The organism is Stenotrophomonas sp. YJH_SMC_106-19 (assembly GCF_059368375.1).
Window position 1 is genome coordinate 1,432,301 of record NZ_JCAFRQ010000001.1, and the last position, 54,318, is coordinate 1,486,618.

The window sequence follows — 54,318 nt, forward strand, 5'->3', positions numbered from 1 at the left end:
TCGGCCGGCGAGTCGCTGCCGCTGCCGGCCGCTCCCTGTTTGTCCGAACCACCGCCACAGGCGGTCAGGGACAGCAGCATCAGGCCAGCCAATGGCAGCAGCTTCATCGGTATCGCTCCAGGAGGGATGGGCGGACGCTACCGCAGGCCGCGTGCAGGCGCTGCATTGTCATCGCTGTTTCATCGCCTTCGTTCAGGCTCGGCGTGCACCGTCCTGGCTGTCCCATCCATGCAACCGCGCAAGACCGATCTCGCCCGAACCGCGCTGCAGGCGCACCGCGCGCCGCTGGACATGCGCCAGCGGCGGTTGCTGATCCTGTGCGATGGCCAGCGCAGCGTCACCGAGCTGAGCGGGCTGATGGGCCAGGAGACGCCGGCCATGCTGATCCAGCTGATCCATGCCGGCTATCTGGAAGCCGACGCCCCTCCTCCCGCAGTGGCGGCATCCGGGCCCACCCCTGCACGGCCGCAGGCACCCGCGACCGCGGCCACGCCGATCGAACGGCGTCGCTCGCTGGTCGCCTCACGGATCTATGTGCTGGGTATCCTGGAGCTGCAGCGGCATCCGCAGGCAGCGGCGCTGTTCCGCGACCTGCAGCAGGCACGTGCGCAGACCGATGTGCTGCAGGTACTGCACTCGGCGTTGCAGGTACTGCCCACGCTGACCTCCGAAGGCTACTGCGAACGCGTACGGCAGCGGCTGCTGGAAGTCCTGCCGCTGGAGCACTGCGACGCCTTCACCGATGCCGCATGAGGCTCATCTGAAGTTGTTGCGCAGCCCTGCCCAGCACTGCTGGTAATCGGCCTGCCGGTGCCCGGCATCAAGCGCCTGGGCGGTCGGGCGGATCACCGCGCGGGTCTCGAACATGAAGGCCATGGTGTCCTTGACCACGTCGGGCCTGGACAGATCGGCACTGGAGGCCCTGTCGAAGGTCGGTGCATCCGGTCCGTGGCCGCTCATGCAGTTGTGCAGGGAGGCGCCGCCCGGCACGAAGCCTTCGGCCTTGGCATCGTAGGCACCATGCACCAGGCCCATGAACTCGCTGGCGATGTTGCGGTGGAACCACGGTGGTCGGAAGGTGTTCTGCGCCACCAGCCAGCGCGGCGGGAAGATGGCGAAATCCATGTTGCTGGTCCCTGCTGTGTCGCTGGGCGAATGCAGTACCAGGAAGATCGACGGGTCCGGGTGGTCGTAGCTGATCGAACCGAGGGTGTTGAAGCGGCGCAGATCGTAGCGGTACGGCGCGTAATTGCCGTGCCAGGCGACCACGTCCAGCGGCGAATGGTCGATCGGCGCGCGCCACAGGCGTCCTTCGAACTTGGCGATCAGTTCGAACTCACCGTCGAGGTCCTCGAAGGCCGCATGCGGGGTTTCAAAGTCGCGCGGATTGGCCAGGCCGTTGGCGCCGATCGGCCCCAGATCGGGTAGCTTCAAAAGGGCGCCGTAGTTCTCGCAGATGTAGCCCCGGCTCGGGCCATCGGGCAGCTCGACGCGGAAGCGCACGCCACGCGGAATCACCGCGATCTGCTGCGGTTCGATCTCGATCACGCCCAGCTCGGTCAGCAGGCGCAGCCCACCCAGCTGGGGCACGATCAGCAGTTCGCCGTCGGCATCGTAGAAGTAGCGGCCAACCATGTCCCGGTTCGCGGCATACAGATGAATGCCGACGCCGGCGTGGGCATCCGGCGAACCATTGCCGCCCATGGTGTACAGCCCTTCGACGAAGTCGGTGGGCAGTTCCGGCAGCGGCAGCGGGCTCCAGCGCAGCTGGTTCGGCGAGGCCGGCTGCGAGCCGAAATCGCACTGCAGGCGCGATTGCGCGAACGGGGTGAACTCACCATGGGTCACCGCCGGGCGGATCCGGTACAGCCAGCTGCGCCGGTTGCTGCCGCGCGGCGCGGTGAAGGCGGTGCCGGACAGCTGCTCGGCATACAGGCCATGGGCCACCTTCTGCGGCGAGTTCTGCCCGACCGGCAGCGCGCCGGCCACGGCTTCGGTGGCGAATTCGTTGCCGAAACCGGACTGGTAGCCACGGGCGGTGATGGAGGTGGGCATGGGGGCTCCTGGAACGGCAAGGCCGGAACGGAAAGCCGCCGGGCATGGCCCGGCGCTACCGCTGAGGGTGCAGGTCTGAAACGTTACAGCACGCCGCGGCGGATCTGGTCGCGCTCGATGCTCTCGAACAGCGCAGTGAAGTTGCCTTCGCCGAAACCTTCATTGCCCTTGCGCTGGATGATCTCGAAGAAGATCGGGCCGATGCAGTTCTGGGTGAAGATCTGCAGCAGCTTGCGCTGGTGGGTTTCCGGATCGGCGTCGATCAGGATCTTGTTCTTCGCCAGGCGCGGCACATCCTCGCCGTGGTTCGGCACGCGCTGGTCGATCACGTCGAAGTAGGTGTCCGGTGTGTCGAGGAAATCCACACCCTGCGCACGCATCGCCTCGACGGTCTCGTAGATGTTCTCGGTGAAGCAGGCGATGTGCTGGATGCCCTCGCCCTTGTAGGCGTCCAGGTATTCGTTGATCTGGCTCTTCGGATCGGACGATTCGTTGAGCGGAATGCGCACGATGCCGTCCGGCGCGGTCATGGCCTTGGACACCAGGCCGGTCTTCAGGCCCTTGATGTCGAAGTAGCGGATCTCGCGGAAGTTGAACAGCCGCTCGTAGTAGTCCGACCACTGCTGCATGTTGCCGAAGTACAGGTTGTGGGTCAGGTGGTCGATGAAGGTCAGGCCGAAGCCCACCGGATGCTGATCGACGCCGGCGATCGGCTCGTAGTCGCCGTCGTAGATGCTGCCGGCGCTGCCATAGCGGTCGACCAGGTACAGCATGCAGTCACCGATGCCCTTGATGACCGGCGCGCCGACCGCCTTGCTGTCCGGCTTGAAGCCGATGGCCTCGGCACCGTTGCCCAGCGCGGTCTGGTAGACCTCCTGGCCCGGCTTCTTGAAGCGGATGGCGAAGCCGCAGGCGCACGGACCATGCTTTTCGGCGAAGTCGGCAGCGAACGAATCCGGGTCTTCATTGACCAGGAAGTTGACGTCGCCCTGGCGATAGACGGTAATCGGACGCTGCTTGTGCCTGAGCACCGCCGTGAAGCCCATCCTGCGGAAGTAGTCGTGCAGCTCCTGGCCGCGGCCGGCCGGGGCAGCAAACTCGACGAACTCGAAACCATCGATGCCCATCGGGTTCTCAAAGGTGGTGACCTGCATGCCCGGATTGGGATGCGAGGAGGGCTGGACTGCGGTATTCATGGCGGGGCTCCGAATCGGTACCGCATCGGTACAAACCAGGTGCGGGCAGGTAACGACCCGGCGAGAATGCAGGGTCTGGACCCAACCCTTATAGTTACACTTGAAACCACCAGCAAGGTGCACCGCAACATGAGCCCCGCCGATCCTGCTTCGACACGCCTGCGTGCATCGCACGTCCTGCTCGACCTGGAACAGTTCCTGCCCTACCGGCTGAGCGTGCTGTCCAACCGGGTCAGCGGCAACATCGCCAAGCTGTACGGTGATCGCTACGGTCTGGCCATTCCGGAATGGCGGGTCATCACCATCCTGGCGCTGTATCCCGGGTCGTCGGCCAGCGAGGTCTCCGACCGCACGGCGATGGACAAGGTGGCGGTCAGCCGCGCGGTGGCGCGCCTGCTCGAGCGTGGCTTCATCAAGCGCGAGACCCATGGCGACGACCGTCGCCGCTCGGTCCTGGCCCTGTCGGCAGCGGGCTTCGAGGTGTACGAGACCATCGCGCCGCTGGTGATCGAGATTACCCGCAAGCTGATGTCGGTGCTGAGCGAGGAGGAAGAACAGCTGCTGGAGACGCTGATCCTGCGCCTGGCGGGCGATGGCCTGGAACGGATGGGCGAAGGCGTCTGAGGCGTGCCGCCGGGGCTCGGCCCCGGTCTCAGGACAGCACGGTTCAGCTCAGGTGCTTGCGCCGCGCATGGATCCACGGCACTGCGAGTGCACCGATCGCGCCACCGGCAAAGCCCAGCGACGCGGCAACCGTGGCCGCTTCGACCGCCCCCGGCAGCGCCAGCGCGGCAGCCACCAGCAGCAGGGACGGCACGCCGACGAAGGTGCCGAGGAAGAAATGCCAGCGCGGCGACCACGTGTTGAGCTGCAGCAGGCTGACCGGCTGCCATGCTTCGCCGGCTGCGTCTTCGGCCATCTTCGCCACCACCTTGCCCAGATCCACCTCGGGCAGCGCGCGTCCCTGGCGCGCGGTCGCCAGCGCCTCGGCAACGGCGTCCACGGGCGGGAACGCGGACGGCCATGGCACCGGTGCGGGCACCCCGTACGCCGTCAACAGCGGCACGCTCAGCCATGGCGCGACCAGTGGACGCATGCGACGGCGAGCGTGCACGCACCAGACCTGCGACTGGCCATGCGCGACCACGCTGTACAGCGCCAGCTCGGTGGCCGCCGGATAGCCCAGCATGGTCACCCGCGCGGCCAGGCTGTCCTGCCCCACGGCACGCAGGAAGCCCGCGCGGCTGCGCCCCTCCTGCATCCACGCCACGCCCAGCGCCCCGACCAGAAAGGCTTCGGCCACGTCCCTGCCGCCCGCAGTGGCGCGTTCGTCACTGGCCAGGTACCACGCCAGCGACTTCGGTTCGGCCACATCCGGCAGGCCCCAACGGCTGTCGTCGCCCAGCACATGACGCACCGGCAGGCGTGCGGCCGCGGTCTCGCCACGTTCTCCCGGCTGCAGGAACGGCAGCACGCCCTGGATGAAGTTGGACAGCTCGATGGCGCGTACGCCGTTGCCCTGCCATTCCGGCGGCAGCAGGCCGGCCAGTTGGCCCTGCGACGCCAGCGCATCGAGTCGCGATTTCTGTTCCACCAGCGTCTGCACCGCGCCCTTCAGCACGACGTTGTCAGGCAGTGCGATCTGCGGCAGGCGATGGTGCGGCGGGGCCGCTTCGGGGGCACTGTCGCCGATGCCGACGTCATCCAGCAGTGCGTCCCGTGCCGGCAGGGTCACGCCCTCGCCAGCACCACCCTCGCCCAGGCTGCTGGCAGGGTCGGGCAATCGTTCGGCGTGGTCGCTGTGCATGGGCGTTCCGGTAGGGTGCGTCGACGTCGGGTCGACCGGGAGCCTTGCCGGTAACGGCGTGCGTGCGATGAAATTGAGGCGGCGATGCTGGGAATGTGACGGCGCGCGCATCCGCCGGGCATGGCCCGGCGCTACCGATCAGGCGCCCACTGCTTGAGGAAGGCCATCACCTGCGCCGGCAGGTAGGTCTCGCCCCTGCGCATTGCCGCCGTTGCCTGCGGTGCCAACAGGGTGCCGTCGGCATCGAGCACCAGCAGGTAGGGGTAGTCGCGGCCCATCTCCGGGAACTGGCCGAGGAAAGCGCTGTTGGGCTTCTCGTCGCTCTCGTTGACCTTCACCCACACGTAGTGGGCATCGCGGAAACGGCGCAGGTCGCCATCCCCCTCCACGATCTGGTCCAGCGCATGACAGCGGTCGCAGCCGGCGTTGCCGACCTCGAGGATGATGCGCTTCTTGCCACGCTGGGCTTCCACCTTGGCGGTGGCCAGATCGTCGGCGGGGTCGCGGGCCGGGTCGAACTGTGCACTGAGCCCGGCGATGGCGGCGATATCCGCCGCCACCGGGGTGTTGCCTGAGGCCACCGGTTCGCTGGGGTCAGCGACCGGTGGCTCGGTGGGACGGGTATCCAGTGGCTGCGTCGGCCCGGTGGCGGCGGGTGGCGGGGGTTGCGAACACGCGCCGATCAGCGCCGCACAGACCATCCCCATCGCACCACCGAGCTTCCTACGCATGCCAGCTACCCTCTCATCACTTGACGCCGTGCATCAGCTTGTTGATCAGCGGGGCGATCAGGAACAGCACCACGCCGGAACCGATCAGGGCCCAGAAGCCGAAGGTATACCCCTTCAGTGCCGAATCGATCGTCATGCCGCCTTCACCACTGACGGCGCCGGCGAAGATGCCCGACAGGTTGTTGCCGATGCCGGTGGACAGGAACCAGCCCCCCATGCCGAAGCCGACCAGGCGGACCGGGGCCAGCTTGGTCACCATCGACAGGCCGATCGGCGACAGGCACAGCTCACCGACGGACTGGATGACGTAGACCATGAACAGGGTCCAGAACGGGATCTTGCCGTCCACGACCATCTGCGACAGGGCAAACATCAGCAGGGCGAAGGCCGCGCCGTTGAACAGCAGGCCCAGGCCGAACTTGCGCGGGATGGACGGATTGGCGCGACCCAGGGCCACCCAGATCCAGGCGATCAGCGGCGCCAGGGTGATGATGGCCACCGAGTTCACCGACTGGAACCACGCGGTCGGGAAGGTCCAGTTGCCGAAGTCACGGTTGACGATGTTCTCGGCCAGGAAGGTGAACGAGCTGCCGGCCTGTTCGAAGAACATCCAGAACATGACGTTGAACGCGAAGATGATCAGCATGGCGATCACGCGGTCGCGCTGCACCTTGCCCTCGCGGATGCCTTCGACCAGCAGCAGCACGGCCAGCGCAGCGAACATCACGCCCAGGATCCAGGCCAGCGCGGTGGCGCCGGTCGCCAGCAGGAAGTAGGCGACCGGGATGGCCACCAGCGCGCCTACCAGCACCATCACGATGCGACCGAAGCCTTCGGCACCGGCCGGCGGTGCGCCGATGCCCTTCAGGCCGGCCCGGCCGATGTAGAACCACACCAGCGAGATCAGCATGCCCACGCCGGAGGCGATGAACACGACCTTGTACGACGGCATTTCCGAAGTGCCGAACACCTTGCGGGCCAGGTACTCGGTCAGCACCGGGGCGATCATCGCGCCGATGTTGATGCCCATGTAGAAGATGGTGAAGCCCGAATCGCGGCGCTCGTCCTTCAGGCCATACAGCTTGCCGACCATGGTGGAGATGTTCGGCTTGAACAGGCCGTTGCCCACGATGATCGTGGCCAGGCCGAGCTTGAACAGATGCTCTTCCGGCAGCGAGATCATGAACAGGCCGGCCGCCATGATGATCGCGCCGGTCAGGATCGAGCGCTGGTAGCCCAGCACCCGGTCGGCCACGTAGCCGCCGAAGATCGCCGCCGCGTACACCAGCGCCAGATAGGCACCGTAGATGCGGCTGGCATCGCCCTCGCCGGCGGCGTTGCCGTTGTAGAACTGGGCGACGATGTACAGCACCAAGGCCCAGCGGATGCCGTAGAACGCAAAGCGTTCCCAGAACTCGGTCATGAACAGCATCCACAGCGGGCGCGGGTGGCCCAGCGTGGTCTTGAAGTCCGGCAGCGCCGGCTCCGGGGTGTTCGCAGTGGCGTTTACGCTCATGCGGGATTCCTGGTTCGGTGGATGACGAGCACGTCCGATGTGCAATGGAGCAACGCGCGAGGATCACCGACTTGTGGCGTTCACGTCAAATACACGCCGTTTGAGGCAGGTGGCCGCCTGCTCGCTGAACTTGCATCTGAAACGATCCAGCCGCCGGCCGGGATCCGGATGAATGGGGATCAGCCCAGCTCCGGCGGGGGCGCGGCCTGCAGCGTGGTCCGCACCTGGAACAGCTCGGGGAAGAAGGTCAGCTCCAGCGCCTGGCGCAGGAAGCCGACCCCGGACGAGCCTCCGGTACCACGCTTGAAGCCGATCACCCGCATCACCGTACGCATGTGGCGGAACCGCCAGAGCTGGAAGGCCGTCTCCAGGTCCACCAGGTCCTCGCACAGCGAATACTCGCGCCAGTAGCGGTCGGTGTCCTGGTAGATGCGCTCGAAGACCGGCTGCAGGGCGTCGTCGGCCACATGCGGCTGGGTCCAGTCGTGGGTCTCGTACATCGCCGGCACGGCGTGGCCGAAGCGGGCCAGGTACTTCAGGAATTCCTCGTACAGGCTGGGTGCCTCCAGCACGCTCCGCAGCTGCGCCTGCCCGGCCGGATCATGCTCGAACACCTGCAGCATCTGCGCGTTCTTGTTGCCCAGCAGGAACTCGATGTAGCGGTATTGCAGCGACTGGAATCCCGAGGAAGGCCCCAGCACGTCGCGGAAGCCCATGTATTCGGACGGGGTCAGGGTTTCCAGCACCGACCACTGCTCGGTGAGCTGGCGCAGCACCTGCTTGCTGCGGGCCAGCACCTTGCGGCACTGCCAGACTTCATCGCGCTGCAGGAAGCCGATGGCCGCGCCAAGCTCGTGCCCCAGCAGCTTCAACCACAGCTCCGACGTCTGGTGCTGGATGATGAAGAGCATCTCGTCATGGTGCGGCGGGTTGGACAGCGGCTGCTGGGCACTGAGCAGCTGGTCCAGCCGCAGGTAGCCGCCGTAGGTCAGCCGGCCGTGCAGGTCGGTGTGGATGCCGGCTTCGAGATCGCGTTGGTTGTTGTCGACGGACATGAGCGGGACCAGATCGGGGGCGGCAAGGGTAGCGCGTTGCCGCCGCGCTGGCAGCCGGAGGGTCCATACCGGGCCGTGCGGTGGGCCGTGGATCACCCGGCAATGGCGGGCCCGCGCGTGGAACCGTTTGCGACGTTGCGCGGGCAGTCAGCCGGAGGCGTATTCTGATGCTATGCAGCAACGACTGAATACGTTGTTGTTATTGGCCCTCCACCCGCCGGCAGGGGTACAACGGGGAATCGCCGTGTTGCGCCGCAGGAAGGCTATTTCGTACGCGTTCCTTAACATGGCGATTCATATCATTTGTAACTTCTCTGTCGAAGGTGCAGTACGCGATGACGGTTGCCGCTGAATTCAAGATCGAATACCTGCAGTATCTGGATGCGGACGGCACGCTCGTCCGCGACGACCTGCCCGAATCCCTGAAGGATCCGCGCGTCCTGGTGCCGCTGTTCAAGCAGATGCTGTACGTACGCACGTTCGACAGCAAATCCATCGCCCTGCAGCGCACCGGCAAGCTGGGTACCTATGCCGCCTGCCTGGGTCACGAGGCGGCGCACGTGGGCATCGGCGCCGGCATGCGCGAAGGCGACGTGCTCGGCCCGAGCTACCGCGAGTACGGCGCGATGTTCATGCGTGGCGTGCGCCCGTACGACGTGCTGATGTACTGGGGCGGCGACGAGCGCGGCAACGACTTCATCGGCAATGCGGTGAAGGACTTCCCGTTCTGCGTGCCGATTTCCACGCAGTGCCTGCACGCTGCGGGCGCCGCGCTGAAGTTCAAGCTCAACAACGAGCAGCAGGTCGCGGTGGCGGTGTGTGGCGATGGCGGCAGCTCGAAGACCGACTTCTATGCCGCGCTGAACTCTGCCGGTGCCTACAAGCTGCCGCTGATCCTGTGCATCGTCAACAACGGCTGGGCCATCTCGGTGCCGCGCTCGGCGCAGACCGGTGCCGAAACGCTGGCACAGAAGGGCCTGGCCGGCGGCCTGCACTGCCTGCAGGTGGACGGCAACGATCTGATCGCGGTGCTGGCGGCGATGGAACAGGCGCGCGAGCGCGGCCTCGCCGGCGAAGGCGGCACCGTGCTGGAACTGATGACCTACCGTCTGTCCGACCACACCACCGCCGACGACGCGCGCCGCTACCGCGACGACGCCGAAGTGAAGGATGCCTGGACCCGTGAGCCGATGCTGCGCCTGCGCAAGTACCTCACCGCCCAGGGCGTGTGGAGCGAGGACGAAGAAAAGGCCTGGGTGGAGCAGTGCGGCGCCAGGGTCGACGAGGAAGTGAACCAGTACCTCAATACCCCGGTGCAGCCGGTCGAGGCGATGTTCGACTACCTGTATGCCGATCCGCCGCCGGATCTTCTGGCCCAGCGCGCGGCCGCCATTGCCCTGGAGCAGCGCCATGGATGACATCAAGACGGGCGCTTCCGCTTCCCAGGCCAATGCCGCCGACAGCGCTGCTGTCGCCGGTGGAGACATCGCAATGACCGCTACCCCCATCACCCTGATCGAAGCCATCACCCAGGCGCTGGCCTGGGAGCTGGAACACGACCCTTCGGTGCTGGTGCTGGGCGAGGACGTGGGCGTCAACGGCGGCGTGTTCCGCGCCACCGCCGGCCTGCAGCAGCGCTTCGGTGCGCAGCGCATCCTCGACACCCCGCTGGATGAAACGACCATCGCCGGCCTCACCGTCGGCCTGGCCGCGCAGGGCATGAAGCCGGTGGCCGAAGCCCAGTTCGATGGCTTCGTCTACCCGATGGTCGACCACATCATCTGCCACGCCGCGCGCCTGCGCACCCGTACCCGTGGCCGCCTGCACTGCCCGATGGTGCTGCGCGTGCCGTGGGGCGGTGGCATCCGTGCGCCGGAACACCACAGCGAAGCCAACGAATCGATCTTCACCAACGTGCCGGGCCTGCGCGTGGTGCTGCCGTCCAGCCCGCAGCGCGCCTATGGCCTGCTGCTGGCCGCCATGCGCGATCCCGATCCGGTGATCTACATGGAGCCCAAGCGCATCTACCGCCAGTACAAGGAAGTGGTCGTCAACGACGGCGAAGCCCTGCCGCTGGACGTGTGCTTCGTGCTGCGCGACGGCACCGACGTGACCCTGGTCGCCTGGGGTGCGCAGGTAAAGGAAGCGCTGGAAGCGGCCGACAAGCTGGCTGGCGAGGGCATCAGTGCCGAAGTCATCGACGTGGCCACGCTGCGTCCGCTGGACTTCGCCACCATCGCCGAGTCGGTGTCCAAGACCGGCCGCTGCGTGATCGTGCAGGAGGCCCCGAAGACCGCGGGCTTCGGTGCGGAAATCGCCGCGCGCCTGGCCGAGGAATCGATGTACGACCTGCTGGCCCCGGTCGAGCGCGTTACCGGCTACGACACCCACATTCCGCTGTTCCGCCTGGAGATGAAGTACCTGCCGAGCGTGGACCGGATCGTGACCGCGGCCAAGCGCGCGGTGGCGGCAGGCTGACATGCGGGCCCGCCTCCTTGGGGCTTACCGCAGCCAGTATCCCAACCCGCTCCGGTTCCGCACCGGCCAGATCGTCGAAGTAGGCGTACGTGACGAGGAATGGCCGGCGTTTGCCTGGGTACGCACCAGCGATGGACGCGCCGGCTGGGCGCCCGTCGCCTGGCTGCAACTGCTGGACGACGGTCGCGCCGAAGCCCTGCGCGATTACGACGCCCGCGAGCTGGATGTGGAAAGCGGCGAGATGGTCAAGCTGCATCACGAACACGGCGGATGGTGGTGGTCCGAGCGCGCCAATGGTGCGACGGGCTGGCTGCCGGCCCGCGAACTGGAACTGCTGGAAGAGAACTGCAAATGAGCCAGACCAAGAATTTCAACCTGCCCGACCTGGGCGAAGGCCTGCCGGACGCGACCATCGTCGAGTGGTTCGTGAAGGAAGGCGATGTGATCAAGCTGGACGAGCCGCTGGTGTCGATGGAGACCGCCAAGGCCGTGGTGGAAGTGCCGTCGCCGGTCTCCGGCAAGGTGCTGAAGCTGTCCGGTGCGGCCGGTGACATCATTCCGACCGGCTCGGTGCTGGCCAGCTTCGAGATCGACCCGAACCTGCCGCAGCGTGCCGATGGCCAGGACACCGGCCACAGCCACGGCCATGCGCCGGCACCGGCTGCGGCCGCAGCACCGACCCCGCCGCCGCTGCCGACTCCGGCACCGGCCGCCGCCGAGGACGCCAAGGCCGAGCGCGATGACGCCGGCACGGTGGTCGGCGCGATGCAGAGCTCCAATGCCGTGCACACCGAGCAGGCGTTGGCCGTCGGTGGCGTCAAGGCCGTACCGGCGGTGCGTGCGATGGCCCGCAAGCTGGGCGTCGACCTGAGCCGCGTGCGCGCCACCGGCAGCGATGGCGCGGTGACCATGGCCGACGTCAAGCAGGCCGCCGCCAACGGCACCGCCAAGCTCGGCGCCGCGCCGGCCCCGGCTGCCGCTGCGGCCTATGCCGCGCCGGCCCCGGCGCAGGTGTCTGCGCCGGTACAGAACGAAACCCGCACCCCCTTGTCTGCGGCGGGCAAGCCGATGCGCACGCAACCGCCGGGCGTGGTCGCCAAGGGCCAGCCGGAACCGCTGAAGGGCGTGCGCCGCAACATGGCGCGGGTGATGGCCGATGCGCACAGCAAGGTTGTACCGACCACGCTCAACGACGACGCCGACATCCATGCCTGGCTGCCCGGCAACGACGTCACCGCCCGCCTGGTGCGTGCCATCGTGGTTGCCGCGCAGAAGGTGCCGGCGATGAACGCCTGGTTCGATGGCGAAGCGCTGACCCGCACCCTGCACGCGCAGGTGGACATCGGCATCGCCGTGGACACCGACGACGGCCTGTTCGTGCCGGCCCTGCGCAACGCCGACATGCTGGATGCCCGTGGCATCCGCGAGGGCGTGAACCGCCTGCGCGAGCAGGTGGAAGCGCGCTCGATCGCGGCCTCGGAACTGAGTGGCTACACCATCTCGCTGTCCAACTTCGGCATGTTCGCCGGCCGCTACGCGACCCCGGTCGTGGTGCCGCCGTGCGTGGCCATCGTCGGTGCCGGCCGTGCCCGCCATCAGATGACCCCGGTGATGGGCGGCGTGGAAGCGCACAAGGTCATCCCGCTGTCGGTCACCTTCGACCACCGCGCAGCCACCGGCGGCGAAGCTGCCCGCTTCCTGCGCGCGATGATGGACGACCTGGCCCTGGCCAGCTGATCGACCACCACCTCTGAAACACAGAAGACGCCGGGCAGTGCCCGGCGTTTTTTGTACGCGCTCTACGGTAGAGCCGAGCCCATGCTCGGCAGCTTCCTGCTGGTCAACCGAAGGTGGGCGGAACCACATCCGGGAACAGCGGAACCGGCAGGTACCGGCTCCCCTCATTTCAACCGCGCGCGGGTAGGCCCTCGGCGCGGCTGTACACACGCAGGCGGTGCCGATCCGGATCAACACCCACGAAGGTATGCCCGAATTCCAGGGTGACCGGGGCCTGCACGATCTGCACGCCGAGTGCGCGCCACGCGTCGTGCATCTGCTGTACAGCCTCCGGGTTGGCGACCACCATCGCCAGTTCCGCGGCGCCGGCCTGCGTGGACACCGGCGGCTCCACGTCATCGCGCTGCCACAGGCCGAGCGCGGCGCCGTCGCCGAGCAGGAACAGGGCAAAGCCGGGCGACTGCTCGACGGGGGGTGTGCCGAGGATGCCGCTGTAGAAGGCGGCGCTGGCAGCGACATCGCTTGCGTACTGCAGCAGGGTGCTGGGCCTGAACATGGGGACGCTCCGTTGTTGGGAGCCTTCATGGTGGTACCGCCCTGCTGACAGATTCTGTCAGCAGCATCGCGATTGTTCGCCCGCTGTTCGCCAAGCTCGAAGGCCGTCGAGCAAGCCCGATGCTACGAACGATCCAACCAGTCCGGTGCGATGCCCTGGGCCTTCTGCCAGCGCCGCAGCAGGATCGCGCGTGGCACGTGATAGCGATCCTCCAGCGCGCGCACCTGGCGGATGCGGTCCAGCCGGAAGTGGCGGAAGTCTTCGCGGCTCTCGCACCACGCCGCCAGCATCGGAACTTCGTCGAAGTAGCCCAGCGCGAAGGGCCAGACGATGCGCTCGCTGCGCTGGCCGTGCGCATCTTCGTAGCCGAACTTCAGGCGCTGCTGTGCGCTTACGGCTTCGCGCACCGCCTGGAGCCGGGCCGCCGGCACCTTGGCCGCTGTTCGTGAAGGGCCCACGCGCAGACCGCTGTCACGCAGTGCCTCGCGGCGGGCGGCGGGCAACACATGCGCGATGCGCGCCAACGCATCACGGGCAGCCTCGGCCAGCGCCGGCTCGGTGCGGGCCGCCACCCAGCGCAGGCCCAGCACCAGCGCGTCGATCTCGGCCGGTGGCAGGGTCATCGGCGGCAGCGTGTCGCTCGGCGCGAGCTGGTAGCCGACGCCGGCCTCGCCGCGCAGGTCAGCGCCCTGCCCGCGCAGCGTCTCGATGTCGCGGTACAGCGTACGCAGGCTGATACCCAGCGCATCGGCCAGCACCTGTCCGGCCACCGGCCGTCGATGGCGGCGCAGCAGCTGCAGCAGCTGGGTCAGGCGCAGCGCACGCGACATCAGCCGACCAGTGCGCTTGATGTCACCACGTGCTCACCCGGTTGCGGGGCCAGCGCGGCTCCGGTCAGTGCCTTGGCGATCTCGGCGGCTGGATTGATCCGCCATGCCCGCGGCAGTGCCGGCCCCAAGGCACCGAGCACCGCCAGTGCGAAACGCTCGCCACGACGGACCTCGGTGCGCTCGCCGCCGATCAGTCCAGGCCGCACCAGGGTCAGCGAGGCGAAGCCCAGCGCGCGCAGGTCACGCTCCAGCTCGCCCTTCACCCGGCTATAGAAGATCGACGACTGCGGGTTGGCACCGGCGGCGGAATTCAATACATAGGTCTTCGCGCCCTGTGCCTGTGCGAGGCGGGCGAACGCCAGCGGATAGTCATGGTCGATGCGGTGGAAGGCCGCGCGGCTGCCGGCCTGGGCGATGGTGCTGCCCAGCGCGCAGATGACCGCGTCCACGCGCGCCCACTCAGGCGAGGCCGGCAGCGCGTCAAAGGCCAGCACCGGGTTCTCCAGCTTCCCATGGGTCAACGCCAGCGGACGCCGAGTGGGCGCGATCACGGCGCTGCAGCGCGGGTCGTCCAGCAACCCGGGCAGCGTCAGCCCGCCGACCAGGCCGGTCGCCCCCAGCAACATCACGCGCATCACCACCTCCCGTGCGGCATCCTGTCGCCCATCCTAGCCGTTCAAGCCATCGGCAGCCGCGCCGATATGCTGGAACCAGACCCTGCCAGCCCCAGGATTCGCTCCATGACGGACCACCCCGACCCGCGCCCCGCCCCCGGCACCGCCCTCGGTCCGCCGGCACGCGTGCGCGCGGTTGCCGACGCGGGTGAGGGCGAGCGCGTGGTCCTGCAGGGCGGCAGCAGCGCAAGCCTGCAACGGCTCTTTGCCGGTGCCGATGCGCCGGAGCCGCTGCTGGCCGCGTTCGCCAATGGCATGGCGACGCTGCCGGGCGAACTGGGCGACATGGGTGATCGCCTGCAGTCCGCGCAGGCCAGCGCCGACTGGCCACGCTACGGGCGGGCGATGCGGCAACTGATCGACAAGTACATCCGCACCATCGACCAGCATTCACCGGATGGGCAGCCCGACAGCCTGCGCCTGTCCGAACAGCTGCGCCTGCTGCTGGGCGGCGCGGTAGTGGCGCTGCTGCAGCACGACCCGGACCTGCGCGAGCAGGCGCAGGCGCTGTCCCTTCGCCTGCGCCACTGGCAGCCGGGCAGCGCCCTGGAGCCGATCGAGCAGGGTGTGCGCGAGCTCGGCCATCAGATCGGCGTGCGTGCCGGCAGCTGGCAGGAACAGCAGGCGCTGCTGCTGGAGCTGTTCGCACTGCTGCTGGAGAATGTGAGCGAACTGCTGGACGATCGCAGCTGGCTGCAGGGCCAGATCGCGGCGGTGCGGCAACTGCTGTCCGGCCCGCTGCAGGCCGAGGCCGTTGAACGAACGCGTGCCGAGCTGCGCGAGGTGATCTACCGGCAGGGCCTGCTGCGCCAGGGCATCGACGACTCCAAGGCGGCGATGCGCGGACTGATGGGGGATTTCATCGAACGCATGGATGGCATGGCCACCAGCACCGGTGAATACCATGACCGTATCGGCAGCTACGCACTGCAGCTGCGCGAGGCGCGCAGCATCGCCGATCTGAACCAGCTGCTGCAGGAGGTGATGCGCGATACCGGCAAAGTGCAGCAGCAGGCCGCGCAGGCACGCGACCACCTGGCTGCCGCACGGCTGGACGTGGAGCGCGCTGAACAACGCATCGCCGAGCTGGAACAGGAACTGCGCATGGCCGGCGACCTCGCGCGCATCGATCCGCTGACCCAGGCACTGAACCGCCGGGGCCTGGACGAACTGCTGCAGCGCGAGCTGGCGCGCGCCGAACGCAACAACACGCCGCTGGGCGTGGCGGTGATCGATCTGGATGACTTCCACCAGACCAACAACGCGCATGGTCACGCCGGCGGTGACGCGCTGCTGCAGCACATGGTGGCGGTGTGCAGGCTGCTGCTGCGCGCCACCGATGGCATCGCGCGGCTGGGCGGCGACGAGTTCGTGCTGGTGCTGCCGGAGACCCCCGGTGCGGACAGCATGGCCACCGTGCAGCGCCTGCAGCGCTCACTGGCGCATCGGGTACTGACCGTGCAGGACCGGCGCGTGCCGGTGCATTTCAGTGCCGGACTGGCGCAATGGCAGCCCGGCGATGACAGCGAGGCGCTGCTGCGACGGGCCGACGAGGCGCTGTACGCGGCCAAGCGGCAGGGCAAGAACCGCGTGCAGGCGGGCTGAAGCGCTCCGCCAGGCATGGCCCGGCGCTACCGCCGCCCGTCCGGCGACGCGGCTACTTCCCGCGCAGCTTCTGGATGCCGGTCACCGCCGCCAGCACGATGGCGCCAGCGACGATACCCACCACCATGTTGGCAACCGCGCCGATCAGCCAGCCCCACTGGCCCTCGCCACCGAGCGCCTGCACCGCGTGGTGCAGCGCCGGCACGTTGTGCACCAGAATGCCGCCGCCGACCAGAAACATGGCCACGGTGCCGGCGATCGACAGGAACTTCATCAACCACGGCGCCGATGCGACCAGGCCGCGTCCGAACGCTGCGACCGCTCCGCCCTTGCGCGAGAGGTACAGGCCCGCGTCGTCCAGCTTGACGATGCCGGCAACCAGTCCGTAGACGAACACCGTCATCGCCAATGCGACCACCACCAGGGTGAGTACCTGCTGGGAGAACGAGGCGGCGGCAACCACGCCCAGTGTCAGGACGATGATCTCGGCAGAGAGGATGAAGTCGGTACGGATCGCACCTTTCACCTTGTCCTTCTCCCACGCCACCATGTCCACCTGCGCATCGGCCAGTGCCTTGCGCCGCTCGGCCTGGTGCTCGGCGTCCTCGTCCGCCGAATGCAGGAAACGGTGCGCCAGCTTTTCCACGCCCTCGAAGCAAAGGAAAGCGCCACCGATCATCATCAAGGGCACGATCAGCGGCACGTTCCAGCCACGACCATGCAGCCAGGCTTCCAGGGCGCTGATCGCCAGCGCGGCCGGAACCAGGATCACCTTGTTGAGCAGCGAGCCTTTGGCCACCGCCCAGACCACAGGCAGTTCACGGTTGGCAGAAACACCGGTTACCTGCTGCGCGTTCAGCGCCAGGTCGTCGCCAAGCACACCGGCCGTCTTCTTCGCGGCCACCTTGGTCAGGATCGAGACGTCATCGAGCAGCGTCGCGATATCGTCGAGCAGGGCAAACAGGCTGGCACCGGCCATGGGGGTTCCAGGAGGGAGGATGGACGGATTCTGACCGATCCAACGGCCCGGGAGGAAGTGGATTCACCGCGTGCCTACCCTGCCCCGGCCAGACTGGCGAGGTGATCCCGTTCCGCCGGGCATGGCCCGGCACTACCGGTCGTTGTCCACAAGGAGTGCCGTTTGAACAATCCGCCCACCGCCACTGGCAATCCACCGCTGGTAAAAGGCATGAGCCGACGCAGCCAGATCCTGCGCCTGCTGATGCGCTACCGTCATTCGGGGGTGTTCTCCGGCATGAACCTGGACGCAGCCGGCAGCCAGGCCGAGGTACCGGCCGACGGCAATCCCGAGCAGTTCGTCAGTGACCTGGAAGCGCTGGGGCCGACGTTCGTCAAGCTGGGCCAGATGCTGTCCACACGTCCAGACATGGTGCCGGTGGAGTTCGCCACGGCACTGGAGCGCATGCAGGAGAAGGTGGCCGAGATTCCGGTCGAACGCATCCATGCCATCGTCGAGCAGGAGCTGGGGGCACCGGTGAGCAAGCTGTTCGCGGCCTTCGACCCCGAGCCGCTGGGCTGCGCCTCGATCGCCCAGGTCCATCGTGCGGTGATGCATGACGGCCGGCAGGTCGCGGTGAAGGTGCAGAAGCCGGAGGTTGCCGCGCAGCTGCGTTCGGACCTGGAAGCGTTGCGCAGCTTCGCTCTGGCCGCCGATCACCTGACCCAGGTCGGCCGCCGGGTCCGCCTGCGCGACTGGCTCAACGAGTTCGCCAAGACCCTGATGCAGGAGCTGGATTACCACGCCGAGGCCGAGAACCTGGCCCGCTTCGGCCGCCATCTGCGGCCCTTCCGGCGCCTGTGGGTCCCGCAGCCGATCTGGGATTACAGCAGCCAGCGCGTGCTGACCATGGAGCTGGCCACCGGCGTTCGCGTGGACGCGATACCCGGCGTACGCCGTACCGAGCAGTCGATGGACCCGTTGGCAGCCGCGCTGATCCGGGGCTACCTGGACCAGATCTTCGTGCATGGCGAGATCCACGCCGATCCCCATCCGGGCAACCTGCGGGTGATGCCCGATGGTCGCCTCGCCATCTTCGATCTGGGCATGGTCGCGCACATGCCACCGCGGCTGCGCGAGCGCCTGCTGAAGATCCTGTTCGCCGCCGTCGATGGCCGCGGCGAAGAAGTGGCGGACGATCTGATCAGCATCAGCACCCGGCTGGAAGCCTTCGACGAGGAGCGTTACCTGCGCGAGACCGGCCAGTTGATCGCGCGCTATGCCGCCAGCGGCAACTTCTCCGAGGGACGCGTGGTGCTGGACATGGTGCGCATCGCCACGGCCTGTGGATTGCGTACGCCGCCGGAACTGAGCCTGCTGGGCAAGGCGCTGCTGAACCTGGAGACGGTCTGCCGCCTGCTCGCGCCCGAACTGGACACGCGCCGCATCGTCGAGCGCCAGCTGCAGCATGTGATGCGCGCGCGCCTGAAGAAGTCGCTGTCGGCCGCCAACCTCGCCAGCGAGGCGATGGAGCTGCAGCAGCTGCTGCGCGATGGGCCGCGCAAGCTGTCGGACATCATGGCCCTGCTGGCCGAGAACCGCCTGCAGATGAAGGTGACCGGGCTGGAGGAATCACGGCTGATGGAGAACCTGCAGAAGATCGCCAACCGCGTGGCGGCGGGCATCATCAGCGCAGCGCTGATTCTCGCCGCATCGCTGATGATGAAGCTCGATACCGGCTGGCATGTGTTCGGTTACCCGGCGATCGCGCTGGTGCTGATGCTGATCGGCGTGGCGTTGGGGCTGGGCATCGTCACCAGCGCGCTGTTGTTCGATCGGCGCGCGCGTGCACGCGAGGAACGCGGCCATCGATGAGCGGAGTGCGTGGTGCGCGACATGTGCACCTGCGCCATACGTCCATCTCCGAAGTGCCGCATTCATGCGGTTCTTAATGCAATCCAACGCGCGTTTTCACGCTCTTTTTACTTGATCGCGCTGTTACCGCACGCGGTCGATCAACAAACATTTCAGTCAGGTTCGTGCATGCACTATCGGGTCATCGGCCTGTCATGCACACATGCTAGCGGCAGCGCCGGTCGGATGGACACGCGTCGGTACGACGTCCATCGCACCACCCCGTTCACTGCCGAAGCCGCCTATGCTCTGGATCCTTCTGCTGTCGTTGTTGCTGCTGGTCTGGCTGTTCCTCGCTTCCGACAAATGGATGTGGTGGAAGGCCGGTTCGTTCTCACTGCTGTTGCTGGCGCTTAGCACGTGGTGGCTGATCGACAAGCTCTCCGGTGACGGACTCAACGCCGCCACGCTGTACCACCTGGGTGCGGACATGGAGGGTGCCGGCGTCGCCGACTTCAAGGGCTACATCGCCGGCTTCATCGTGCTGGCCCTGGTTTCGCTGCTACCGCTGTTCGCCACGCGGGTCCGCCGCTGGCATCGGCCCGGACGGGGTGCGGCCTGGTTCGCCGGCTTCGCCGTCGCATGGGTGGTCACGCTCATGGTCAGTCCGCTGGCGCGCGACGGCCAGCGTCTTTACCAGCAGCTGCGACCGGTTGATTTCGCGCGCATCGCGCCGGAATACCAGGTGCCTACCCAGCCGTTGCAGCGGCCGCGCAACATCGTCTGGATCTACGGCGAAAGTCTTGAACGCACTTATCTGGACGAGAACGTGTTTCCCGGGTTGATGCCCAATCTCAATCGTCTGGCCGCCAGGTCGTTGGATGTGCGCGGCCTGGCATCGGCCGAAGGCAGTGGCTGGACCATCGCCGGGCTGGTGGCATCGATGTGCGGCGTGCCGCTGACCACCTCGCAGGGCGATGAGAACAGCATGGACCGGATGGGCAGCTTCCTGCCCAAGGCCGTGTGCCTGGGCGACTACCTGAAGCAGCAGGGCTACACCAACCATTATCTGGGCGGCGCCAACGGCCAGTTCGCCGGCAAGGGCCAGTTCCTGGCCAGCCACGGCTTCGACGAAGTACATGATCTGGCGTGGTTCAAGCAGCAGAAGAAGATCGGGCGCATTCACTACTCTGCTTGGGGCGTACACGATGACGTGCTGCTGGACACCGCCTACCAGCGCTTCGAGCAGCTCTCGCGCGCCGGCGCACCGTTCATGCTGACCACGCTGACCATGGATACGCACCATCCCGCAGGCCACCTGCCGGTGTCGTGCAAGGGCGAACGCTACCAGAGCCAGTACGGCAACATCGGCCTGCTCAACGCGCTCAAATGCACCGACCGCCTGATCTCGCAGCTGGTCCAGCGCATCCAGGCCAGTCCGTACGGCAAGGACACGCTGATCGTGATCGCCTCGGACCATCTGGCGATGCCCAACGATCTCAGTCACGTGCTGGCCAGGCAGAAGCGCGAGAACCTGCTGCTGTTCCTCGGTGATGGCGTGGCGCCGCGCCAGCTGGCGGCGGAGAACGGCTCGACGCTGGACTCCGGCGCCACCCTGCTGGGCCTGCTCGATCCGGGCCTGCGCACGATGGGCTTCGGCCGCTCGCTGCTGGACGAAACGCGTGCCCCCAGTGCCAGCGTCGCGGCGCGTCGCGATGGCGGCCGCGATTACCCGCAGTACCTGGCATTCGCCCGGTCGCTGTGGCTGGGCGAGCCGACCCGCGAACTGCGGATCGACAACGACGACCAGGTGGTGGTGGGCATGCAGCACGTGCAGCCGCCGGTCCTGCTGGAGTACGACAAGGACTGGGGCCTGAAGTCGGTGTATCTGGAGAACACGTCCCGCCAGTTCGACGATGCCGATCCGGACAACACCCTGGCCTATGTGGATCGCTGCACCGCATTCGAGGATGGGTCGGCCGACGGCGACTGGTGCGCCTTGCTGGTGAACCGCGACAACGGCATCAAGCTGTACCGCGACGACGACCTGCGTGGTGGCATCGCGGTGGACGCGCCGCTGGATGCGTTCCAGGGACCGCGCCCGAGCGTGCGCCAGGCCCACATGATCACCCAGAAGGGCCGCCGCACCCGCGCCGGCCAGTACATGCTGCAGCTGGTGGCAAGCACGCGCCCGGATCGCGGTTTCTGGATCGAGGCCGTGTCATCGCAGCGCAAGGTGGTGCTGGCCCAGCAGTGGGTCCAGCCTGATGCCGACGGCAAGATCAATGTGTCCTTCGGACTGGATCATGAAGTGGACGATCTGGAGATCCGCGCCTGGTTGAATCACGCCGAGAAGCTGGCCGTGGATACCTTCGCGCTGGTGCCTTCGCGCAGCCGACCGCGGGGATAGGGTTTTCTGCAGGTGTGGGTAGGTGTCGACCTTGGTCGACACTTCTGTCAGATATCGAAATCAATCTGGGGTCAGATCCGTTTTCTGCGGAAGAAAACGGATCTGACCCCAAAAGCAATTCCAGCAGATCGCGGAAATCTGTCGAAGGCGGGGTGGGTCCGGTTGCGGGGGCGTGAGCCGCATGGATGCGGCGACCGAGCTTACATGGACGTACTTGCAGCGGCCCCCGCAACCGGACCCACCCCGCCATCCCATGGAATGCTTGGTGTTGGTGTTGCTGTTGCTGTTGCTGTTGCTCCGGCCTCGGCAGGTGCAGGGCGCAGCCCTGCCGGGAATCCCCTACTCCTGGGGGTCGCGGGTGATGTGGATGTCCGTTGGCGTGGACAGCGGAATGTTCCGCTCCGCCAGGATCTGCAACAGACTGAAATACAGATCGCTGCGGGTGCCGTACACCTGCCGCGGGCTGGCCACGTAGGCGAAGCTGTTGATGGTGATCTGGCCGCCGGCAATGCCGTCGATGTATACCGTCGGCGCGGGCGTCTGCAGCACGCTGGTGTGCGCGCCATAGGCATCCAGCATGGCCTGCCGCAGGCCGGCGACGTCGGTGCTGGTCGGTACCGCGAACTGGATCTGGATGCGGCCCTGGTTGTTGCCCATCGTCATGTTGCGGATGGTCTTGGTGATCAGCTCCGAGTTGGGCACGATCAACGTGGACTTGTCGCCCACCTGGATCTCGGTCGAGCGCACATTGATGCGGCGGATGTCGCCTTCCTGGTCACCCAGCTTCACCCAGTCACCGATCTTCACCGGTCGCTCGGCCAACAGGATCAGGCCGGAAACAAAATTCTGGGTGATCGCCTGCAGGCCGAAACCAATACCCACCGACAACGCACTGACCAGCAGCGCCAGCTTCTGCAGGTTCAGGCCCATCACCGTCAGGGCCCACAGCACCGCGATGATGATGCCAAGATAGCGGGCGACGGTGCTGATTGAATTGCGCGCGCCCAGATCCAGTTCGGTCTTGGGCAGGTAGGTGTCGGCCAGCCAGCGCTGCACCACCTGCATCACCCCCAGCCCGGCCAGCAGCACGCCGATGGCCAGTACGATGCGGCCCGGCTCCAGCGTCAGGTCCTTGGCGATGGGAATGCCATTGGCCAGCGACGCGAAGCGCTCCACGATCGAGCCGACATTGCCGAAGGGCGCGGCCAGTGCCAGCAGCGCGATCAGGACCACGAAGGTGCGCAGCACCGCCGACAGCAGCACGCCGGCCTGCTCCAGCCTGGAGACGCTCAGGCCGGTGCTGAGCAGGATGGTCTGGCCAACCTTGCTGTCGGCGTTCAACAGCCAGGTGCAGAAATCATCGACGAACTTGAACAGCAGGGTGGCTGCCAGCACCACGATGCTGCCGCCGATCAACTGCTGGTTCACGAACTTGGCGAAGTTCACATAGCCCAGCAGCGTGGCGATGATCGCCGCCACCACCGCGATGTTGCCGGCCACGCGCGCCAGTACCAACCAACTGCTGCGGCGCACCGGCTGCTGTGCGCCGAGACCATCGGCCTGCGCTTCCAGCTTCGCTTCGGCTTCGGCCGTCTGCCGCCGGTGCAGGCGTGCCAGGGTCACCAGCATGGCCATGATCAGGCCGAGGTAGGTCAGCGCAATCACGCCATCCAGTGCCACCGTGGTCACGTCGCTGGTGCGGGTGGCACGGTCGATGGCCACCAGCACGTTGCTCAGCCAGGCCAGCGCAGCGGCACCCCAGGCGTACTTGCGCAGCTTCAGCGCGGCGGTGTCATCCAGGTTCAGCAGCCGCCAGGAGGGGCGCCTGGGCATCAGCAGGCACGCGCTGAGCGCGGCGATGAAGGCTGCAGCGAAGGTCGCCGCCACCAGGCCATCGGCCACGTTCTGCAGGCGCGGGGCGATGCCGCCAATGGCATTCAGCGAAGCCACCAGCACCACCACCGCATAGCCCGGCAGCAGGGTGCCCACCAGCAGCAGCCACATGGCCAGGCCGGAACGGCGCAGGCGGCCGTCCGGCGCGCGTTCCGAGGCGGCAAACCGGCGCCCCAGCGCGCGCAGCCACAGGCGCAGCGGGAACATCATCACCAGTGCTGCGGCCAGGCCGAGCAGCAGGGTGCCCCAGCCGTGGGTGTCAATGGCCTTGGCCAGGGTGTCACGCCCCTGTTGCGCCAACGGGCGCACGCGGGCGATGTCATCGGGAAGCTGATCGGCCACCTGCCGCCAGAGCGACGGCGACAGCGGTGAATCGACCTTGCGGCCCAGTTCCTCGCTGATCTGCGCGGAACGTTGCTTGTCGATGTCCGCACTCAACTGCTGGGCACGCACCGCGATGGCTTTGGCTTGGGCCACCGAGGCGGCCAGGGCATCGCGCTCGCGGGTGAGCGTGCGTCGCTGCGCGGCCAGGTCGGGGGGCTCGGTGGTGCCCTGCGGCGCTTCACCCAGCTGGGCCAGCTGCTCATTGAGCTGATCCAGCTGTGGCTGCAGGGACTTGTCCAGCGCCTCGGCATCCCGCTTGGCCTTCGACGCGTTCTCTGAAAGCGTGCCGAGTGTTTCGGTGGCTTCGGCGTCGTCACGCTTGCGCTCGATCTCCTTCAGCGCGCTGTCAATCTGTGCCAGCTGCTGCTTCGGCGTAGGCGCCTCGTTCTGCGCGAGCGCGGGCGCGGACAGCAGAAGGGCAGCACCCAGCAGCAGGCCCAGCCAGGGCCCGCGCATGCGGATCGATTGCAGGAAGGGAGACACGCCAGATGCACACCGGTTCGCGCGGACCACCGCGCCTGCGCGCGACTATACGGCACGACCGGTCAAGGTCGGATGCCCGGGGCGGCACCGCCCGCAGCACCCGCCCCCGCGGTTCAGTACTTCAACCGCAGCTCCTCCACCGTCGGCTGCTGCAGCGCATACCAGTCCTGGAACTCTTCCTCGGTGATTTCGTCCGGGGCGTACACCGCCACCGGGGGCCAGTCGTGGTCGGTCGGCAGCGGCTGGCGCGGACCGGCGCGCAGGCTGTAGCTGACGCCCTCATAGTCCACCAGATCGTCGACCTGCGGCCATTGCTCGCGCGCGAACGCGGTTTCACTCTTCAACAGGATCACCTGGTACATCGGCACCTCCACTTCAGGTTGGATCGGAACACCCGGCGCTGGCGGCAGGATACCGCCGCGCCGATGACAGCGGGAATGACGCCGCGGCGACGCAATGTTCTGGACACCGCCATCGCTCCGGCTTCACCCGCTCGTGGCGAGGCCGTCGGCATCGTGGAGGCCCGTTCCCGCTGCGCCTGCCGATGACCGAACAGCTGCCACTGAAGACCGTCGCCGACCTCAAGCTGCCCCGCTACCTGGGCACCTGGTATGAGATCGCGCGCCTGCCCATGCGCCACGAGCCGGAAGGCTGCACCGATGTCTCGGCGCACTACAGCCTGCTCGACAACGGCAACGTCAGCGTCCACAACCGCTGCCGCATGGACGGCCAGGTCGAGGAGGCCAGCGGCGAAGCCTGCCCCGTCGACAACGACAGCGCGCGCCTGGAAGTGAGCTTCCTGCCCAAGGGCCTGCGCTGGCTGCCCTTCGCCAAGGGCGACTACTGGGTCATCCAGATCGCTCCGGACTACAGCGTGTCGCTGGTTGGCAGCCCCGATCGCCGCTACCTGTGGCTGCTGGCACGCGAGCCGAAGCTGGACGCCACCGTGCGGGACCATTATCTGGCCACGGCGCGGCTGCAGGGCTTCGATCTGTCCGAACTGATCCACACGCCGCACACCGGCCATCCCACCGCCTGACCCATCACCATGGACCTGAAAAGTGGCTATCCCTGGTGGGCCGTACGCAATGGCCTGATCCAGGCATTTCCCCCGCTGGAGGGCGACCTGCGCTGCGATGTGCTGGTGGTCGGCGGCGGCATCACCGGCGCGCTGATCGCCGATGAGCTGTCAGCACACGGTCACGAGGTCGCCCTGATCGAGCAGCGCGACATCGGCTGGGGCAGCACCGCCGCCAGCACCGCGCTGCTGCAGTACGAGATCGACACCCATCTGCTGGAACTGGCCCAGCGCTATGGCCACGACGCGGCCACGCTGGCCTACCGGGCCTGTGCCGAGGCGATCCCGGCACTGGGCGAAGTGGCGCGTGGCCTGAAGGACGTGGACTTCCGGCGCATGGACAGCCTGTACCTGGCCAGTCGCCACCGCGACGTGCCCCGCCTCATGGCCGAGGGCCAGGCACGCCGCAGCGCCGGCCTGGACGCCCGCTGGCTGGGCCCGGAGGCGCTGGCGGAGCGCTTCGATGTGGACGCCGGCGGCGCATTGCTGACCCGGCAGGCAGCGCGGGTCGACCCTTACTGCCTCACCTATGGATTGCTGAAGCGGGTGCGCCAGCGCGGCGGCCACATTCACGATCGCACCGTGCTGCACACGCTGACGCCAGGCACACGGGGCGTAACCGCCCAGACCGAATCAGGCGCGACGATCCGCGCAGGCCACGTGGTGCTGGCGATGGGATACGCCAACCAGCGCTGGCTCTCGCAGCGCGTCGCACGCAACCGCAGCAGCTATGCCTTCATCACCGACCCTGTCGATGCCGCTGTGCTGGGCCCCCTGCAGCGCACGATGGTGTGGGAAAGCGCGCGCCCCTATCTGTACCTGCGGGCCACCGGCGACCGTCGCCTGCTGGTGGGCGGGCTGGACGATGCCATCGATATTCCGGCACGGCGCGACCGGCGGGTGGAAGGCAAGGCAGACAAGCTCATGAAGCAGCTGCTGCACTGGTTTCCCAAGCTCGACCCGGTACCGGCATTCTCATGGGCCGGTACCTTCGCCGAGACCGCCGACGGATTGCCGTTCTTCGGCCCGCATGAACAGTGGGGGCCGCGCGTGCACCTGGCAATGGCCTACGGCGGCAACGGCATCACCTATTCCATGATCGGCGCACAGCTGCTGCGGGCCCGCATCGAGCGGCGCAAGCATCCGCTGGCGGAGCTGTTCGGGTTCGGGCGGCTGTGACCTGCAGCCGGGCATGGCCCGGCTCTACCCCAATCCGGCGCCGACAGGCATCATTCAAGCACGCCCTGCTAGCGTCGGCCTGTAACGCCGCGTGTGGCGTGGTCCCTGTCCGCTGGAGCGCCAAGATGATCCGCCCCCTGACCCTGCTGTTGTGCCTGGCCCTGCCCGGGACCGTGCTCGCCCAGTCCGCTGCCGGCGCCACCGCACCGCAGGCATCCGGGCTGGATCTGACATTGCCGCAGGCGCCGATGCGTTACCTCAACGATCCGACGTTGCAGCAGGACCCGCCGGGCACCTACTACGGTGACAAGAGTGGCCCGCGCGTGCACGACGATGCCCGCATCGCCGACGTGCAGGACGACAAGGTGAAGGTCTCCGGCAGTTTCACCACCGGCATCGGGTACTCCAAGCGGGGTGGCAACAGCCACTACAACGCCGCCACGCTGAATCTGAGCAAGAACTACACCACCGACGAGGGCAAGACCCGCGGGGTGAACCTCAACATCCACGTCAGCGAAGGCGAGGGCCCTGGCTTCTTCGGCCCGTATGGCGGCTACTACGGTCGCGGCCCGGGCTACTGGGACTACCCGCCGCCCTACGGCTGGTAAGCACCTGCGGGCAGCGCCGGGCCATGCCCGGCGAGCGCAGCGCATGCATCAGGCCGCCGGGCATGGCCCGGCGCTACCCGAGGCGCTCAATCCAGCCAGCCGTCGCGTTCGCTGTGCAGGATGCGGCCGTCATAGCCGCTCAGGCGCACCTCGACCTTCTGGTTGCGGGCATTGCGCGCTTCCAGCGACCAGGTGGCGCCATCGCGCTCCAGCGAGTGGATCTCGCGCAGGCCCTGCGACTGTGCCTTGGCCAGCACCTGCTCGGTCGGCAGCAGCGCGCGGCCGTTGTGCTCATCGAAGATCTCGCCGGTCTTCGGGTCTACGTAGACCTCGCTGAAGCGGCCATCGGCGCGGCTGACGTCGGCTTCCCACAGGCCGTCTTCGCGTTCGATCTCGTGGATCTGGGTGTAGCCGGCCTTGCGCAGGGCCTGCTCGGCCTGGGCCATGCCCAGCGGTGCAGCGTGCGCGGCCGGAGCGATGGCCAGCACGGCGACGGTGGCGAGGGTGAGCGACTTCAGCATGGGAGTTCTCCTGTTCGTGGCCGGACCATTCCGGCAGCACCACGATGCCGCGGTCGGCTAACAGCCCCTTAGCGGCCATCGTTAGTCGGCTGTTAGTCGGCGGTGCCATGCTCGCGCCTGTCGCCATCGCCCGAGGATCCGTCACCGATGCTGGTCTCCCTGCCCCTGCTGCTGGCCCTGGCCACTCCGGGCTCCGCTGCCGGCCCTGCGCCGGACCCGGCGCAGCAGGTCGCGCGCCGCGCCGTGCAGCAGGGCCGTTACGTGCCCCTGGAACAGGTGGTGCGCGACGCGCTCAGGCGCCAGCCCGGCCAACTGCTGGAGGTGGAGCTGGACGACGCGGTGTACGAGGTGGAGATCCTGCGTGACGACGGCGCAGTGGTGGAGCTGGACTATGATGCGCGCAACGGGACGTTGTTGAAGATGGAACTGGACGACTGATGCGGATCCTGCTTGCCGAGGATGACACCGAGCTGGCCAAACGCCTGCAGCCCCTGCTGGAGCAGGCCGGCTACGTGGTCGATGTGGCCACCGATGGCCGTCGTGCGGAAGAGATCGGACAGATCGAGGACCTGCATGCAGCGGTCGTCGATCTTGGCCTGCCCGGCCTGGATGGACTGAGCGTGATCGAGCGCTGGCGTGCCCATGGCCGCGATTTTCCGGTGCTGGTGCTGACCGCACGCAGCCGCTGGCACGACAAGCTGGCCGGCTTCGATGCAGGCGCCGATGACTACCTGACCAAACCGTTCCAGGCCGATGAACTGGTGCTGCGCCTGCGTGCCCTGATCCGCCGCAGCCGGGGCCACGCCAGCCCGCGCCTGCAGTGCGGCCCCCTGCAGCTTGACGTCAACGCCGGTCGCTTTGAACTGGACGGGCAACCGTTGCCGCTGAGTCCCCAGGAGTTCCGCGTACTGAGTTACTTCATCCATCACGCCGGCCGCGTGATCAGCCGCGACCGCCTCGGCGAACAGGTCTTCGAAGGCGGCTACGATCCGGACTCGAACGCGCTGGACGTGCTGCTTGGCCGGGTGCGGCGCAAGCTGGGCGTGGAACTGATCCATACCGTGCGTGGCCAGGGTTGGCGGCTGGCCGAGGCATGAGCGCGCGCCAGCCTTCATTGCGGCGGCGGCTGCTGCTGGTGGGGGGCATCGGCCTGGTGCTGGTGTCGGTGCTGGCCAGCGTGCTGCTGGGCGAGCTGTTCAAGCGCAGCGCGCGCGACCGTCTTGACGGCGAGTTGCAGCAGGACATGCTGACTCTGCTCGCGCAGGCGGAGATCGATCCCGACGGACAGCTGCGGCTGCGCCAGGAACCCAACGACGCGCGCTTCCAGCGTGTGTTCTCCGGCGCCTACTGGCAGATCACCGACCGCAACGGCAAGGTGCTGCTGCAGTCGCGCTCGCTGTGGGACCAGACCCTGCCGGTCACGGCCACCGGCCCGGCCGAGCGCAATCTGAGCGGGCCGATGCAGCAATCGCTGCGTGCCCGTGTGCAGCAGGTGCGCCTGCCACGTGCATCGCAGCCCTACATTGCGCTGGTTGCCCATGATCGCAGCGCGCTGGACGCGGACACCGCCGCCTTCCGTCAGCGCAGCGCGCTCGCGCTGGGCCTGCTGGTCGCGGCATGGCTGGCGGTGCTGGCCAGCCAGGTGCATTTCGGCCTGCGCCCACTGCGCGGCCTGGGCCAGCAGCTGGAACGCATCCGCCGTGGCGATGCCGAGCGCATCGACCGCAGCCGGCTGGATCTGGAGATCGCGCCGCTGGCCGATGAGCTCGATGCCCTGCTCGATCACCACCAGCGCATGGTCGCGCGCGCGCGCAGCAGCGCCGAGGATCTGGCGCATGCGCTGAAGACGCCGCTGAGCGTGCTGGCGGCCGAGGCGGAGGGTGAAGGACGCGGCTGGCGGCGCACGGTGCACGAACAGGGCGCGCGCATGCGTGCGAGCATCGACCGCTACCTGGCCGCCGGCCTGGCCGTGGACCACCACCAGCGCAGCGATGTGACGCCCGCGGTGGAGGCACTGTGCCGGTTGATGACCCGCGTGCATGCCGGCCGCCGCATCCGCTTCCAGATGGACGTGGCACACGGGCTGGCCTTCGCCGGCGCAGCCACCGACCTGGAGGAGATGCTGGGCAACCTGCTGGACAACGCCGGCAAATGGGCCGCCAGCGAAGTACGCCTGCGGGCCCTGGCCAAACAGGACCGGCTGCATATCGAAGTGCGCGATGACGGCCCGGGGCTGGACGAAGCCAAGCTGGAGAGTGTCCTGCAGCGTGGCGTACGCCTGGACGAACGGGTGGAAGGCAGCGGCCTGGGCCTTGCGATCGCCGCGGAGATCGCCGCCAGCCACGGCGGCTCACTGCGCCTTTCCAACGAGAACCCGGGACTGCGCGCACGGTTGGAACTGCCGCTGGCCCCGACGGACGCCCCGCCTCCCCGGTAGAGCCGCCCCGGCGCTGCACGACCCGCCTCAGCGGTGGTGCATCCACCAGCAGTCGATGGCGTCGAGCACGATGTGGATCACCAGGCCGATGCCCACCAGGCGGGTCTTCTTCGGCACGCACAACCCGGCATACACCGCGATCGCCGGCGCGGTGTGCAACGGGTGGAAGCCGATGCTGCAGCGGTTCGGCGCGTAGATCGGATCGGCCAGCAGATGGTCGAGGTCGATGATCCAGCCCAGCAGCATCAGCAACCACGCCGACGCAAAGCGCTTGCGCCAGAACAGCCATGCCAGCAGGGCTGGCACGGCGGCATGCAGGAACAGGTGGAAGATCGCGCGGGCGCTCATCAGGACCGATAGCGCCGGGCCATGCCCGGCGTTGCCGCAGGCATCAGACCAGCGGCTCGTCGGACAGGTAGGTGTAGCCGGTCAGGCCCGCCTCCAGCGCCTGCGACAGTTCCTGCGCACGCTCCGGCGACAGCCCGGCGGCAGCCACGCGCTGGGCATAGGCCGCGCGCAGGTCGTCCAGCCGGTAGCCCACGTAGTCCAGCATCACGTCGGTGGTGTCGCCACGACGCTGCTGGGTGATCGCGTAGCCGTCCGCATCGGCCACCACTTCCACCGCGTCGGTGTCACCGAACAGATTGTGGATGTCACCCAGGATCTCCTGGTAGGCACCGACCATGAAGAAGCCGATACGGTAGCTCTCGCCGTGCTTGATCGCGTGCAGCGGCAGCGAACTGTCCAGGCTCTCGTTCTCGACATAGGTCTTGACCATGCCGTCCGAGTCGCAGGTCATGTCGGCAATGATGCCACGACGGTCCGGCACTTCGTCCAGCCGCTCGATCGGCACGATCGGGAACACCTGGTCGATGGCCCACGCGTCGGGAATCGATTCGAACACGCTGAAGTTGACGAAGTACTTGTCGACCAGGCGCTCGTTCAGTTCATCCAGCGCCGGACGGTGGCTCTTCTCGTCATAGCTCAGGCGCGCACGCACGCCGTGGGCGATGGCGTAGAACAGGTCGTCGATGCGCGCACGCTGCGGCAGGTCGATCTGGCCCAGCGCGTAGCTGGACAGGCCTTCGGCATGGAAGTGCTGCGCCTCCTGGAACAGTTCCACCGCCGGGCGCACGTCCAGTTCCTCGTGGATCTCGCGCAGATGACGGATCGAAGCCGGCTCGTCATCGTGCTGGTCCGGCACGCGGCCTTCCTGCGCCTGTTCCACTTCGGACACATTCGCGATCAGCACTGCATGGTGCGCGGTCATCGCACGGCCGCACTCGGTAACGATGCGCGGGGGGGGCAGGCCGTGCTCTTCGCAGGCGTTGGCCAGCGGCTGCACGATGTTGCTGGCATACGAATTCAAGCCGTAGTTGATCGAGCAGAAGCTGCGCGAACGGGTGCCTTCGTAATCCACGCCCAGGCCGCCGCCTACGTCCACATGGGTGATCTTCGCGCCCAGCTGCGACAGTTCAACGAAGTAGCGGGTGGCTTCGCGCATGCCGTTGGCGATGTCGCGCACGTTGGAGATCTGCGAGCCCATATGGAAGTGCAGCAGGCTCAGGCAATCGGCGTACTCGGTATCGCGCAGCGACTTCCACAGGTCCAGCAGCTGGCGCGGGGACAGGCCGAACTTGGCCTTGTCGCCCCCGCTGTTCTGCCACTTGCCGGCGCCCAGCGACGCCAGCCGCATGCGCACGCCCAGGCCGGGCTTCACGTCCAGTGCCTTGGACTCTTCCAGCACCAGCTTCAGTTCGGACGGCTTCTCGATGACGATGAAGGTCTGCAGGCCCAGCTTGCGACCGATCAGGGCCAGGCGGATGTACTCGCGGTCCTTGTAGCCGTTGCAGACGATCAGGCCGCCCGGGCGCGACAGTGCCAGCACCGCCATCAGCTCCGGCTTGCTGCCCGCTTCCAGGCCGAAGCCCTCGCCGTGGTGGCTGGCCAGGGTACCGGCCACGCCGCGGTGCTGGTTGACCTTGATCGGGTACACCGCGGTGTAACCACCCGCGTAATCCCAGTCCTGCTGGGCCTGGGCGAATGCCGCCTGCAGCTTGCCCAGGCGCTGGCCGAGGATGTCCGGGAAGCGCACCAGCAGTGGCAGCTTGGCGCCCGCCTCGCGGGCGGCGTCCACCACCTTGGGCAGCGACACCACCGGGCCGTCCGCCCCGGTCGGTCTCACCACCATGTGCCCGGCCTGATCCACGTCGAAGTAACCATCCGCCCAATGCGGGATCGAGTAGGTCTTGCGGGCTTGGTCGAGGGACCAATCGGTCATTTCAGTCGGCCTTGTTGGCAATAAAAGGGGGGGCATGATAACGCCTATATGCCCACAGGTTCGTTATCATGCGCGCCCGCGCCCGTGACCCGGCTCCTGCCGGACCTGAACAGGCCGATCCGTCCGGATGTGGCTTGCGCCACGCGGCCCCGTGCCGCCAACCCGGCTCTACCCCCTCCGAACAGGACCCCAGAAGGACACGTCCCATGACTGACAGCAACAACTGGTACATCGAGCATTTCGAGCGCACCGGCTCGGCCATCGGCTACCGCATCACCGGCAAGCTGGACGAGGTGCAGTCGCCCTTCCAGAAGATCGAGATCTTCCAGACCACCGACTGGGGCAACCTGATGACCATCGATGGCGCCATCATGCTGACCAGCAAGGACAACTTCTTCTATCACGAGATGATCAGCCACCCGGTGCTGTTCACCCACGCCGCTCCCAAGCGCGTGGTGATCATCGGTGGCGGCGACTGCGGCACCCTGCGCGAAGTGCTCAAGCACAAGGGCGTGGAGAGCGTGACCCAGTGCGACATCGACGAGCAGGTCACGGTGATGGCGCGCAAGCACTTCCCGGAGCTGTGCGACTCCAACGACGATCCGCGCGCCGAACTGCTGTTCGACGACGGTGTGGCCTACATGGCCAACTGCCCGGCCGGCAGCGTGGACGTGGTGATCGTGGACTCCACCGACCCGGTCGGCCCGGGCGAAGGCCTGTTCAACAAGGCCTTCTACGAGAGCTGCTTCAAGGCGCTGAAGGACGATGGCATCCTGGTGCAGCAGTCCGAATCGCCGCTGATGCAGCTGGAACTGATCAACGAGATGCGTACCGAGATGGGCAAGGCCGGCTTCGGTTCGTTCAAGACCCTGCCGTTCCCGCAGCCGTGCTACCCGACCGGCTGGTGGAGCGTGACCATGGCGCGCAAGGGCGACAGCAGCTTCGACTTCCGCCAGGCTGATTCGGCCGCCAAGACCTTCACGACCCTGTACTACACCGCCGCGCTGCACACCGGCGTGCTGGTGACCCCGCCGTTCGTGCAGGCGGCATTGAAGTAAAGAAAAACCCGCGCTGGCGACAGCGCGGGTTGTTCGTGTTCCGGTAGCGCCGGGCCATGCCCGGCGGCCGTTCGATCAGATCGCCCAGATACCGGCAATCACCGCCGCCACCAGGCCCCACTTGATGACCTGGTAGGCCACCACGCTGCGCTCGCGCAGCGCCTTGGCCTTCAAGCGCACCTTGTACAGGCCGCCAAAGGCCTTGTTCACACCACCGGTCGGGTCACCGGGCAGGTTCGGCGAGGCACCGCCGGCCAGCAGGGTGGCTGCCACCGCACGGTTGAACAGGCCCGGCAGGCCGAAGCGCAGCGGGCGCGCGATGTCGCAGAACAGGATCACGCGGTCCTGCTCGGTCTCGTTGTGCGCGTGGTGGATGTAGGTCTCGTCGAACATCATCCACTCGCCGTCGCGCCAGCTCTTCTTCACCCCGTCCACCACGATGTAGCAACCATCGTCGTTGGGGGTGCTCAGGCCCAGGTGCAGGCGCAGCGAACCGGCGAACGGATCGCGGTGCGGACGCAGCTCGCTGCCCGGCGGCAGCTGCGCGAACATCGCTGCGCGCACGTCCGGAATCGACTCGATCAGGGCCACGGTCTTCGGGCACAGCGTCTTCGCCGACGGGTGCGAGGGGCCGTACCAGCGCAGGTAGAAGCGCTTCCAGCCACGGCGGAAGAACGAGTTGAAGCCCGCATCGTTGAAACTGCTGGACGCAGCGATCTTCTGCGCATCGCGCAGCGCCAGCGCCTCGTCACGGATCATCTGCCAGTTCTGGCGCAGGGGTTCCAGCTGCGGGAACTCCTTGCCCGGGTCCAGAAACGGCGTGGTCGGCACCTTCGAGAACATGTACATGACCACGTTGATCGGGGCCATGAAACTGGAGTGGTCCAGCAGCTGGCGCGACCAGCGCGCGCGGACCCTGCCACGGAAGTGGATGTACAGCACGCAGGCCACGAACAGCACTGCCAGTACGATCTTGATCATCAAAAACTTTCCTCCGGCGGCAGCCGGAACGGGAATCAGGGGGCGATGCACGGCGCAGGCGGCCGGCATCGGTGGCAACGCGGCAGGGGACGGGGACGTGCCGGAACGGGGCGGCCGCCGATGTCGCGGATGAACAGCTTATGGTCGGCAGGCCGTGCGCCGGGGTCAAGCCACACGTGCGCCATGTTCAGCGGCGCTTGGCTGAACGGGTGGATTTCCTCCTCAACTTATTGATTTTCAATTCCCCAAACCTAAGAGTGAGACGAAATTGTCCGCCCTTGCGCGACGAACTGTTCCAGCCACGGCCCCGACATTTCTCCGACAGAACGTGGATTAGCGAACTTGCCGGTACTAAAATTGACTTAACGAAAGTTTAGCCAGTTTCCCCCGCCTCACCGGTTCGCTTGACGCTTCAGCGCCGCCCACCGGGTCGTCCGAGACCCCGCCATGCCCCTTCCTGCCTCCCCCTGCCAGACCTGCGGCGATGACGCCACCACGCCCCTGCTGCTCAAGCGTGGCGAACGCCTGCTGGCCCCCGATGTCTACCGCACCTGCCTGGATGGCCGCGAGGCCGTCATCAAGGACTACTCCCGCTATCGCGGCACGCCGCTGTCGCTGGTCGCACGCCTGATGGTGCGACGTGAAGCGCGCATGCTGCAGCGCCTGGGCGGCTGGAAGCACGCGCCGGCGCTGCTGGGAACACTGGGAGGCCTGGCACTGGGCATGGAGTTCATTCCGGGCCAGACCCTCAGCACCGCCCAGGCAGTCGGCAATGAAGTGTTCGAGCAGCTGCAGCACGCACTCAGCCGCCTGCATGCGGCCGGCATCACCCATAACGATCTGCACGGCACCAACGTGGTGGTCAGCGGCGGCGTACCGGTGCTGCTGGACTTCACCTCGGCCTGGCGCGCACCGCGCTGGCTGCGCCGCAATCCGCTGACCCGGCAGATGCGCCGCAGCGACATGAAGAACCTGCTGAAGATCCGCCAGCGCGTGACCGGGCAGGCGCCCAGCGCCACCCAGGCCGCCCTGGTGGCCGACCCCGGCTGGGTGGCCGCAGTGCGCCAGGGCTGGAAGCGGTTCTATAAGTGGGCGAAGCGCCGGTAAGCGTCGCTCCGCTCACCGCTTTACCGCTCCTTGTAGAGCCGAGCCCATGCTCGGCTGCTCTTTGTAGAGTCGAGCAAGCTCGACTCTACATGACGGCGGAACGGCAGCCGAGCATCGGCTCGGCTCTACAACATCCCGCCGGACGGCTTACAGCGCGTCTGCGTCCAGCTCGCCGGTGCGGATACGCACCACGCTGCCCAGGTCATACACGAATACCTTGCCGTCGCCGATCTTGCCGGTACCGGCCGCCTTGACGATGGCTTCCACCACCGCCTCCACCTGGTCATCGGTCACGGCCACTTCCAGCTTCACCTTCGGCAGGAAGTCGACCACGTACTCGGCGCCACGGTACAGCTCGGTATGCCCCTTCTGGCGGCCGAAGCCCTTGACCTCCGTCACCGTGATGCCGGTGACGCCACGCTCGGCCAGCGCTTCGCGCACGTCGTCGAGCTTGAACGGCTTGATCACCGCCATGACCATCTTCATCGTCGATCTCCTGTCTTCCGGCGTGGAGGATAGCGCCTGAACGCGCCCGGTGCGACGCCGCGGCTGCCTGTCCGGGCAGCGCGCGCCGGCAGTATCCTTGTGGCTGAACGGCCTGCCCGCGCCTGATGCGCGGGCGCCACCCACGGAGCACCCCATGATCGACCTGAACCAAATCGATGACCTCGCCCGCCGCCTCAGCGACCTGGTGCCGCCCGGCCTGCGCGAATCACGCGAGGAACTGCAGGCCACCTTCAAGAGCGCGCTGCAGGCTGGGCTGGCCAAGCTCGATCTGGTCACGCGCGAGGAATTTGAGGTGCAGCGCGCGGTGCTGCTGAAGACCCGCCAGAAGCTGGATGCGCTGGAAACAGCGGTGCGCGAGCTGGAAGGGCGCCGCGCCGCAGAATGAAAAAGGAGGCGCGCTGCGCCTCCCACTTACAGATTATTTCCCGGATGGGGCCTTGCAGCAAGGCCCACCTGGCCCCCTAGACTCGCCGGCCTGTCGATCCGGCAGGACAACCTTGGGGGTATCGCGATGACGCAGGACACCGAATGGACACCCGTTTCGCAGGACACCTGCGATCAGGTCGCCGGGCCGTTCTATCACGGCACCCGGGCCGACCTGGCCACGGGCGATCTGCTGGTTGCCGGCTACGGCTCCAACTATCGCGATGGCGTGGTGATGAACCACATCTACTTCACCACGATTGCCAAGGGCGCCGGGCTGGCCGCGGAGATGGCCCGGGGCGAGGGACCGCCGCGTGTGTACGTGGTGGCACCGACCGGGCCGTTCGAGGACGATCCGAACGTCACCAACAAGAAGTTTCCCGGGAACCCGACACGGTCGTATCGCAGTGCGCAGCCGCTGCGGATTGTCGGTGAGATCACCGAGTGGGAACCCTACGATGCGGACTTCATCCGGCAGTTGAGGGAATTCGTCGCATCGGGGAGTGGCGAGATCATCAACTGATGGTCTATTGGTGCTGAGCGTTGCGCACATCTTCATCGGCATCGTAGATGTCAAGGCCGAGCTCGATGCCGCGCTCTCCCAGGGCGAGCAGGACCTTGGGCGAAAGCGAGACACCATCATTGCTGCTGCCCATGAAAAGGCCGCAGAACAGGTCAGGCCGGAACCGTGCCAGCGACTTCCATATGGCGGGATCTCCGGTGAGCTGATCAAGGATCTCAAAAATCTGAGCCTCCAGATCTTCAGGCTCACGACGCATCGCGGCCATTCGCCAGCTTCCGGTCCTGGCGATACGCACGACGCCCGAGTGGCTGCCTGCAAGTTCCTGGCCCTTGTGATGCGAGGCGGTTGGAGCCGCCCCCAGCAGAGCACTGATCTCATCCGGCAGAAGGTCGTCGCCGAAAAATCGGAGCGTTACCAGGGAATGATCGAATGCTGCCATTGAAGTCGGGTCGTCTTTTCGGAATGTCTTTCAGTATGCGCGTCCCGTCGATGTCAGCCTTGATCGGACCTGCGCGATTGCCGAGTGCCTGGCACGCCTGTCCATCAATGCGCGGGCTGCGTCTGTAGTGCACTTGGCCCCCTGCGCAGCAGGTACAGCGCGACCAGGAAGGGCCACAGGGAGTTGATGGAAGAGAACAGGCGCTGGGTGAGTCCCCTGAAACCCTGCGGATCCGCGCCCACCAGGTTCAACCATAGATAGACCACTGCCGCGATGCTCACCACGGCAGTCACGGCATAGGCCCTTCGGTTGGCCGACCAGGCCCTCAGTTCGATATGCGACATCGCCGGCGCAATGATGTTCGCGATACCGATGGCGTAGAAGCCGTGCATCGGATGACCCATGGGCCAGAGCCCATTGGTCAACATGGAGACGCCAAAGATCATCCAGCAGGCGGCACCCACGGCGATCCGGCGCCCGGATTCCCGCCATAGCGCGATGGCAAACAGTACGAACCCCAGCCCGCAGCCGATGGCGGCGATCCGTCCGCACAGGCTTGCGAGCGCGGGTGCCTGCAGCAGCTCGCTGGCGTGCTGTGCAATCGGGTTGTAACCGGGTGCGAGCATCGCAGCAACGGTGGTCCAGAACAGGAACCATGGCAGGGGTATCAGACCCGCGAAAAGAAGAGGTCGGCTGTGGCGCAACATCTGCAATGATCCTTGTCGGGGTCTGCGCGGGTCGGCGAATCCATTCAAACACCACCGCCCTCTCGTCCTAAGGGCAGTGCCGCGGCAGTCAGACTCGCCGTGGCGCGCTGGACGGTCAATAGGTGGAAAGTCACTCGCACCTTCGCAGACGCGCGCCGCACGCTGTCGCAATCAACGCACTCTTCTCCCTCCAACAGACGAATCTGACGGGGCCGTCGCAGAAGTACCGAAAGCCCCGCCGTTCAAGCCTCTCGCGCCACTCCTCCCTATACGACAATGCCAGAAACGTCTCGGGCCTGGCCGCATTGGCCCCGATCCCTTGGCACTCCCCACAACGGCAGGTAATTGTTGCCCGGCCACCGTGCATCGGTGGCCGGGCCTCGAAAACCCGCCGTTGTGATGAAGTCTCCGCCTGCCGGCCATGGCGGGCGGTGCGTGGGGGCCTCGTGCCCGCCGGCCCAACACAACCCGGTTTTCGAGCCACGCATCGTCCGCCCCCCTACTGGTGGCAGCTTATGCCCGCCCGTGCCGGCGCATTCCCTCAGTAGTCGTAGCTCACGCTGACGCGCAGCGAGCGCGGTGCCTGCCGTACCGTCGCTGCGCCGTACAGCGGGTCCGGCTGCCCCGGATCCAACTCGGAGTACGGCGATTTCCACAACGCCACCTGGCTGTTGAATACGTTGAACACATCCAGGTTGAAGCCCAGTCGCCCAGCCGCCACCGAAGGCCGGTAGGAGACACCCAGATCCAGCTGTTTCAGCCAGGGCAGCCGCCCCTGGCTGCCCGGAGGCGCGGGCTGGCCGTTGTAGAAGTGGTAGGCAATGCCGTAGCCGGAGGGGTCTTCGAAGTTCGGGCCATACGAACCCAACGCGCTGAAGGGCGCGCCGGAAATCACCTTGAGGTTGGCCGAGACCAGCCATTCCGGCGTCAACTGGTAGTAACCGTGCAGCTTGAACTGGTGGGTGTGGTCATTGCTCTGCGGCCCGTTGGTGTGCTCCATCAGCTGCGCGTAATCCCAGGCCTGCGTGGTCGACACCGCCGTCTGGCCGATGCCAGACAGCAGCTGGCCTTCGGTGGTGCCATAGCTGCGCGACCACGTGTAGTCCGCCCGGCCATACCAGCGGCCATCAAACGGGTGCTCCAGCGACAGGTTCACCGCGTAGTAGTTGCGCTTGAACCTGGGGAAGCCCATCTCGGCATTGGTCAGCGGCACGCTTACGTAGTTGCCGCTGGTATCGACCAGATTGAAGGTGTTCGCACGGCCAGGATTGATCAACCAGCAACTGACCGGATTGCTGTCCTTGGTGACGTCATACCCCAGGCTGTCGGCCTTGGCCAGCACTGCGCCGATATCGCAGTAGTCATCCACGCCGCTGCGCAGCACCCGATAGGTCGCCTTCGCGCCGTACACCCAGTTCTGGCCGAGCGCCCTGCTGAAGCCCAGGATGAACTCGTCCTGGTAGGACGGCTCGATGCCGGAGGTCGCCACCGTCTTCGGATCGGGCAGCACGCCGTAGTAGTTGTTGGCCGACACCGCGCCGGAGAACGCGGTGAGGTCGGTTGGATAACCGTTGCTGTCGATGCCGCCATAGGTGTAGTACGTCGAGGTGGCCAGCGTCGCGCCCGCCGCGTTGAATGCAGGGTTGAGCGGCAGCGCGAGGTAGTAGCGACCCACGTTGCCGAACACCTTGAAGCGCCCGTCGCCGTCGACGTCCCAGCTGAAGCCCAGCCGCGGCGCCCACTGCCCGCTGGTCTGCTTGATGTAGGCGTCGCCATCGCGGTTGTAGTTGGTGAACTGATCCAGGCGCAGGCCCAGGTTCAACAGCAGGCGGTCGGTCACCTGCCAGTTGTCCTCGACGTACTGCGCCCGCTGCGAGGCGCGTACCGACGCCAGTGCGCTGTAGATGTACTGGCGCACGTAATAGCCGTCCTCACCATTGCGGATGCCGCCGGTGGCCGGCACGCCCAGGCCGGTATTGAGGGGCACGTTCGGGTTGGACTGGCCATAGATCCAATAGTAACCGTCGGCGGAGGCCACCGAGCCACGGTTGAGCGCACGGGCATTCTGGTTGTCGATGCCGACCGTGATGCTGTGGTTGCCCCATCTGTAGTTCGCATCCAGTCGCAGGTTGTTGGTGCGGTTGCCGCGATCCGGGTTGACCAGCAGCGACGTGGTCTGCGCATTGGTGATCGGCGTACCACCGTTCAGCGCCGGATTCTGCAGCGTGGCGCTGCTGATGTAGGTCAGGCTGCCGTCGTAGGCTGGGTTGCCGATGTAGTCATCGGTACGCATTTCGCCATACTGCGCGCTGACGGTAAGCCGGTCGGTCAGGTAGCCGGTGTACTTGGCCGTCCACAGGTCGCCACCGGTCTTGGTGGTGTCTTCCTTGCCACGCTGCGCACCGCGGGTGAGCGTGTCGTAGTCGTAAGCGAAGCTATCGCCCCGGAAGACATTGCGGCTGGAGGCTCCGGTCAGTTCCAGCAGGTGGTTGTCAGTGATGTTCCAGTCCAGCTTGGCGTACCAGCGCGGGCGGTCGTACTCATAGCGGGAGTAGGCATTGGTCGCCTCCACATTCTTGACGTCGGTGCCCTCACGGCGCTCGAGCTCGTACGAGCCGAAGAAGAACAGCCGGTCTTCCAGGAGCGGGCCACCGGCGTAGATGCTCTGCGTGGTCACCCACTCGCGGTCCTGGCTTTCCGGTGAATACAGCGCGCCATTGCCCGGGTAACGCACATCGTCCTTGTCCGAGCGCGTGGACGCTGGTTCCCAGGTGACCTGGCCACCGAATCGCCACTGATTGGTGCCGCGCTTGCCCACCGCATTGATGACGCCGCCATCGGAACGGCCGTACTTGGCGCTGTAGCCGCCGGTGTAGATTTCCTGCTGGTCGATGCTGCCGTAGGGCAGCGTGAGGCCACCCAGACCGCGCAGTGGATCGGTGCTGTTGAAGCCATTGATGTAGTAGGCGTTCTCGGCAGCGGACGAGCCGCCGAAGCTCACCAGCTGTGCACCGGTCGGGCCGGCATAGGTGCCATTGCCACTGTTGCCGTTGACCCCGGGCGCAAGCTGCGCGATCGCCTCGGCCGAGCGACCCAGTGGCAGGCGCTGCAGCTGCTCGGCCGTGATCACCGTGCGCGAGTCCACGCTGCTGACATCGATCGCAGCCGCTGCCCGGTCGGCGCTGACCTGCACACCGTCCAGCCGGGTGACGTCAGCGAAGGACACCTCGGTACTGGCGCCTACCGTCAGCGAAATGCCCTCGCGGGTCTGCAGCACGTTCCCTTCGGCATCGCGTGCTTCCACCACGTAGCGGCCCAGTGGCAGCTGGCCGACGGTAAAGCGGCCTCGCCCATCGACCGTCACCTCGCGGGTGAGGCCGGTATCGCTGCGAACGAAGATGCGCTGGGCGGTGGCCGGCGCCTGTCCGGCGATCGCGCCGGTGGTGGACTGTGCATGAAGTGTGGGAGACGCGGTGGCAAGCAACACCGCCAACGCCAGCAATCGCGGGCGCAGTGAAGAACGAGCTGTCGTCATCGTGGGCTGTACGGGTAGTGGGGGAAGCAATGCCAGCCGCAATCGGCGGACCAGACATCGCACATTCATTAACCCCGCCCGCGCCCCAATGCAGAAATGCTCAGTGGTTATCTACTTTTGGCCGACGGTCATACCGAACCGCGCGCGCGTCGGTGCCCCCCCCTCCTCGTGCCACGCAGCTTCGATGAAGTGAGCTTCAACCAGCTGAGCACCGACGACACGGTGCCGCCACTTGCTAGCGAAAATCAGGAGGTCGGCGCCCGTCGCGCATGGACACCACCCGTCGCATACGCGCCGGTTCGGCGTTGCGCGGTCAGCGTGGCGCGGAACGCTTGCCGAATACCGCCATCAGGCCGACGCAGGTGCCGATCAATGCGCCGAAGCCACCCCACTTGGCCGGTTCGCCGACTGACAGCACGATGCCCCCCATGTTCATGTCCATGCCCAGGCCGATCAGGGCGCAGAGTATGCCGACGGCAACCCAGTAGGCCGGTTTGCCGGGCAGTTCGAACTTCATCCGGTCAATCATTCTTCTTGCCTCTCTTCATTTGGAATACATGAGGTTGCGGCCTTTCATACGACGTTCCCTTCGCGAACTGCTTGCTATCAGCGAAGTCGCCGACGCGATGATTCGCCATCGACTGTCGCATGAACACCGATGCCTCGGCCAGTGCTTTGGACGACGCTACATTGCTCAGGCAGTCGTCGATCAGCGTCGCACGCTCAGCAGGTTCGCGTGGGTCCGGTTCTATCGCCGGATCGAAGCGGACCATGCGGCGCAGGCGCACGTCGCTGAGCGCCAGCTTGCGCAGCAAAGCCCTAGGCGCCTGGCCAGCAATGCCTGATGGCGACGGACAGAGTGACGGCCGCACCATCGAGCCTCTCTCTCTGCAGGAAGCACACATGAGCCTGGCCCTGGTCTACAGCCGTGCCCGCGCCGGGGTCGAGGCCCCGCTGGTGCGGGTGGAAGTACATCTTTCCGGTGGCCTGCCCGCCACCCAGATCGTCGGTCTGGCCGAAACCAGTGTGCGCGAGTCGCGCGAACGCGTACGTGCGGCGCTGCTCTGCGCGCGCTTTGATTTCCCGCAACGGCGCATCACCCTGAACCTGGCGCCCGCCGACCTGCCCAAGGAAGGTGGGCGCTACGATCTGGCCATCGCTCTGGGCATTCTTGCCGCCAGTGGCCAGATCCCGCCGCAGTCGCTGCTGCCGTACGAGTTCCTGGGCGAGCTGGGCCTGACCGGCGAGCTGCGCCCGGTTGCAGGCGCGCTGCCCGCCGCCATCGCGGCGGCCGAAGCGGGCCGCATCCTGGTGGTCCCACCGGGGAATGCGGCCGAATCGGCGCTGGCCGAACACGCCGACGTGCGCGTGGCCCGCACGTTGCTGGAATGCTGCGCCGGGTTGGGCAATCCGCGCCTGCTGCCGCAGGTTGAGCGGGTGGACACCACGCCCCTGCCGCTGCCGGATCTGGCCGATGTGCGCGGGCAGGTGCATGCACGGCGCGCGCTGGAAGTGGCTGCGGCCGGCGGGCACCATCTGCTGCTGATCGGCAGCCCCGGTTGTGGCAAGACCCTGCTCGCCTCACGCCTGCCCGGGCTGCTGCCAGCGTCCACCGAGATCGATGCCTTGCAGCTGGCGGCCATCGCCTCGGTCAGCGGCGAAGGGCTGGACCCGAAGCGATGGCGGCAACGACCGTTCCGCGCGCCACACCACAGCGCCAGCGCTGCGGCACTGGTGGGCGGCGGCAATCCGCCCTGCCCCGGCGAGATATCACTGGCGCACCATGGGGTGCTGTTCCTGGACGAACTTCCCGAGTGGAACCGCAGCGCGCTGGAGACCCTGCGCGAGCCGCTGGAATCGGGCCACATCCGCATCGCCCGCGCTGCACGCAGCGTGATGTTTCCGGCGCGGTTCCAGCTGGTCGCGGCGATGAACCCCTGCCCCTGCGGTTGGGCCGGCGACCGCAGCAACCGTTGCCTGTGCACCGATGAGCGGATCACCCGCTATCGCGCGCGAGTCTCCGGCCCGTTGCTGGACCGCATCGACCTGCACGTCGCGGTGACGCGCATGGATGCGGTGGAGCTGCGTGAGAGCACGCCGCTGGGCGAGCCCAGTGATGCGGTGCGCGGGCGGGTGGAGGCTGCGCATGCGCGGCAGCAGATGCGCGGGGGGCTCAATGCGCATCTGCCGCCCGCTGCGCTGCGCGCGTGCACGCGGTTGGGCGAGGCCGACCAGGATCTTCTGGAACACGCCATCGAGCGCCTGCAGCTGTCAGCGCGCGCGATGCATCGCATTCTGCGCGTGGCACGCACGATTGCCGATCTGGCCGGGTGCGAGAACATCCAGACCGCACATCTGGCCGAGGCGATTGGCTATCGACAGCTGGATCGGGGGAAGGCGAGCCAATGATGCTGCGTCATGACCGCAGCCGCTCCAGCAATGCCGGCAGCCATTCCGGCTTGAACAGGGAAGCTGGCTGTTCTCTCATCTCTTCTGGGCGCCACCATTTCCACGCCCTGATCGTTGCACTTTCCTCCTCCGTCCACCCATCACGCTGGATGTCGGGCTGGTTGGGGCTGCGGACCAGAAAATACTCTTCCAGCCATCGCGCAGGCGTTGATCGGGCGACCGCGTAGACGGCATCGCGCTTTTCCAGCCGCTCTCCTATCGGCAGATCCAATCCGGTCTCCTCCCGAAGCTCACGCCGTGCGGCGTCCGCATATCCTTCCCCGGGCAGAAGCTCCCCGCCCGGTGTAGCCCAGAAGGGAGCGTGGTGTTCATCGTGATACCGGAACAGCAGCACCGCATCCTCACCAACGATCACAAGGCGTGCAGATCGTCTGATTTCCATCGTTTCCTGTCCTTACCGGCCCACCCCAGAATAGGCCAAAAGCAGGCGGACCGAGAGAAAGCCATCAACGCGTGTCGATTCCTGGCCAGTGATTCGCTTTCCCGGGGATGGGCGCCTGTCGCCGGACGGCAACGGACGCCATGCGGCGGCTGACAAGGCCGAAGAGGTCCCGCAGTTCGGCTGCGCGCTCGGGCGTGCTGTTGCTGCCGAATAGCACACGCGCCAGCGCGGCTTCACGTGTGTCATGCGGGAACCGCAGGCGGTCGCGGTACACCTTCTGGCATACCAGCCAAGCCCGGCGCAGCCCACCGCCGGGCAGCGGGCGGACCACGCGTTCGTAGACCTGCCAGAACTGGTATTCGCCCTGCAGGTCGATCGCCGGCGCCACGGACAGCGCCTGCCGGGGCCGTCGTGGGCCGCCTATGCCGAACAATCGGGTTGGCGGGGTGTGCTGTGCCATGCGAACAGAATGACCCAGCAACATTGTGGGAACCTTGCGTCACTGCCGGAAAATCGCTGCCGGCCGCGCAAAGGTGGGTCTGGGGTCAGAGCCCTTTGCTGGGCAAAGGGCTCTGACCCCGACCATCATTGCCTCAGAACGCCATCGAGGTGCTGAACATCAGCTGCCGGGGCGCGCTGCGCTGCAGGGTCTGGTAATCCCCCGAGAATGACGAGCCGGCGATGGTGGCGGTGCCGATGTTGTGGCGATTGAACAGGTTGCTCACGTCCAGCCGCAGTTCCAGCTCCGGTACCGCGCTGTCCGCACCGAAGCGGTAGGCGGCATAGGTGTTGACCTGCCAGAAGGTCGGCACGCGGATGTCGTTCTCGTAGGTGAAGGGCTGGCGCAGGTAGGAGGTGCTGGTGGCGCCGAGCCGCCAGTCGCCGATGTGTGCGGACAGATCGCTGACCAGTGATATCTGCGGGTAGCCCGGCTGCGCGTTGCCCTTGATCGGATAGACCGTGTTACCCACCACGAAATCGCTGTCGTAGTACGAGCGTGCCACGGCCACGCCCTGGTAGAACTGCAGGTGGTCGGTCAGGTCGGCGGTGATACCAAGGTCGGCGCCGATCACATGCATCTTCGGCATCAGCCGCACGGTGTTGATCTGCGCGAACTGGGTACCGATGGCGGCCGACAGCAGTCGGTTGCGGATGTCGTTGTAGAACACGTCGCCGGTGATCGTCAGTCGGTCGAAACGATGCGAAGCACCGATGGTCAGGTTCCAGTTCTTCTCCGGGCGCAGCGTGCCGGCTACGCGGTCGAACTCATCCTGGTCGGTGATGGTCCACGCCGAGGCGGTGTAGCCGATGTTGCCGCGCTGGGCCACGCGGTAGCCGTTCATGGTGTTGACCAGGTCGATGAACGCATCGGTGGATTCAGTCGGGCTCCAGAACAACGATACATGCGGCAGGAAGTTGCTCTTCGCGCGCAGCGTGCCGTTCACCGGCCGGTCCTTGGCATCACCGAGGCCGCCACCGCTGGTGCGGAAATCCACGGCCTTGAAGCCGACGCCCAGCTTCAGCGTATCGTTCAGCACGATGTCGTCCTGCAGGTAGAACTGACGCGAGCGGGTCACCCAGCACGATGCGTTGTCGGTCCTGAACGCCGGGCCGTACACATCGAACGGACCGGTGGCCTTCAGCGGCGGACCCTCGCCCAGCAGCGGCTGCTGGTACCACTCGGTCTTGGCCGCGGCCTTGCTCTTCTCCTGCCAGAAACCGGCAGTGAAGGTGTGCACGCCGGCCTCGAACTGCAGGTTGAGCATGCCACCCAGCCGGTTGAGGTGCGGCGTCTGCACCTGTTCGGAGAGCGGCGCGCCGTTGGGCGACGGCACGTTCGGGTCGGTCAGCGTGGCCTGGGTGTGGCTGTTGGCGTTGTACAGCTGCACGTTGGCGCCCAGCGCCGGGCTGATCTGGAAGCGATGGTTGATCGAAGACACCCGGTCGCGGGTGCTCTGGCCGGTGTCGTACGGAATCAGTTCGGACAGCTCACCGCAGGTGTAGGCACCGCAGGATCTGTCCGCATTCTCTGGCGAGGCCACGTACCAGGCCCACGCGTAGTCCGGGTAGAAGATGTCGGCCTTCCAGCCCAGCCTGCGGATCATGTCGAAGGAGATGTTGTTGTAGCCCCAGACCTTGGCCTTGCTGTCGGACAGGAACACAGTGAAATCGCCCCAGGCGACGTCCTGCTGCAGCTTCAGGTCGCCGCGCAGGAAGTTCTGCGTGCCCTCGCCCTGGTACTTGTCGGCCGATACCCGCTGCAGGTCGACCAGCACTTTCGGGCCATGTTCGCCGAGCTGGCCAGTTTGCCCGGACACGGTGGTGACCAGGGTGCGGTTGCTGCCCACGCCCTGTTTCACGCCCAGGCTGGGCGTATCTTTCAGGTCGCGCAGACGGTATTCGAGACTGCCGCCGTTGACGCTGCTGGAGAACACGCTGACCGGTGCGCCGCCGGGGCTGACCGTGATCGCGCCGATGCCATCGGGCACGCCCACGTTCACCACGCTGGTACCAGTGAGCGAAAGGAAACCGTTGTCGTTCAGCGGCACGCCTTCGAAGGTGATGCCCATTTCGTTCATGCGGAAGCCGCGCACGAACAGGCTGGTGGCCGAGATATCCAGGCCCAGGCCGTCGGTGGCGGTGTAGCTGGCGCCGGGCACCTGCTTCAGCATGGCCAGGCCGTTGTTGCCGGTGAGCATCGCGTCCAGGTCTTCGGCCTTGATGAGGTAGCGGTTGGGGCCGACCACCTGGGTCGGTGCAACGGCGGCGCCGCGCGGCGTGGCGATCACCTGCAGGGCATTGAGCGTAGTGGGCGTGTCGAGCGCAGCGTCGTGCGTGTCTGCGGCGTACGCAGGGGCTGCGATGGCCGCGATGATAGCCAGGGCGAGGCGCGTCGTGGGTGGGGTATTCATGGGCAGATCCAGGGTGCAGAGGGAGAGGGGCGCAGGCGCACGCCCAGCGCGTTGCAGCACCGGTGTCGGCGCCCTGGCTGGCGGTGCGATTGCGTTGAAGGGGAGACGACGCGGTGCGCGCCGGTCAGCAGCAGAAGACGATCATCTGCCGCATCATTCGATGGCGTGATTTCGACGTGCGGAATTCTTGCATCGCACTGCCGCGTCCGCCATTGCGCCGTGGTACAGCGGTCATGGCGGTGGGAGTATGTGGGCTATACGCGGGTATAGCCGGGCGCCTTACCGCAGCACGAAGCGCTCGATCGCGCGCGCCACGCCCTCGTCGGCATTGGTGGTGGTCTCGAAGCGCGCCACGGCCTTCACCGCATCGATCGCGTTGCCCATCGCCACGCTGGTGCCGGCGTACTGCAGCATGGTCAGGTCGTTCTCCTGATCGCCGATGGCCATGACGTTGGCACGGTCGATCCCCAGGTGCTCCGCCAGTTTCTGCAGGCTGGGGCCCTTGCCTGCACGATGATCGAACACCTCCAGGAAGAACGGTGCGCTCTTCAGCACCGCGAAACGCTCGGTCAGCTCACTGGGCAACCGCGCAATGGCCGCATCCAGTACCTCCGGCTCATCAATCATCATCAGCTTGATGAAGGACATGGTGGGATCCATGTCGGCCACTCGGCGGTACGACAGCGGCATGCGCGAGAGGTGCGAGTCGGCCACCGTGTAATAGCTGATGTCCTGGTTGGGCGTGTACATGCGCTGGCTGTCCAGCGCCTGGAAGTGCACGCCCAGTTCGCGCGCCACCTGCTCGCAGAACAGGAAATCGTCAAAGCTGAGCGGGCACTCCACCACCGTTTCACGCGTGCCGATGCGCTGCACCAGGCCGCCGTTGCAGGCGATGCAGTAGTCGTCGTTGCCATCGATGCCCAGTTCGTGCAGGAACGGCGCCAGGCCGGGGACCGGGCGGCCGCTGGTCAGCACGATGTGCACGCCCAGCGCGCGCGCCTGCGCGATAGCCTGCTTGGCGCGTGCGGTGAGCGCGTGGGTGGGATCCAGCAGGGTGCCATCCATGTCGATGGCGACCAGTTCGACGGTCGATTGCCTGCGGCCCATGTCCATTGCGTTCAACTCATGCGGGGCACGCCAGTTTACCCCCTCATGCCCGGTTCACCTCTTTGCCCACGTTGGCCGGGATACTGCCACAGCCTGTGCGTCCCACACCGCAGGACGGCCCGTTGACCGCCCTTCCCTGGAGAAGCTTGCGACGCATGACCTACCGTGCCCCCGAAACCAACGACAGCGCGCCCTTGGCCCAGCAGATCGAGCAGATGATCGACGAGCTGCCCGGTGACCAGGTCAGCGTCGGCACCTTGCTCGGCGCGCTGGGCGATGAAGGCCTGCTGCTGATCGTGATCCTGCTCTCGGCCATCTTCATCATTCCGGTGTCGATTCCCGGGCTGAGTACCGTATTCGGTGCCTCGATCCTGCTGATCGGCCTGAGCCGGGTGCGCAACCGCCCGCTGTGGGTGCCCCAGAAGCTGGCCCGTCGCGAGATAGCCACCGACAAGCTGAAGGCCAACCTTGGCCGCGCACTGAAGTGGGTGCACCGCATGGAGCGCCTGTCGCGACCGATGCGGCTGGCGGTGATGGTGCGCTCGAAGAGAATGATGCGCCTGAACAACCTGGCCCTGATCGTGGCCACGCTGCTGCTGATGGCGCCGGCCGGGCCGATTCCCTTCAGCAACACGCTGCCGGCACTTGCCCTGATGTCCTTCGCCATCGGCTTCATCCAGCGTGATGGCGCGGCGGTGGCAGCCGGCTATGCCTTCCTGGTCGCCACGGTTGCGTACTTCGGCGTGCTGCTGGGCGGCGTCGGGTTTGCGGCCGAATCGGTGTTCAGCGGGTTCCGCAGCGGTACCACGGAACTGTAGAGCCGAGCCCACGTTCGGCTGCTCTTCGACCTGTACGCGGAAACCCAGCGCTGCGCGCGTAGGCCGAGCATGGGCTCGGCCCTACAGAAGCCAGATCCAGAGCAGTCGAGCATGGCTGGACTCTGCAGAGCTACCTGGCCGACACACGCCACACCACATCGCCGACGTCGTCGGCCACCAGCAGGGCGCCCTCGCTGTCGATGGCCATGCCCACCGGTGCGCCCCTCAATGTCTTCTCGTCCTCCGAGGCAAAGCCACTGACCACGGTCTGCGGACGCCCCGTCGGCCTGCCATCCTTGAACGGCACATACACCACTTCATAGCCGCTCAGCGGAGAGCGGTCCCAGCTGCCATGTTCGCCGATGAAGGCGCCGCCGTGGTACTTCGCCGGCAGTGCCTGGCCGGTATAGAACAGCAGCCCCAACGGTGCCACGTGCGAACCGATGGCGTAGTCCGGGCGGATCGCTTTGGCCACCAGATCCGGCCGCTGCGGCTGCACACGCTCGTCCACATGCTGGCCGTAGTAGCTGTACGGCCAGCCGTAGAAACCATGTTCCTGTACCGAGGTGAGATAGTCCGGCACCAGGTCGGCACCGATCTCGTCACGCTCGTTCACCACTGCCCACAGCCTGCCGGTGCTGGGTTCCCAGTCCAGGCCGGTGGGGTTGCGCAGGCCGGAGGCATAGATGCGGCTGCCGCTGGTCGCCACGTCCACCTCCAGCACCACCGCGCGCCGGTACTCGATGGCCAGGCCGTTTTCGGTGATGTTGCTGTTGGAGCCCACGCCCACGTACAGCTTGCTGCCATCGCGGCTGGCCAGCAGATCCTTGGTCCAGTGGTGGTTGACGGTGCTGGGGAGGTCGGTGAATTCGCTGCCCTTGTCGGACATGCGCGTTTCGCCGGGCACGTAGTGGTACTTCATGATGTTGTCGGTGTTGGCGACGTACAGCGTGTCGCCGAGCAGGGCGATGCCGAATGGCGAATGCAGGCCCTCGATGTAGACGTGCTGGGTCCATGTGGCAGTACCGGGCGCGCGCCGCAGCAGCGTGACCCGGTTGCCTCCCTTGCCGGCCTTGCCCGAGCGCGCCTTCACCTTGCCGGCAATCCATTGCTTGGGGGTGGTGACCGGCTCGGTGCCCGGACCGTTGCCTTCCACCACCAGCACATCGCCATTGGGCAGGGTCAGCAGGCGGCGCGGGTGCTGCAGGTTGGCAGCGATGCGCTCGATCTTCAGTCCGTCGGCCACCGACGGCGCCTGCCCATCGGCCCAGCCCACCCCGCGCGGTACCTGCATGGGCGGCATCAGGTAGTTCTCCGGCGCCGGCAGCGGCGGATGCGCACCGGATTGTTCGCTGGGGTGATATTCGGCTTTGCCGGCACACGCCGACAGGATTGCGGCCAGGACCAGCCCGCCTGCAGCAGGCACGATGCGATCAACCATGACGGCCTCCTTGCAGCACCGGCGGCTGCAGTGACAACAGGACATGGCCAAGACCGATCAGTGCAACGGTCAGCGCCGACAGGATCGTGCCGGGAACGGCCACCGCATACGCATCACGGCTGTGCACGAAGGCGTTCCAGATGGCCAGGGCGACCGCCACCAGATTGAGCAGGAAATCGAGGCGGTCGATGCGCGTGGCAGTGTTGCCCCGGCGCCAGACGGCGAACAGGTTGATCAGTCGCGGCACGATGGCGATGAGCAGGCCGAACGTGATCAGCCAGGCCGCAGATTTGCCCCACATCACCTCGGCAGAGTTGAGGTAGATGGCATCGAAGATGAGGGCGCCGACGAAGAAGCCGAACGGGATCGGGTTCAACAGGCTGAACAGCGTCGTGCCAAGGCCACGATGGGCCTGGGCCAGCGGATTGACCATCGTCCTGCTCCATTGCGGGGAAGTGCACGGGCCTTGGTAACACAGTCGGTGGTGAAGGCGCGCGATGAGCCTTCGTTTCTGCGGCGAGGCCAGGCTCGGCTTTACAACAGGAATACGCAGTCGTCATTACCGCGAGACATAAGTGTTTGTGACGCAATCGGCACATCTGCAGATTGCTGCCGTGAAGAGGTAGGGGGTTCTCGGTTGTGTCGCGTTTGGCTCGTTGCGATGGGGCAATTCCGTCCCGCCGTCCTGCCAGGCCGATTCACAACAGAAGGATTCGTGTATGAAGCGACACACGCACCACTCCGCGCCACCGCGCTCCGCGCGGCTGGCCCTGGCCACTGCCCTGGTACTGGGCAGTTTGGCCGTGGCCGCCCAGGCCCAGCAGGCCGATCCGCTGGCCGGCATCCAATGGCATCTGCTCAACACCGGGCAAGCGGTACAGGGCGACACGCGCCCGGTTGCCGGCAATGATCTGAACGTGGATGGGCTGTTCCGCAATGGCATCCGCGGCGAAGGAGTGATAATCGGCATCGTCGACGACGGCCTGCAGATCGCCCACCCGGACCTGGCCGCTAATGTGGCAGCCGTGGCGGGCAAGAACTTTGCCAACAACTCCAACAACCCCTCCCCCTCCGCTCCGGATGTGGACAATCACGGCACCATGGTCGGCGGCATTGCCGGCGCGGTGGGCGCCAACGGCGTGGGCGTGCGCGGCGTCGCCCCGGCGGCCACGCTGAAGGGCTTCAACGTACTGGCCTCCGATGCAAGCGGCAGCCAGACGGCCAACATCGAGTACTCGTGGTGGGACGGCGCCGAGGCCGCCGACGTGCAGGTGTTCAACAACAGCTGGGGCGCAGGCCCGGGCAACCCGAACCTGCCGTTCGCGTTCAGCGAGAACGACATCCGCGCGTACGAGCAGGCGCTGTCCGGCACGCGCGGCGGCAGCGGCGGCATCTACGTGAAGTCCGCCGGCAACAACTTCAACAACGCATCGATCAGCCAGACGCAGGATGTCTGCACCACCGACACCAAAAACCGCGGCACCGGCTGCGTGCCTGCCGGCCGCGACCCCCGCAACAATCTGTTCAATGTGATCACCGTGGGTGCGGTGCGCGCCGACGGCGTGCGTTCGTCCTATTCGTCCACCGGTGCCGCGCTGTGGGTGTCCGCATTCGGTGGCGAGTACGGCTGGCAGCGGCAGGTCGTCCCGGGCCAGCCTGCCGTCCGCTACGATCCGGCCATCGTCACCACCGATGTCACCGGCTGCGCGCAGGGCAGCAACAAGAACACGAGCCTGCGCAACACACTGGACGGCAATCAGTCCGCTGTCGACAGCACCTGCAATTACACCGCCAAGATGAACGGCACTTCGGCCTCGGCGCCGATGGTGTCGGGCGTCGCGGCGCTGGTGCTGGAAACCAATCCGAACCTGACGTACCGCGACGTGAAGTACATCCTGGCCACCACGGCGACCCGCAACCATCCCAACCAGCCTGCCGTGACACTCGCCGATGGACGCACGCTGGTGCCGGGCTGGACCGTCAACGCTGCAAACCGGGCCTACAGCAACTGGTACGGCTTCGGCGTGGTCAACGCGGCGCGCGCGGTGGAGGTCGCAGAGAACTTCCAGTCTCTGGGGCCGCTGGTGGACAGCGGATGGCGCAACACCACGCGCCGGGTCGCCATCGGCAACACCTCCGCTGCGGCAGCGCGGCTGACGGTGCAGCTGGCCAATGTCGCACGCAACGTCGAATCGGTGCAGCTGGGCTTCCGGGTGAATCACAGCAACACCCGCCAGCTGCAGTTCGTGCTGGTTTCGCCCAGCGGTACGCGCAGCGTGGTGCAACCGGCGTTCACCTCGATCGGCTCCGGCCTGTCGGGTTCCGTGGCGATCCAGCGCAACTTCACCAATTGGGACCTGCTGTCCAGCAACGCCTTCCTGGATGAGACCGGCAACGGCACCTGGACCCTGGAAGTGACCGACATGGGGCAGTCCGCGAACGCAGCGTCGCGCGGCAGCCTCGAATTCTTCAAGATCCGCGTTCTGGGGCACTGATGATGAAGACGACCATTCTGTTGACCACCCTCGCCGTCGCGGCGATCTCCTCTACCACCTGGGCGCAGAGCTCGACCCAGGCCCCCACAGCCCGGAGCCTGTCTGCCGTGGACGCACAGGAACTGAAGGCCAGGGCCACGGGCCGCGCGTTCAACGTGGGCGCGACCCGCTTCCAGCTGGCGCCGTCGGCCACCGTGCAGCAGGCCAAGGGCGGTGAGTTCCGCATCACGCCCTCGACCGACGCACCGGCGCCCGCCACCGGTACCCGCAGCAAGCGCTCCACCGAGGCCAGCAGCACCGGCGCCGCTGCACGTCTGGATGCTGGTGCCGGCAAGTTCGCCGCCGCCGTTTCCAGCGACGGCGCGCCGGTGGTGGCCACCTCCCGGGTAAAGGTCTTCTTCACCGATGCGGCCTCCGCACAGCGCGCGGCAACGGCCACCGGCGGCACCGTGGTGAAGGTGTCCAAGGCCTCCGGCCGTGCGATCGTCGAGTACCCATCGGTGAACGCCGCACTGGACGCGACCACACGACTGCTGTCGACCGCCGGCATCCGCGCCGCCGAGCCCGACGTCGTGCAGTGGGAAGAAACCAAGTGAGGCGGTAAAGCGTTGTGTGGTATCCCCGGCGGGCCGGCTCTCCCGGCCGGCCGGGGACTTTGCCGGAGTCGACCGGCGGCCCGGTTCTCTCCCCATGTCAGCCATCCACTGCGCAAGAACTGCTAAGCGCAGCGGCAGCCGATCCGCTACTGTGCCGGACAGTGCAGCGGGGATGGCGGGATGAGCGCGGCAGGCAAGGCGTTGTGGTACATCGAAACCCATGCGGGCCGTCCGCTGGCGCTGGCCGATATCGCGGCTGCCGCTGGCCTGTCGCCCTTCCATCTGTCGCGTCTGTTCCACGCGCGCACCGGCACGTCGGTGATGCGCTACCTGCGCGGCCGCCGCTTGAGCATGGCGGCGCAGCGGCTGGCCGACGGTGCCGACGAAATCCTGCCGGTGGCGATGGACGCCGGTTATTCCACGCATGCCGCGTTCACCCGTGCCTTCTGCGAGCAGTTCGGGCAGACCCCCGAACGGGTGCGCGAGTCCGGC

The 54,318-nt window shown here is 66.7% G+C and carries 53 protein-coding genes (2 of these 53 only partly in view); 24 read left to right on the top strand and 29 right to left on the bottom strand.

Features of this window, described 5'->3' with window-relative positions; genetic code table 11:
• Positions 1–107, bottom strand: the 5' end (the start) of a protein-coding gene (locus tag AC5P5M_RS06405) for a hypothetical protein (protein WP_053515542.1). The gene continues 550 nt to the left of window position 1, outside the view; only the first 107 of its 657 coding nucleotides appear in the window; its start codon is at positions 105–107; its stop codon lies beyond the left edge, outside the window.
• Between the two features lie 121 nt (positions 108–228).
• Between AC5P5M_RS06405 and AC5P5M_RS06410 the strand changes: the two genes are divergently transcribed.
• Positions 229–753 carry a hypothetical protein gene (locus tag AC5P5M_RS06410; protein WP_164151951.1) on the top strand — a complete coding sequence of 175 codons (525 nt, stop codon included), beginning with the start codon at positions 229–231 and terminating at the stop codon, positions 751–753.
• Positions 754–756: 3 nt separating this feature from the next.
• Here the strand turns inward: AC5P5M_RS06410 and hmgA are convergent, their stop codons facing one another.
• Both hmgA and hppD read right to left on the bottom strand, forming a co-directional pair.
• On the bottom strand, positions 757–2,055 hold the full coding sequence (hmgA, locus tag AC5P5M_RS06415) for a homogentisate 1,2-dioxygenase (protein WP_346475336.1): 1,299 nt from the start codon (positions 2,053–2,055) through the stop codon (positions 757–759).
• A gap of 83 nt (positions 2,056–2,138) precedes the next feature.
• Positions 2,139–3,251 carry a 4-hydroxyphenylpyruvate dioxygenase gene (gene hppD, locus AC5P5M_RS06420; RefSeq protein ID WP_227255313.1) on the bottom strand — a complete coding sequence of 371 codons (1,113 nt, stop codon included), beginning with the start codon at positions 3,249–3,251 and terminating at the stop codon, positions 2,139–2,141.
• A 129-nt stretch (positions 3,252–3,380) separates the two neighbouring features.
• Between hppD and AC5P5M_RS06425 the strand changes: the two genes are divergently transcribed.
• Positions 3,381–3,875 (top strand): MarR family winged helix-turn-helix transcriptional regulator, encoded by a 495-nt coding sequence (locus tag AC5P5M_RS06425; RefSeq protein WP_065174367.1) that lies wholly within the window; start codon positions 3,381–3,383, stop codon positions 3,873–3,875.
• 43 nt (positions 3,876–3,918) lie between these two features.
• Here AC5P5M_RS06425 and AC5P5M_RS06430 read toward each other — a convergent pair whose 3' ends face one another.
• From AC5P5M_RS06430 to AC5P5M_RS06445, 4 genes are all read right to left on the bottom strand, one after another.
• Positions 3,919–5,058: a hypothetical protein gene (locus AC5P5M_RS06430; RefSeq protein WP_253119309.1), complete on the bottom strand. Its 1,140-nt coding sequence runs from the start codon at positions 5,056–5,058 to the stop codon at positions 3,919–3,921.
• Between the two features lie 131 nt (positions 5,059–5,189).
• Positions 5,190–5,789 carry a thioredoxin family protein gene (locus tag AC5P5M_RS06435; protein ID WP_065174365.1) on the bottom strand — a complete coding sequence of 200 codons (600 nt, stop codon included), beginning with the start codon at positions 5,787–5,789 and terminating at the stop codon, positions 5,190–5,192.
• Between the two features lie 16 nt (positions 5,790–5,805).
• On the bottom strand, positions 5,806–7,305 hold the full coding sequence (locus AC5P5M_RS06440) for a peptide MFS transporter (RefSeq protein WP_053519850.1): 1,500 nt from the start codon (positions 7,303–7,305) through the stop codon (positions 5,806–5,808).
• A gap of 179 nt (positions 7,306–7,484) precedes the next feature.
• The gene (locus AC5P5M_RS06445) at positions 7,485–8,360 is read right to left on the bottom strand and encodes a tryptophan 2,3-dioxygenase (protein WP_053519851.1); all 876 of its coding nucleotides are present in this window, start codon (positions 8,358–8,360) and stop codon (positions 7,485–7,487) included.
• A gap of 335 nt (positions 8,361–8,695) precedes the next feature.
• On the opposite strand from AC5P5M_RS06445, the gene pdhA reads away from it, so the two are divergent.
• The 4 genes from pdhA to AC5P5M_RS06465 are packed head-to-tail and all read left to right on the top strand — an operon-like array spanning position 8,696 to position 12,575.
• Positions 8,696–9,778 (top strand): pyruvate dehydrogenase (acetyl-transferring) E1 component subunit alpha, encoded by a 1,083-nt coding sequence (gene pdhA, locus AC5P5M_RS06450; protein ID WP_414488283.1) that lies wholly within the window; start codon positions 8,696–8,698, stop codon positions 9,776–9,778.
• Entirely contained in the window at positions 9,771–10,838 is a 1,068-nt protein-coding gene (locus AC5P5M_RS06455; RefSeq protein WP_053519853.1) for an alpha-ketoacid dehydrogenase subunit beta, read from the top strand. The genes pdhA and AC5P5M_RS06455 overlap by 8 nt, the downstream gene beginning before the upstream one ends.
• 1 nt (position 10,839) lies before the next feature.
• Positions 10,840–11,193: an SH3 domain-containing protein gene (locus AC5P5M_RS06460; RefSeq protein WP_053519854.1), complete on the top strand. Its 354-nt coding sequence runs from the start codon at positions 10,840–10,842 to the stop codon at positions 11,191–11,193.
• A complete protein-coding gene (locus AC5P5M_RS06465) occupies positions 11,190–12,575 on the top strand; it encodes a dihydrolipoamide acetyltransferase family protein (RefSeq protein ID WP_053519855.1) in 1,386 nt (461 codons plus the stop codon). The genes AC5P5M_RS06460 and AC5P5M_RS06465 overlap by 4 nt, the downstream gene beginning before the upstream one ends.
• Positions 12,576–12,744: 169 nt before the next feature.
• On the opposite strand, the gene AC5P5M_RS06470 is transcribed toward AC5P5M_RS06465, so the two are convergent.
• The 3 genes from AC5P5M_RS06470 to AC5P5M_RS06480 form a co-directional block, all read right to left on the bottom strand.
• Positions 12,745–13,131, bottom strand: coding sequence for a VOC family protein (locus tag AC5P5M_RS06470; protein ID WP_414488281.1), 387 nt, complete (start codon positions 13,129–13,131; stop codon positions 12,745–12,747).
• Between the two features lie 122 nt (positions 13,132–13,253).
• Complete coding sequence (locus AC5P5M_RS06475) at positions 13,254–13,961, bottom strand: helix-turn-helix transcriptional regulator (RefSeq protein ID WP_065174363.1); 708 nt, start codon at positions 13,959–13,961, stop codon at positions 13,254–13,256.
• Complete coding sequence (locus AC5P5M_RS06480) at positions 13,961–14,596, bottom strand: Rossmann-fold NAD(P)-binding domain-containing protein (protein ID WP_053519858.1); 636 nt, start codon at positions 14,594–14,596, stop codon at positions 13,961–13,963. The genes AC5P5M_RS06475 and AC5P5M_RS06480 overlap by 1 nt, the downstream gene beginning before the upstream one ends.
• A gap of 105 nt (positions 14,597–14,701) precedes the next feature.
• Between AC5P5M_RS06480 and AC5P5M_RS06485 the strand changes: the two genes are divergently transcribed.
• Positions 14,702–16,240 (top strand): GGDEF domain-containing protein, encoded by a 1,539-nt coding sequence (locus AC5P5M_RS06485; RefSeq protein WP_053519859.1) that lies wholly within the window; start codon positions 14,702–14,704, stop codon positions 16,238–16,240.
• Positions 16,241–16,292: 52 nt separating this feature from the next.
• Here AC5P5M_RS06485 and AC5P5M_RS06490 read toward each other — a convergent pair whose 3' ends face one another.
• Positions 16,293–17,219 (bottom strand): DUF808 domain-containing protein, encoded by a 927-nt coding sequence (locus AC5P5M_RS06490; protein ID WP_164151943.1) that lies wholly within the window; start codon positions 17,217–17,219, stop codon positions 16,293–16,295.
• 210 nt (positions 17,220–17,429) lie between these two features.
• Between AC5P5M_RS06490 and AC5P5M_RS06495 the strand changes: the two genes are divergently transcribed.
• Complete coding sequence (locus AC5P5M_RS06495; protein ID WP_227255316.1) at positions 17,430–19,073, top strand: ABC1 kinase family protein; 1,644 nt, start codon at positions 17,430–17,432, stop codon at positions 19,071–19,073.
• 283 nt (positions 19,074–19,356) lie between these two features.
• The gene (locus AC5P5M_RS06500; RefSeq protein WP_065174360.1) at positions 19,357–21,462 is read left to right on the top strand and encodes a phosphoglycerol transferase I; all 2,106 of its coding nucleotides are present in this window, start codon (positions 19,357–19,359) and stop codon (positions 21,460–21,462) included.
• A gap of 339 nt (positions 21,463–21,801) precedes the next feature.
• Here the strand turns inward: AC5P5M_RS06500 and AC5P5M_RS06505 are convergent, their stop codons facing one another.
• Positions 21,802–24,195, bottom strand: coding sequence for a DUF3772 domain-containing protein (locus AC5P5M_RS06505; protein WP_495205720.1), 2,394 nt, complete (start codon positions 24,193–24,195; stop codon positions 21,802–21,804).
• Positions 24,196–24,335: 140 nt separating this feature from the next.
• Positions 24,336–24,584, bottom strand: a complete 249-nt coding sequence (locus AC5P5M_RS06510; RefSeq protein ID WP_053520409.1) for a hypothetical protein — start codon at positions 24,582–24,584, stop codon at positions 24,336–24,338.
• A 182-nt stretch (positions 24,585–24,766) separates the two neighbouring features.
• On the opposite strand from AC5P5M_RS06510, the gene AC5P5M_RS06515 reads away from it, so the two are divergent.
• From AC5P5M_RS06515 to AC5P5M_RS06525, 3 genes are all read left to right on the top strand, one after another.
• Positions 24,767–25,261, top strand: a complete 495-nt coding sequence (locus AC5P5M_RS06515) for a lipocalin family protein (RefSeq protein WP_053520408.1) — start codon at positions 24,767–24,769, stop codon at positions 25,259–25,261.
• A 9-nt stretch (positions 25,262–25,270) separates the two neighbouring features.
• Positions 25,271–26,479: an NAD(P)/FAD-dependent oxidoreductase gene (locus AC5P5M_RS06520; RefSeq protein ID WP_111187249.1), complete on the top strand. Its 1,209-nt coding sequence runs from the start codon at positions 25,271–25,273 to the stop codon at positions 26,477–26,479.
• Between the two features lie 125 nt (positions 26,480–26,604).
• Complete coding sequence (locus tag AC5P5M_RS06525; RefSeq protein WP_074900053.1) at positions 26,605–27,087, top strand: hypothetical protein; 483 nt, start codon at positions 26,605–26,607, stop codon at positions 27,085–27,087.
• Between the two features lie 86 nt (positions 27,088–27,173).
• Here the strand turns inward: AC5P5M_RS06525 and AC5P5M_RS06530 are convergent, their stop codons facing one another.
• Positions 27,174–27,608 (bottom strand): PepSY domain-containing protein, encoded by a 435-nt coding sequence (locus AC5P5M_RS06530; protein WP_164151938.1) that lies wholly within the window; start codon positions 27,606–27,608, stop codon positions 27,174–27,176.
• Positions 27,609–27,755: 147 nt separating this feature from the next.
• Between AC5P5M_RS06530 and AC5P5M_RS06535 the strand changes: the two genes are divergently transcribed.
• From AC5P5M_RS06535 to AC5P5M_RS06545, 3 genes are read left to right on the top strand one after another with little or no spacing between them, the layout of a single operon-like run.
• Positions 27,756–28,046 carry a PepSY domain-containing protein gene (locus AC5P5M_RS06535; protein WP_053520369.1) on the top strand — a complete coding sequence of 97 codons (291 nt, stop codon included), beginning with the start codon at positions 27,756–27,758 and terminating at the stop codon, positions 28,044–28,046.
• Positions 28,046–28,705, top strand: a complete 660-nt coding sequence (locus AC5P5M_RS06540) for a response regulator transcription factor (RefSeq protein ID WP_053520370.1) — start codon at positions 28,046–28,048, stop codon at positions 28,703–28,705. Before AC5P5M_RS06535 ends, AC5P5M_RS06540 begins: the two co-directional genes overlap by 1 nt.
• The gene (locus tag AC5P5M_RS06545) at positions 28,702–30,045 is read left to right on the top strand and encodes a sensor histidine kinase (RefSeq protein WP_414487812.1); all 1,344 of its coding nucleotides are present in this window, start codon (positions 28,702–28,704) and stop codon (positions 30,043–30,045) included. The genes AC5P5M_RS06540 and AC5P5M_RS06545 overlap by 4 nt, the downstream gene beginning before the upstream one ends.
• A 27-nt stretch (positions 30,046–30,072) precedes the next feature.
• Here the strand turns inward: AC5P5M_RS06545 and AC5P5M_RS06550 are convergent, their stop codons facing one another.
• On the bottom strand, positions 30,073–30,393 hold the full coding sequence (locus tag AC5P5M_RS06550; protein WP_065174355.1) for a DUF6122 family protein: 321 nt from the start codon (positions 30,391–30,393) through the stop codon (positions 30,073–30,075).
• 43 nt (positions 30,394–30,436) lie between these two features.
• The gene (gene speA, locus AC5P5M_RS06555; protein WP_053520373.1) at positions 30,437–32,326 is read right to left on the bottom strand and encodes an arginine decarboxylase; all 1,890 of its coding nucleotides are present in this window, start codon (positions 32,324–32,326) and stop codon (positions 30,437–30,439) included.
• Positions 32,327–32,532: 206 nt separating this feature from the next.
• Here speA and speE point away from each other — a divergent pair, with 206 nt between their 5' ends.
• Positions 32,533–33,384: a polyamine aminopropyltransferase gene (gene speE, locus AC5P5M_RS06560; RefSeq protein WP_128988323.1), complete on the top strand. Its 852-nt coding sequence runs from the start codon at positions 32,533–32,535 to the stop codon at positions 33,382–33,384.
• A gap of 75 nt (positions 33,385–33,459) precedes the next feature.
• Here the strand turns inward: speE and AC5P5M_RS06565 are convergent, their stop codons facing one another.
• A complete protein-coding gene (locus AC5P5M_RS06565) occupies positions 33,460–34,365 on the bottom strand; it encodes an aspartyl/asparaginyl beta-hydroxylase domain-containing protein (protein ID WP_495205673.1) in 906 nt (301 codons plus the stop codon).
• Positions 34,366–34,812: 447 nt separating this feature from the next.
• Between AC5P5M_RS06565 and AC5P5M_RS06570 the strand changes: the two genes are divergently transcribed.
• The gene (locus AC5P5M_RS06570; RefSeq protein WP_053518133.1) at positions 34,813–35,472 is read left to right on the top strand and encodes an RIO1 family regulatory kinase/ATPase domain-containing protein; all 660 of its coding nucleotides are present in this window, start codon (positions 34,813–34,815) and stop codon (positions 35,470–35,472) included.
• A 147-nt stretch (positions 35,473–35,619) separates the two neighbouring features.
• Here the strand turns inward: AC5P5M_RS06570 and AC5P5M_RS06575 are convergent, their stop codons facing one another.
• Complete coding sequence (locus tag AC5P5M_RS06575; protein WP_005411374.1) at positions 35,620–35,958, bottom strand: P-II family nitrogen regulator; 339 nt, start codon at positions 35,956–35,958, stop codon at positions 35,620–35,622.
• Between the two features lie 154 nt (positions 35,959–36,112).
• Between AC5P5M_RS06575 and ubiK the strand changes: the two genes are divergently transcribed.
• Together ubiK and arr are read left to right on the top strand one after the other, a co-directional pair.
• Positions 36,113–36,364, top strand: coding sequence for a ubiquinone biosynthesis accessory factor UbiK (gene ubiK, locus AC5P5M_RS06580; RefSeq protein WP_053518135.1), 252 nt, complete (start codon positions 36,113–36,115; stop codon positions 36,362–36,364).
• A gap of 126 nt (positions 36,365–36,490) precedes the next feature.
• Positions 36,491–36,925, top strand: coding sequence for an NAD(+)--rifampin ADP-ribosyltransferase (gene arr / locus AC5P5M_RS06585; protein ID WP_065181514.1), 435 nt, complete (start codon positions 36,491–36,493; stop codon positions 36,923–36,925).
• Between the two features lie 4 nt (positions 36,926–36,929).
• Here arr and AC5P5M_RS06590 read toward each other — a convergent pair whose 3' ends face one another.
• The 5 genes from AC5P5M_RS06590 to AC5P5M_RS06610 all read right to left on the bottom strand — a co-directional run bounded on the left by AC5P5M_RS06590 (position 36,930) and on the right by AC5P5M_RS06610 (position 42,421).
• Positions 36,930–37,364: a DUF4279 domain-containing protein gene (locus tag AC5P5M_RS06590; RefSeq protein ID WP_263176261.1), complete on the bottom strand. Its 435-nt coding sequence runs from the start codon at positions 37,362–37,364 to the stop codon at positions 36,930–36,932.
• A gap of 104 nt (positions 37,365–37,468) precedes the next feature.
• Positions 37,469–38,071, bottom strand: a complete 603-nt coding sequence (locus AC5P5M_RS06595; RefSeq protein WP_164151930.1) for a DUF998 domain-containing protein — start codon at positions 38,069–38,071, stop codon at positions 37,469–37,471.
• 541 nt (positions 38,072–38,612) lie between these two features.
• Positions 38,613–41,606, bottom strand: coding sequence for a TonB-dependent receptor (locus AC5P5M_RS06600; protein ID WP_495205674.1), 2,994 nt, complete (start codon positions 41,604–41,606; stop codon positions 38,613–38,615).
• A 313-nt stretch (positions 41,607–41,919) separates the two neighbouring features.
• Complete coding sequence (locus AC5P5M_RS06605) at positions 41,920–42,123, bottom strand: hypothetical protein (protein WP_193396029.1); 204 nt, start codon at positions 42,121–42,123, stop codon at positions 41,920–41,922.
• 4 nt (positions 42,124–42,127) lie between these two features.
• Positions 42,128–42,421 (bottom strand): hypothetical protein, encoded by a 294-nt coding sequence (locus AC5P5M_RS06610; protein WP_481525848.1) that lies wholly within the window; start codon positions 42,419–42,421, stop codon positions 42,128–42,130.
• Between the two features lie 88 nt (positions 42,422–42,509).
• Here AC5P5M_RS06610 and AC5P5M_RS06615 point away from each other — a divergent pair, with 88 nt between their 5' ends.
• Positions 42,510–44,015, top strand: coding sequence for a YifB family Mg chelatase-like AAA ATPase (locus AC5P5M_RS06615; RefSeq protein ID WP_277381166.1), 1,506 nt, complete (start codon positions 42,510–42,512; stop codon positions 44,013–44,015).
• Between the two features lie 7 nt (positions 44,016–44,022).
• On the opposite strand, the gene AC5P5M_RS06620 is transcribed toward AC5P5M_RS06615, so the two are convergent.
• The 4 genes from AC5P5M_RS06620 to yidA form a co-directional block, all read right to left on the bottom strand.
• Positions 44,023–44,457 (bottom strand): NUDIX hydrolase, encoded by a 435-nt coding sequence (locus tag AC5P5M_RS06620; RefSeq protein WP_277381167.1) that lies wholly within the window; start codon positions 44,455–44,457, stop codon positions 44,023–44,025.
• Between the two features lie 64 nt (positions 44,458–44,521).
• Positions 44,522–44,941, bottom strand: a complete 420-nt coding sequence (locus tag AC5P5M_RS06625) for a hypothetical protein (RefSeq protein ID WP_277381168.1) — start codon at positions 44,939–44,941, stop codon at positions 44,522–44,524.
• Between the two features lie 109 nt (positions 44,942–45,050).
• Entirely contained in the window at positions 45,051–47,369 is a 2,319-nt protein-coding gene (locus AC5P5M_RS06630) for a TonB-dependent receptor (protein WP_495205675.1), read from the bottom strand.
• Between the two features lie 279 nt (positions 47,370–47,648).
• Entirely contained in the window at positions 47,649–48,482 is an 834-nt protein-coding gene (gene yidA / locus AC5P5M_RS06635) for a sugar-phosphatase (protein WP_495205676.1), read from the bottom strand.
• 149 nt (positions 48,483–48,631) lie between these two features.
• On the opposite strand from yidA, the gene AC5P5M_RS06640 reads away from it, so the two are divergent.
• Positions 48,632–49,294 carry an exopolysaccharide biosynthesis protein gene (locus AC5P5M_RS06640; protein WP_053518150.1) on the top strand — a complete coding sequence of 221 codons (663 nt, stop codon included), beginning with the start codon at positions 48,632–48,634 and terminating at the stop codon, positions 49,292–49,294.
• 130 nt (positions 49,295–49,424) lie between these two features.
• Here the strand turns inward: AC5P5M_RS06640 and AC5P5M_RS06645 are convergent, their stop codons facing one another.
• Together AC5P5M_RS06645 and AC5P5M_RS06650 are read right to left on the bottom strand one after the other, a co-directional pair.
• A complete protein-coding gene (locus tag AC5P5M_RS06645; RefSeq protein WP_065174340.1) occupies positions 49,425–50,735 on the bottom strand; it encodes a PQQ-dependent sugar dehydrogenase in 1,311 nt (436 codons plus the stop codon).
• Positions 50,728–51,168, bottom strand: a complete 441-nt coding sequence (locus tag AC5P5M_RS06650; RefSeq protein ID WP_053518153.1) for a DUF2231 domain-containing protein — start codon at positions 51,166–51,168, stop codon at positions 50,728–50,730. The genes AC5P5M_RS06645 and AC5P5M_RS06650 overlap by 8 nt, the downstream gene beginning before the upstream one ends.
• A gap of 286 nt (positions 51,169–51,454) precedes the next feature.
• Between AC5P5M_RS06650 and AC5P5M_RS06655 the strand changes: the two genes are divergently transcribed.
• From AC5P5M_RS06655 to AC5P5M_RS06665, 3 genes are all read left to right on the top strand, one after another.
• The gene (locus tag AC5P5M_RS06655; RefSeq protein WP_495205677.1) at positions 51,455–53,230 is read left to right on the top strand and encodes a S8 family serine peptidase; all 1,776 of its coding nucleotides are present in this window, start codon (positions 51,455–51,457) and stop codon (positions 53,228–53,230) included.
• Positions 53,230–53,826: a S8 family serine peptidase gene (locus AC5P5M_RS06660; protein WP_495205678.1), complete on the top strand. Its 597-nt coding sequence runs from the start codon at positions 53,230–53,232 to the stop codon at positions 53,824–53,826. Before AC5P5M_RS06655 ends, AC5P5M_RS06660 begins: the two co-directional genes overlap by 1 nt.
• 180 nt (positions 53,827–54,006) lie before the next feature.
• Positions 54,007–54,318, top strand: partial view of an AraC family transcriptional regulator gene (locus AC5P5M_RS06665; protein WP_053518158.1) — the beginning only. It continues 513 nt past the right edge of the window; the window shows 312 of its 825 coding nt (coding positions 1–312); the start codon lies at positions 54,007–54,009; its stop codon lies off the right edge, out of view.

What these genes read in the sequence shown, in the direction of transcription:
- AC5P5M_RS06410 (WP_164151951.1), top strand. Translation starts at nt 229, where the DNA reads ATGCAACCGCGCAAGACCGATCTCGCCCGAACCGCGCTGCAGGCGCAC.
- hmgA (WP_346475336.1), bottom strand. Translation starts at nt 2,055, where the DNA reads ATGCCCACCTCCATCACCGCCCGTGGCTACCAGTCCGGTTTCGGCAAC.
- hppD (WP_227255313.1), bottom strand. Translation starts at nt 3,251, where the DNA reads ATGAATACCGCAGTCCAGCCCTCCTCGCATCCCAATCCGGGCATGCAG.
- AC5P5M_RS06425 (WP_065174367.1), top strand. Translation starts at nt 3,381, where the DNA reads ATGAGCCCCGCCGATCCTGCTTCGACACGCCTGCGTGCATCGCACGTC.
- AC5P5M_RS06430 (WP_253119309.1), bottom strand. Translation starts at nt 5,058, where the DNA reads ATGCACAGCGACCACGCCGAACGATTGCCCGACCCTGCCAGCAGCCTG.
- AC5P5M_RS06435 (WP_065174365.1), bottom strand. Translation starts at nt 5,789, where the DNA reads ATGCGTAGGAAGCTCGGTGGTGCGATGGGGATGGTCTGTGCGGCGCTG.
- AC5P5M_RS06440 (WP_053519850.1), bottom strand. Translation starts at nt 7,305, where the DNA reads ATGAGCGTAAACGCCACTGCGAACACCCCGGAGCCGGCGCTGCCGGAC.
- AC5P5M_RS06445 (WP_053519851.1), bottom strand. Translation starts at nt 8,360, where the DNA reads ATGTCCGTCGACAACAACCAACGCGATCTCGAAGCCGGCATCCACACC.
- pdhA (WP_414488283.1), top strand. Translation starts at nt 8,696, where the DNA reads ATGACGGTTGCCGCTGAATTCAAGATCGAATACCTGCAGTATCTGGAT.
- AC5P5M_RS06455 (WP_053519853.1), top strand. Translation starts at nt 9,771, where the DNA reads ATGGATGACATCAAGACGGGCGCTTCCGCTTCCCAGGCCAATGCCGCC.
- AC5P5M_RS06460 (WP_053519854.1), top strand. Translation starts at nt 10,840, where the DNA reads ATGCGGGCCCGCCTCCTTGGGGCTTACCGCAGCCAGTATCCCAACCCG.
- AC5P5M_RS06465 (WP_053519855.1), top strand. Translation starts at nt 11,190, where the DNA reads ATGAGCCAGACCAAGAATTTCAACCTGCCCGACCTGGGCGAAGGCCTG.
- AC5P5M_RS06470 (WP_414488281.1), bottom strand. Translation starts at nt 13,131, where the DNA reads ATGTTCAGGCCCAGCACCCTGCTGCAGTACGCAAGCGATGTCGCTGCC.
- AC5P5M_RS06475 (WP_065174363.1), bottom strand. Translation starts at nt 13,961, where the DNA reads ATGTCGCGTGCGCTGCGCCTGACCCAGCTGCTGCAGCTGCTGCGCCGC.
- AC5P5M_RS06480 (WP_053519858.1), bottom strand. Translation starts at nt 14,596, where the DNA reads ATGCGCGTGATGTTGCTGGGGGCGACCGGCCTGGTCGGCGGGCTGACG.
- AC5P5M_RS06485 (WP_053519859.1), top strand. Translation starts at nt 14,702, where the DNA reads ATGACGGACCACCCCGACCCGCGCCCCGCCCCCGGCACCGCCCTCGGT.
- AC5P5M_RS06490 (WP_164151943.1), bottom strand. Translation starts at nt 17,219, where the DNA reads ATGGCCGGTGCCAGCCTGTTTGCCCTGCTCGACGATATCGCGACGCTG.
- AC5P5M_RS06495 (WP_227255316.1), top strand. Translation starts at nt 17,430, where the DNA reads ATGAGCCGACGCAGCCAGATCCTGCGCCTGCTGATGCGCTACCGTCAT.
- AC5P5M_RS06500 (WP_065174360.1), top strand. Translation starts at nt 19,357, where the DNA reads ATGCTCTGGATCCTTCTGCTGTCGTTGTTGCTGCTGGTCTGGCTGTTC.
- AC5P5M_RS06505 (WP_495205720.1), bottom strand. Translation starts at nt 24,195, where the DNA reads ATGCGCGGGCCCTGGCTGGGCCTGCTGCTGGGTGCTGCCCTTCTGCTG.
- AC5P5M_RS06510 (WP_053520409.1), bottom strand. Translation starts at nt 24,584, where the DNA reads ATGTACCAGGTGATCCTGTTGAAGAGTGAAACCGCGTTCGCGCGCGAG.
- AC5P5M_RS06515 (WP_053520408.1), top strand. Translation starts at nt 24,767, where the DNA reads ATGACCGAACAGCTGCCACTGAAGACCGTCGCCGACCTCAAGCTGCCC.
- AC5P5M_RS06520 (WP_111187249.1), top strand. Translation starts at nt 25,271, where the DNA reads ATGGACCTGAAAAGTGGCTATCCCTGGTGGGCCGTACGCAATGGCCTG.
- AC5P5M_RS06525 (WP_074900053.1), top strand. Translation starts at nt 26,605, where the DNA reads ATGATCCGCCCCCTGACCCTGCTGTTGTGCCTGGCCCTGCCCGGGACC.
- AC5P5M_RS06530 (WP_164151938.1), bottom strand. Translation starts at nt 27,608, where the DNA reads ATGCTGAAGTCGCTCACCCTCGCCACCGTCGCCGTGCTGGCCATCGCT.
- AC5P5M_RS06535 (WP_053520369.1), top strand. Translation starts at nt 27,756, where the DNA reads ATGCTGGTCTCCCTGCCCCTGCTGCTGGCCCTGGCCACTCCGGGCTCC.
- AC5P5M_RS06540 (WP_053520370.1), top strand. Translation starts at nt 28,046, where the DNA reads ATGCGGATCCTGCTTGCCGAGGATGACACCGAGCTGGCCAAACGCCTG.
- AC5P5M_RS06545 (WP_414487812.1), top strand. Translation starts at nt 28,702, where the DNA reads ATGAGCGCGCGCCAGCCTTCATTGCGGCGGCGGCTGCTGCTGGTGGGG.
- AC5P5M_RS06550 (WP_065174355.1), bottom strand. Translation starts at nt 30,393, where the DNA reads ATGAGCGCCCGCGCGATCTTCCACCTGTTCCTGCATGCCGCCGTGCCA.
- speA (WP_053520373.1), bottom strand. Translation starts at nt 32,326, where the DNA reads ATGACCGATTGGTCCCTCGACCAAGCCCGCAAGACCTACTCGATCCCG.
- speE (WP_128988323.1), top strand. Translation starts at nt 32,533, where the DNA reads ATGACTGACAGCAACAACTGGTACATCGAGCATTTCGAGCGCACCGGC.
- AC5P5M_RS06565 (WP_495205673.1), bottom strand. Translation starts at nt 34,365, where the DNA reads ATGATCAAGATCGTACTGGCAGTGCTGTTCGTGGCCTGCGTGCTGTAC.
- AC5P5M_RS06570 (WP_053518133.1), top strand. Translation starts at nt 34,813, where the DNA reads ATGCCCCTTCCTGCCTCCCCCTGCCAGACCTGCGGCGATGACGCCACC.
- AC5P5M_RS06575 (WP_005411374.1), bottom strand. Translation starts at nt 35,958, where the DNA reads ATGAAGATGGTCATGGCGGTGATCAAGCCGTTCAAGCTCGACGACGTG.
- ubiK (WP_053518135.1), top strand. Translation starts at nt 36,113, where the DNA reads ATGATCGACCTGAACCAAATCGATGACCTCGCCCGCCGCCTCAGCGAC.
- arr (WP_065181514.1), top strand. Translation starts at nt 36,491, where the DNA reads ATGACGCAGGACACCGAATGGACACCCGTTTCGCAGGACACCTGCGAT.
- AC5P5M_RS06590 (WP_263176261.1), bottom strand. Translation starts at nt 37,364, where the DNA reads ATGGCAGCATTCGATCATTCCCTGGTAACGCTCCGATTTTTCGGCGAC.
- AC5P5M_RS06595 (WP_164151930.1), bottom strand. Translation starts at nt 38,071, where the DNA reads ATGTTGCGCCACAGCCGACCTCTTCTTTTCGCGGGTCTGATACCCCTG.
- AC5P5M_RS06600 (WP_495205674.1), bottom strand. Translation starts at nt 41,606, where the DNA reads ATGACGACAGCTCGTTCTTCACTGCGCCCGCGATTGCTGGCGTTGGCG.
- AC5P5M_RS06605 (WP_193396029.1), bottom strand. Translation starts at nt 42,123, where the DNA reads ATGAAGTTCGAACTGCCCGGCAAACCGGCCTACTGGGTTGCCGTCGGC.
- AC5P5M_RS06615 (WP_277381166.1), top strand. Translation starts at nt 42,510, where the DNA reads ATGAGCCTGGCCCTGGTCTACAGCCGTGCCCGCGCCGGGGTCGAGGCC.
- AC5P5M_RS06620 (WP_277381167.1), bottom strand. Translation starts at nt 44,457, where the DNA reads ATGGAAATCAGACGATCTGCACGCCTTGTGATCGTTGGTGAGGATGCG.
- AC5P5M_RS06625 (WP_277381168.1), bottom strand. Translation starts at nt 44,941, where the DNA reads ATGTTGCTGGGTCATTCTGTTCGCATGGCACAGCACACCCCGCCAACC.
- AC5P5M_RS06630 (WP_495205675.1), bottom strand. Translation starts at nt 47,369, where the DNA reads ATGAATACCCCACCCACGACGCGCCTCGCCCTGGCTATCATCGCGGCC.
- yidA (WP_495205676.1), bottom strand. Translation starts at nt 48,482, where the DNA reads ATGGACATGGGCCGCAGGCAATCGACCGTCGAACTGGTCGCCATCGAC.
- AC5P5M_RS06640 (WP_053518150.1), top strand. Translation starts at nt 48,632, where the DNA reads ATGACCTACCGTGCCCCCGAAACCAACGACAGCGCGCCCTTGGCCCAG.
- AC5P5M_RS06645 (WP_065174340.1), bottom strand. Translation starts at nt 50,735, where the DNA reads ATGGTTGATCGCATCGTGCCTGCTGCAGGCGGGCTGGTCCTGGCCGCA.
- AC5P5M_RS06650 (WP_053518153.1), bottom strand. Translation starts at nt 51,168, where the DNA reads ATGGTCAATCCGCTGGCCCAGGCCCATCGTGGCCTTGGCACGACGCTG.
- AC5P5M_RS06655 (WP_495205677.1), top strand. Translation starts at nt 51,455, where the DNA reads ATGAAGCGACACACGCACCACTCCGCGCCACCGCGCTCCGCGCGGCTG.
- AC5P5M_RS06660 (WP_495205678.1), top strand. Translation starts at nt 53,230, where the DNA reads ATGATGAAGACGACCATTCTGTTGACCACCCTCGCCGTCGCGGCGATC.